Origin of the sequence: uncultured Erythrobacter sp. (genome assembly GCF_947499705.1) — a bacterium.
GTDB lineage: Bacteria > Pseudomonadota > Alphaproteobacteria > Sphingomonadales > Sphingomonadaceae > Erythrobacter.
The window spans coordinates 1,922,037-1,979,707 of record NZ_CANMPJ010000001.1; the positions used below are offsets into that span (position 1 = coordinate 1,922,037).

Sequence of the window (57,671 nt, forward strand, 5' to 3'; positions counted from 1 at the left end):
TGATGAGCGAAGGACCACGCGTAACCGGATTGGGCGGCATCTTCTATGTCGCCGCAGACCCCGAAGCGACCCGGGCCTGGTATCGCGACATGCTAGGTGTAGACGGAACATACGGCCCGCAATTCGCCTGGGCCGACGATCCGAAAGAAAACCCCTATTCACTGGTCAGCCATTTCGCCGACGACAAGTACATCCAGCCGGGCAAAGGCGGGTTCATGATCAACCTTCGCGTGGTCGATCTCGATGGCTTTTGCGAGCAGCTCAAGGAAAAGGACGTCGAAGTGCTCGACACCGCCGATGAAGGCTATGGCAAATTCGCCTGGATCCTTGACCCTAATGGCGTGAAAATCGAGCTCTGGGAACAAGTCGCCGACGAATTGCCCTGAACGCTGTGCCAAGGCCAAGACGCTGACCGCGCTTTTGGCACGGAATATCCCGTAATGCTGCGGTAAGACTTGGTTAACGCTGAGAGTTCCCGGTCCGTTAACCAAATTCACGCAATAGTCCTTAGGTATGAAACGCCTCAGGAATCTTCAGGTCTTGCCGATCCTCGCCGGTGCGCTTGCGCTGGCCGGTTGCGGCGGCATCATCCCTACCGGGAAAGCACCAAGCTCGGGCACAGCTAGCAGCGCGAGCACTGGCAGCAACACGTCGCGGGTCAGCTTGCCCCCAATCCGGCGAGTGGCGTCGACGCCGCAGCGTGCGGCCATCAGTTCGGGGGACATGCAGTGCATCGCCCAGTTGAACGCCGCCGGTGCGCGCTTCGATCCGATCCCCGACACCTACGCCGCGCCGGGCTGCAACAAGCTGGGAACGGTGCAATTGTCCGCATTGTCAGGCGACCAAGGCCTGTTCGGGATCAGCAATGTCGGTCCGCTGCAATGCAAGACTGCGAACACATTTAGCGCCTGGATCCGGTTCGGCGTTGACCGCGCAGCACGCGAAATCCTCGGCAGCCCGCTCAAGCGGGTTGAGACGATGGGCAGCTACGCCTGCCGCAATGTCGCGGGGACCGAGCGCCGCTCTGCCCATGCCCGCGCAGAGGCAGTCGATGTCTCAGGCTTTGTGCTCGAGGATGGTCGCCGGATCGTGCTCAAATCGGATTGGGATGGCGGAAGCGCGGCAGAGCGCGAATTCCTGCGTGTGGTGCACAAGAGCGCCTGCAAGCGCTTCGGCACGGTTCTCGGCCCGGACTACAATTCGGCGCATGAAGATCACTTCCATCTCGAAGGAACCGGCGCAAAGTTCTGCCGCTAAGCGATTTTCACCACCAACACGTTGGCAAAAAGTCGGCCTCGCCACTGCGCTGGGAATGCGCGATTGACGAGGCCCTTAGTCTTTTGGGTCGCTGGCCAACCGAAGCTGACCGCTTGGACAGGCCGCTTATGCGCGGATCTTTGGCACTGTGTTTTGATCTTCCAGCGCGGCTTCAAGCTTTAGCCGTACCGCCTCGGCAGCGTGCCTAGCGCCGAGCTTATTCATCATGTTGGCACGGTGGATCTCAACCGTCCGCGGGCTGATTTCGAGCTCGCGAGCAATTACCTTGTTGCTGCTACCCTCAGAGAGCCAATCGAGCACTTCTCGCTCCCGCTGTGAAAGACTTGAAATCCGATCACGCGCTTCGATCATCTTGCGGCGTGCTTCTCCAAACTCCTCAGCTTCCTTGGCAATTCTGGTGAGACATCGATTGAACCGATCGGGATCGAGCGGCAGAGAAAGATAGTCGAGTGCCCCAGCTTTTATCGCTTCGACGATCCGCGTTGGACGCGGCTGCGCATCAACTGCGATCAGCGGCAACCAGATACCCAAGCGGGTTAGGCGCTCCAGCGCCGTGGACACTCCACCATCCTCGATCGTGTCGCGAGCGATGATGATTCCTTCTCGCGGCGGGTGCACCGATAATTCCGATAGATCTCCGTACACTTCTGCATGGTGACCTAGTGAGAACCCGACCCTGGCCAATTCGGCGCGATGCCGACTTGAGGAGTCAATGAAGTGAAGCGTTGCTTTGCGTAACATGCTTAACGGATGGACAGAAATTCCCGCGAATACACGTCAGACCTCCCCCGAAACGGAGCAATGTGTCGTTAACTCTTAGGAAAATCCCTGAAAAACCGGGAAAAACTACGGTCCAAAACGAACTTGACTATTGGATCACTCTACGGAGAATCACCCTTCGACCCGTCTCAGCAGAGCGCTATTTGGTCTTAAAGCTATAGTCGGGCAGCGAATGAAACGCGTTGCGCAGCGCTGCGCCCCACCCCGACGAGATTGCATCGAAATACGGATCGTCGTGCGTAACGCGGTGTTCGTGATGCGGTTCGAACTTGTCCTTCTCGATTATGAGCAGATCGAGCGGAAGACCTACGGAGAGATTGGCTTTGAGCGTTGAGTCAAAGGAAACCATCAGCAGTTTGGTCGCGTCTTCAAAGCTCATGTCGCGATCATAGCCGCGAATGATAATCGGGCGGCCATACTTGGTCTCCCCAATCTGAAAGAACGGCGTATCCCAACTGGCTTCGATGAAGTTGCCTTCCGGGTAGATCATGAACAGACGCGGCTCCATGCCTTTGATCTGGCCGGCGACAATGATCGATGCGGTGAAGCGCCCTTTGCCGCGATCACCGTTCGATTTCTGGGCTTCTTCGATGGTCTTGCGCAGCAACCGGCCGATTTCGGTGACGACATTGAACATGGTCTGGCCGTTGAGCAGAGTGGTCTCGCGCTCGTCCGGTTGCTTGGTGCGCTCTTCGAGCTGACTGACGACCGCCTGGGTCGTCGCGAGATTGCCCGCGGTCATCACCGCGATCATGCGCTCACCCGGCACGTTCCAATGGAACATCTTGCGAAACACCGAGATATTGTCGACGCCCGAATTGGTGCGCGTGTCGCTCATCAGGACGAGGCCCTTATCGAGCACCATTCCAACACAGTACGTCATTTCGATTCTCCGCGAACAATTGCGCGTCGGCTAGCGGAGCTTTGCGGATAAGTCTTTTGTTTTCCGCACGCCATCCGGCGCGCGATATCCTTGCTCACGCGACCTAAAGGTCGCATCGCTGCGGGCGGGCGGTCGCCCTTGCGGCTGCTGCGCAGCCGTTTAATTCTTGGTCACGGCAGTCAAAGCGACCGCGCGCCGGCCGGTCAGGCCGTAGCCAAGCAGCGCGGATGCGCTGCGCCCGGCGCTTGAGGGCGCAAAAACTATTGCTCTTGGTGCTGTTCGACCGCGACGCCAACGGTCAGCCGCTGCTCGCTGGTTCCAAAGCTGATCCCAGTGACAGGCGAGGCGTCATTGTAGTCGCGCCCGGTGGCAACGCGGACATAGCGGGGGTCCGGGCTGATGCCGTTCGAAATGTCGAACCCAACCCAGCCCAGCCCATCGATATGCGCCTCTGCCCACGCATGTGTGGCCTCTTGTTCGATCCTGTCGTTCATCATCAGATAGCCGCTGACATAGCGCGCGGGTATATCCGCCGCTCGGGCCGCGCCGATGAAGATGTGCGCGTGATCCTGACACACGCCGCTGCCATTCGCCGCGGCTTCCTCAGCGGTGGTGCTCGCTCCAGTCGTGCCGGTCTGGTAGCTGACCTCTTCGAGAATGCGCGCGGACAAGGCGTGCAGGTAATCAAGCTTTGCGCCGTCTTCAGGTCCGGGAATATCGCGAACCAGTGCGCGCATCTTGGGTCCTGGTTTGGTCAACTTGGTCTGCCCCATGAAGCTCCAAAGTGGCATATGCCCCGAATGCCGCCCGATCACGCCGGAATGATCCTCGGTTTCGACTGTCCCACTGCACGTTACCGTCACTTCCCGCGCGCCGGGCTCGACCGCGATAAGGGTGACCGTGTTGTAATTCTGATCTTCGTACTCAAGCTCGGTCTGAGCGTTTTCATACGCCATTTGCCAATCAAGGATCTGCTGACCTTGCGTCTCTTTCGGCGTCAGCCGCAGTCGCTGCAGGCCGTGCACCACCGGATCGGAGAAGGCGTAATGCGTGGTATGACGGATCGATAGTCTCATCGTCGCTGCCCCCTAGGCGAGAAACCGGTAGTCTTCGCCAATGGCTTCGGCGATCGCCCCATTGCGGACCATGAAATCGACTAGGAACTCATGCAGCCCCTGTTCGAATATCTCCTCGACGGTGAAGTCGTTGATATGGATGTCGGCAGCCCGCATCAGCTCGTTGCAGCGCCCTTCTTGCCCATGCATCTTTGCCAGTTCCGCCAGGCTGGTGCGAAGTGCGCCGCGGCAGAATGCAAGGCTGCGCGGAAAGCGATCATCCAACACCAGAAATTCGACGATCCCGCGCGCATCGATGTTTCCGGCGTTGAGAAAAGTATAGGACCGAGCGCCCGCCACCGAGCGCAAGACCTGATCCCACTGCCCGCTATCAACGCTTGATCCGACATAAGAAAGCGAGGGGAGCAGCAGGTAGTATTTGAGGTCAAGGATACGCGCCGTACTCTCCGCCCGCTCCACAAATGTACCTGCACGGGCGAAGTGGAACGCTTCGTTGCGCAGCATTGAGCCGTCGAACGCGCCATGCACCTGCGTGCCTGCGCGCCTGATCGTCGCCAGAACATCGCCGACCGAGACTTGCCCCACCGGGCGGGCCAGCTTTGTGTCGAGAGCCATCCAACTTTCATTGACTGCTTCCCAAACTTCGCTGGAGATATTGGTACGGGCTACGCGGGCATTCTGCCGCACAGCGCCGAACATCTCGCGGACATTGGCCGGATTGCCCTTGTCGCGCAGCATGAAGTTCCAGACCTGATTGCCTTCGTATCCCTCATTCTCCGCTTCGTAGGCTGCGCGCTGGCCAGAGGTTGCGATGACCGAGCGCCACTCTTCCTTTGCGGTTGCGACATCTCTTGTCAGCGCCATCCGCAGCCCGGCCTCAAGCAGTCGCGCCGTATTCTCCGCCCGCTCAAGATAGCGGAACATCCAGAACAGTCCGTTTGCGGTTCTACCTAACATGATGGTCCTCTGGGCATCAGTCCTTCAACACCCACGTATCCTTGGTGCCGCCGCCCTGGCTCGAATTGACCACCAGCGACCCTTCCTTGAGCGCGACGCGGGTCAGCCCGCCCGGCGTGATATCGATCCCATTGGGTGACACCAGTACGAAGGGCCGTAGATCGACGTGGCGCGGCGCGAGGCCCTTCTTGGTGTAGATCGGACAGGTCGAGAGCGAGAGTGTCGGCTGCGCGATGTAGTTCTCCGGGTTGGATTCAAGCTTGGCGCGGAATGCCTTGATCTCTTTCTTGCTCGCAGTCGGGCCGATCAGCATCCCGTAGCCGCCGGACCCATGGACTTCCTTCACCACCAGCTCTTCGAGATTGTCCAGCACATAGCCCAAGCTGTCCGGATCGGCGCAGCGCCATGTCTGCACATTCGGCAGCAGCGGTTTCTCACCGGTGTAGAATTCGACGATCTCCGGCATGAAGCTGTAGATCGCCTTGTCGTCCGACACGCCGGTACCCGGCGCATTGGCAATCGTGATCCCGCCCGCGCGGTACACATCCATGATACCCGGCACGCCGAGCACGCTGTCAGGCTCGAAAGTCAGCGGATCGAGATAATCGTCATCGACCCGGCGATAGAGCACGTCGATCGGTTTGTAACCGCGCGTGGTGCGCATCTGCACCCGGCCATTGACGACGCGCAAATCGCTTCCTTCGACCAGTTCCGCGCCCATCTGATCGGCGAGGAAGGCGTGCTCGAAATAGGCTGAATTGTAGATCCCCGGCGTCAACACGGCGACCGTCGGCTTGCCTTCCGTTGCAGCGGGAGCGCAGGCTGCGAGCGAGCGCGCAAGACGGCGCGGATAGTTGGAGACGCTTTCAACCGGGATCTTGCTGAACAGGTCCGGGAACATCGCCATCATCGTCTCGCGGTTTTCCAGCATGTAGGAGACCCCCGACGGAGTGCGGGCATTGTCTTCGAGCACGAAAAACTCGTCCGGCCCGGTCCGTACCAGATCGATGCCGACGATGTGGGTGTATATCCCCCCCGGCGGCGTGAAGCCGACCATATTGGGCAACCATGCGGCGTTGTTCCGGAACAACCGCTCCGGCACGCGCCCGGCGCGAATGATCTCTTGCCGGTGATACAGATCGTAGAGGAAGCTGTTGAGGGCCCTGACCCGCTGCTCAATCCCACGCGTCAAACGCCGCCATTCGCCAGCGGTAATGATCCGCGGCACCATGTCGAACGGGATCAGCCGTTCTTCGGCCTCGTCCTCGCCGTAAACATTGAAGGTAATCCCGGTGCGACGGAAGCTCTCATCGGCTTCGTTGTTCTTGCGCTGAAGCCAGCCTTTTTCCTGGTCATCGTACCAGTCGCAGTATTCCGCATAGGCGGGACGCGTCTGCCCCCCGGCATCGAACATTTCATCGAAATTTCTGGGTTTCCCCGGTTCGTCGCCGACCATCTATCCCCGCAGGTGAGACTGCATCACGGGAGACGGTTGTAACCGCCCCGTTTCAAAAGGAAAGGTTCAAGCGCGTTCTAGTTCCGCAAGCACGGCATGGATCACCTCCGGTGCGTAGGTAAATCCGACATGGGTGCAACGCATCGCCACCGCTCGGTCGCGTTCGCCAGGCAGGCCAGCGGCGCAGCGCGGCGCGATCATGCCGTCGTTCGGGCTCCACAAGGCCACAGTTTCAACCGGAGGCTTGGCCGAGACGTCGGTTTCGATCGGAGGGCAATCGACCTGATGGCCGGTGATGAACTGATAGGCCCGCCACACATTGTTAGCGCGCGGGCTGCCGGAAAAAGGCGAGCCCATGGTGATGACCTTCGAAACGGCATCCGGATGACGGCTCGCCAGTTCGCGGGCGTAAATCCCGCCAAGGCTCCATCCGAGTAGCACAACCGGTTCCTCGGCGCGCTCGTGCACTTCGAGCAAGCGCTCTTCGAGTTGCGCAATCCGCTCTGGCGTCGGGCCCCAATTGCGGCCCTGCCCCCAGCGTTTCGTATCGTGCCCCGCCCGCTCGATCTGCTGTGCGAGATAGCGCAGCTTGCGCGGATGCGCGGCGAAACCGGGCAATACCAAAACCGTCTTGGGGTTCTCACTGCGCGGAATATCGAGCCGGCGCACCATCCGGCGCGCGGGTTCAGCCAGAATGTCGAGCTCCGCCCACATCCGGTAGAAACGCGGCTTGCCGTGCTCTTCATCGGCGCGGTCTTCACGCGCCAAGGCGACCCGGCGTGCGAGTTCGCCATCGCCGCGGACTATGTCGGTGAGACCAGAAAAGGGTGCGCGCGTTGCCATAGAAACGTAACATTACCTCCGAGGAGTGAATGCTACGTGAAGCAAATGGTTTCGGCTTAACCGGTTAGCGTTTCCATTCCGGAGCGCACGTCACCCTTTTCAGGCCGTTTACTCGTCGCAGTCGCCGATACGCTCTTGCTTCATCTTTGAGGTCATATCGACATTAATGCCGCCCATTGCCCCGCTGATCTTCATTTCGAGATCGGACGAGGTCGATCCGACAGTACCAGCCATTTCCATCCGCATCTGACCGCCATCCATGTCGCAAGTCAGCACTGCATCCAGATCGTTTCCGGCGAGCTCGAACTTTTCGTAGCTGCAATCGCCCTGCTGGCCTTCCTGCATCATGTTTTCGAAGCCGCCTTCGGCTTGCTCCGGCGTCAGGCAATATTCGACATTGGTTTTCATGCCGCCCATTTCCGACACGACCTTGTACTTGCCCGGTTCCGGCTTGAGCCCGCTATCGGCAGCGATCTGGGCCGCTTCATTGACGCTGACTGCGCCATCGCCGTCCGCATCTGCTTCCGCCGTGGTGACATCACTGCCCCCGCACCCTGCGAGAGCGACACTCAAAGCGGCAATTGCTGCAAGTGGTTTCATTTTCCTGATTTCCCTTCCCATCCAATTCGTTCAGCGGCGGTCTCTAGCAATCGCCAAGTCGCCGATTCTGCGTTCTGAGTTTGATCGTTCCCGGCCCCATGCCCATATCGCCCGACATTGTCATCGTGACATCGGACGAAGTCGGCGAACCGGTGCCCTGCATCACCATCGTCATCGGGTTTCCGCCGGCATCACAGGTCATTTCGGCGTCGATCCTACCATTTGTCGCATTAAACCGGCTGTAGCTGCAATCACCCTGCTGTGACTGGTTCATGACCGAGCGAAAGCCTTCATCCACATCAGCCTGTGTCAGGCAGAATTTGAACTTTCGATTCATCATCGAGGTCATCATGCCGGCAATGTCTGGCGGAGCATCGGGGATATCGATCGAAAGCACCGTCATCTCCGCCTGATACTGCCCGGCCATCGGGCGCATTTCATCATCCAGCTGCTGCGCGGCAAGATCGCCCGACGATGCGCCAGCAATCGCGAATGCAGCAGCCAGTGCGCCTGCGCCAAGTATCCAGGTTTTCATATTGCATCTCCTCAAGACTGTTCGATTCGATGCGACCTTATGTCGTTGCGGGCATGCTAGGGGGCAGCGCGCCACTTCACAACGCATGCTTTGTGCTCCATATGTTCGCCTATGTCAGAACTTGTGATCAGACGCGGTCTCGAAGAGCCCGAAACCGGCGAAGACTTCACCCCGCATCGCCCCGACCGCCCGGAAAAGATGGACGGCGGCAGGCCGTTCAAGCTTGTCTCTGACTACGAACCTTCGGGTGACCAGCCGACCGCGATTGCGGAGTTGGTCGGCGGCGCACGTGATAGCGAGCAAACCCAGACGCTGCTAGGCGTCACCGGTTCGGGCAAGACTTTCACCATGGCGAAGGTGATCGAGGAATTGCAGCGCCCTGCCCTGATCCTCGCGCCCAACAAGATCCTCGCCGCGCAGCTCTATGGCGAGTTCAAGAGCTTCTTTCCCGAAAACGCTGTCGAGTATTTCGTCAGCTATTACGACTACTACCAACCCGAAGCCTACGTCCCGCGTTCCGACACGTACATTGAGAAAGAGTCGAGCGTGAACGAGGCGATTGACCGGATGCGCCACTCGGCCACCCGTGCGCTGCTCGAACGCGACGACGTGATCATCGTTGCGTCGGTCTCGTGCCTCTATGGCATCGGATCAGTCGAGACCTATTCGGCGATGATCTTCGACATCAAGAAAGACGATACAGTCGACCAGCGTGAGCTGATCCGCAAGCTCGTCGCGCTGCAATACAAGCGCAACGATGCGGCCTTTACGCGCGGCTGTTTCCGGGTTCGCGGGGACAATCTGGAGCTGTTCCCCTCGCACTATGAAGACATGGCTTGGCGCATCAGTTTCTTCGGGGACGAGATCGAGGAAATCAGCGAATTCGACCCGCTGACGGGCAAGAAGGGCGCGTCGCTCGACAAGGTGCGGGTCTATGCGAACTCGCACTACGTAACGCCCGGGCCGACGATGAAACAAGCGACCGAAGCGATCAAATTCGAGCTTCAGCACCGCCTCAAGGAGCTTGAGGAAGAAGGCAAACTGCTCGAGCACCAGCGACTGGAGCAGCGCACCAATTTCGATCTCGAGATGATCGCGGCGACAGGCTCCTGCGCGGGGATCGAGAACTATTCACGCTTCCTCACCGGACGCCTGCCCGGCGAGCCGCCGCCCACCCTGTTCGAATATCTGCCCGACAACGCGCTGCTGTTCGTCGATGAAAGCCACCAGACGGTGCCGCAGATCGGCGCGATGTCGAAGGGCGATCACCGCCGCAAAATTACGCTGGCTGAGTATGGCTTCCGTCTGCCGAGCTGCATCGATAACCGCCCGCTGCGCTTCAACGAATGGGACGCGATGCGCCCGCAGACCTTCGCTGTCTCAGCCACACCCGGCCCGTGGGAGATGGAACAGACCGGCGGCGTCTTCGCGGAGCAGGTCATCCGCCCCACCGGCCTGATCGACCCTCCGGTAGAAATCCGCCCGGTCGAGGACCAGGTGCAGGATTGCATCCAGGAATGCCTCGCCACCGCCAAGAAAGGCTACCGCACGCTCGTCACCACGCTGACCAAGCGGATGGCAGAGGACCTGACCGAATTCATGCACGAGGCTGGCGTGCGCGTTCGTTACATGCACTCCGATGTCGAGACACTGGAGCGTATCGAGCTTATCCGTGACCTGCGGCTTGGCGTCTATGACGTGCTGATCGGGATCAACCTGCTGCGCGAAGGCCTCGACATTCCCGAATGCGGGCTGGTCGCGATCCTTGATGCCGACAAGGAAGGCTTCCTGCGTAGCGAAACCTCACTGGTCCAAACCATCGGCCGCGCGGCGCGCAACGTCGATGGCAAGGTGATCCTCTATGCAGACCGGATCACCGGCAGCATGGAACGCGCGATGGCAGAGACCGACCGCCGCCGGGCCAAGCAAGAGGCTTACAACGAAGAACACGGCATCACCCCGACGACCATCAAGCGCGACATCGCCGACATCGTCGCCCACACCGCTTCGCAAGACGGCGTGGTGGTCGACACCGGCGATGACGAGGTCAACAACCTCGTCGGCCACAATCTGCGCGCGTACATTGAGGACCTAGAAAAACGCATGCGCGACGCAGCTGCGAACCTCGAGTTCGAGGAAGCTGGCAGGTTGCGCGATGAAATCCGTCGCTTGGAGAATGACGAGCTGGGCTTGCCGGACAGCGAGAAGAAGGCGCCGAAGGTCGGACGTTCGGATGCGGGGCGGCCCGGGACGCGCAAGACGCGTTATGGCAAGACGCGGTACAAGCGGATGGGTGGGAAACCTTGATGCGGTGAATTCACGACCCACCGGAAAAGACAAATAGCCGTAGCCAAACCGAACCCGTAGTTCGTGCTCCAACGGTCACAGGAAATGACCTCAATGGAGCTGAAGTTGAAGAAATTTGAGTTCGCGTCTCTTGTTTTTATGGGTAATCTAGTTTTGATTGGATTTGGCCAGCTCATCGTTATGGCGCTCAAGTGAGGGTTAATTGAGGTACGTTGGCACACTAACTCTTTTCGCCCTAATCGCCGCCTGCAAGCCGCCGCCTGCCGATGCGGATATGGGGCGGGATATGCCAGCGGAGGAACCGACATACGCTTCCGATCCGCTGCCCTCACCCGAAACCGAGAACGCCATCTGGGCAGAGAGCGCGGAGGGCGAGCGGATCATTTACGGCGTGCCGGGTCAGCCTGCTTTGCTGGCGCTCGCCTGCCTCCGCGACGGGCCAGAACCCATCCTGCGCATTACCCGCATGAGCCCTGCTGATGAAGGCGCGGGTGCCATGCTTGCGCTCATTGGCAATGGCGCGATTGGTCGGATGGAGGTCGATGCGACCGAGGTTTCCGGGCGCACGATCTGGCAGGGCGAGGATCCCGCGAGCGATGAGGATTGGGAGCCGCTTGCCGGGCCGCGTCAGTTTACCGCCACGATTCCCGGTGCCGGAATGGTGACACTCAATCCGAGTCCGCTGCCAATGCAGCTTGTCGCGGCGTGCCGGGAGTCTTAGTGTTCCGCACGCCCATCCGGGCGCGCGATTTCCTCGCTCACGCGACCTGAAGGTCGCATCGCTGCGGGCGCGCGGTCGCGCTTGCGAACCCTGACGGGTCCGTATTGCTAACGCTCAGCCTTGGCGCGTTCCGTAAGCATGTCGGGCGTCAAAACCTGCGGCAATTGCTCCGCCTCAGCACCGGGTTCGTACCACAAATAGAGTGGCACACCCGCCGCGCCTTGCTGGGTCAGGAATTCGGTGATCTCCTCATCGCGCACGGTCCAGTCGCCGACCATTGCGATCACGCCCGCATCCTCGAAGGCTTGCGCGGTTGCTTCGCGTTCGATCGCAACGCTTTCATTCACCTTACAGGTCACACACCAGTCGGCGGTGAACCACAGGAACACCGGCTGGCCCGAAGCGCGCGCCTCTGCCAGCGCATCGCGGCTGAACTCGCGCGGGGCGAGCAGCGATTCCGACAGGTCGCTGGTTTGCGCGGCATAGCTGGAGGGCAGCGCAAAGGCTCCGAAGATCAGGAACGGCGCAGCGACCAATCCGAATGCGGGCCACGCCATCTTGCCAGCGCGCTGCAGCCGCCCGACCACGCCCAGCGCGATCACGATGCCAAGCAGCATCACCAAGGCAAACATCGCAAAGCCGCGTCCGCCCAATTGCGCAGTCAGCCAAATCAGTGCCAGCGCTGTCAGCCCCATCGGGATCGCCATGATCCGGCGGAAACGCTCCATCCATGCACCGGGCTTGGGCAGCAATCCCCGCAGCGCAGGAACGAATCCGATCAGCAGGAATGGAAGTGCGAGGCCCAGCCCGAGCATGGCGAACAACAGCAGCGCCAGTGGCGCAGGCAGCAACAAAGCCGCGCCCAGAGCTGCCGCCATAAACGGCCCCGTGCACGGCGTCGCTGCAAAGGCTGCGAGCAGCCCGGTTGCGAAGGCTCCAGCCGGCTCACCACTCTGCGTAAAGCTGAGCGAAGGCAGCTCGAACAACCCGCCGAAATTCGCTGTGATGATCGTCGCGAGCACCAACAGAATGATAACGACACTTGGGCTTTGCAGCTGGAACGCCCAGCCGACCTGTTCTCCAGCCTCCCGCAGCGCCAGCATCAACGCGCCCAACCCGACGCAGGCCAGCACCACGCCAGCGGTATAAGCGATGCCCTCAGCCCGCGCCTTGGCCTCGCTCTCACCCGCGCGCGCCAACGACAACGCTTTGAGGCTAAGGATCGGAAACACGCAGGGCATGATGTTGAGGATCAACCCGCCCGCCAGCGCGCCTAGGATCAGGGTCCAGAGCGGCGGGGTGTTCGCCATACTGACGGGTCCGGCTATCATCGAGCCACCGGTCGGAACATCTCCGGGAAGCGCGCCAAACTCAACGCCAGCTTCGTCGCCAAATGACAGAATGCCGCCGACCGCGCTTGGGTCGTCCGCGTCATATTGGGTAAGCGGGATTTCAACTATCAGCATATCGCCATCGCGGCGGAATGTCTGGACGGCCGCGTAGTCAACGAGGCGCTCATTTGTGACGAATACGTGCGGTTCCGCGAGTGCGACTGCCTCGGGCAGCGGAATTGCAAGACGCAGGTTTCTGCTCGCAACTTCAAACGTTGCACTGGCATCCAGCAAAGGCGCAACCTCCGCCTGCCAACGCGCAAAGTCGCCGCCCATCCCGATGGTCAGAGCGGCATCCTGCGGCACGCAGACCCGGTCCGTGCAGGCCAGGTAATCGACATAGCCGCCAATGTCCGGCAGGCCTTCGATCACCGCATCCTCGGGCACGCGCACCGGCACCAACACCGCGTATTGCCCTTCATAGATGTGGTTCATCAGGTCACCAATCAGCAGCCGCTCAGGCACCGGATACAGCGCCTCGCCCATTTCCCAGCCTTCGGGCAGGTCCAGCTCAAGCCGCATCCCCTGCCCCGCATCGCCGGGATTGGACCAATATCCATGCCATTCGGGCGCGCTCGGCGTGAATTTCAGCGCCAGCATCCATTCCTCGCCCGGCTGCGGCAGCCCATCGGCGAGCAATTGTACGGCGATATTCTCGTCACCGAACCGAGCCTCGCGCGGTTCCTCAGTATCCTGCGCGAACGCAGACGCGCCTGCCAATGCGGCAAACGCAATCACCCATGCGAACAACAGGACCTTCAATCGTGGGAACATTCTTGCTTCAATCACGGCGAAACCTCTAGGGCGGTCAGGTGGTGTTCGCAATGAACGCAAGCAAGGTGACAGATGAGCAATCCCGAAACCGAAACCCGCGACCTGTTGATCCTTGGCGGAGGACTGGTCGGGATGACGCTCGCGCTGGCGGCGGCCAGGAAGGGCATGTCGAGCCATGTGATCGACCGCGCTGATCCGGCCGAGCTGACCCAAGAGGGCTTCGACGACCGCGCGACCGCGATCTCGACCGCGAGCTGGCACCTGTTCCGAAACATCGGCATTGCCGAGGGGTTGGAGAAATTCGCCTGCGACATCGCCAGCATTGCCGTGACCGATCAGAACAAGCCCGGACGGCTCGATTTTCAACCGGAAGAGCATGAGGGCACTCTGGGCCGGATGTTCCCCAATCGCCGCTTGCGTCTCGCTTTGTTCGAGGCCGCTGCGGAAGAACCGCTGATCCACTGGGTATCCAAGGCCGAAATCACCGAGCGCCAACGCAGCGAGTTTGGCGCGGCGGCAGTTCTGGCAGACGGGCGCAAGCTCAAAGGTCGGTTGATGGTCGCCGCCGAAGGGCGTGGTTCGCCGACCCGCGAAGAGGCCGGGATCACCATCGCCAAATGGGATTACAAGCACCGCGCGATCATTGCGGGACTCACGCACTCCAAACCGCATGACAATGTCGCGTGGGAGATCTTCTACCCACCCGGGCCTTTCGCGTTGCTGCCGATGAACGACGATGCCGATGGCACGCACCGGTCTTCGCTGGTTTGGACCGTGTCGGAGGAAGACGGCAACGGCGTAATGAAGCTAGGCGACCGCGCGTTCTTAGCCGAAGTGCAAAAGCGCATGGGCGAGATCCTGGGTACAGTGCAGAGCGTCGGCGCGCGCTCATCATGGCCCCTCGGGTTTCACCATACCGCCAAGATCACTGGCGAGCGGCTCGCGCTGATTGGCGATGCGGCACACGGCATCCACCCGATTGCGGGACAGGGTTTGAACCTTGGTTTGCGCGATGCTGCGGCGTTGGTCGAAGTTCTGGCGGACGGCGCGCGGATCGGACTCGATCCCGGCGATGCGCAACTGCTGAAACGTTACGAGAACTGGCGCGGGCTCGACAGCTTCATGGTGGCGCTGGCGACCGATGGCCTGACGCGGCTGTTCGGAGTGCCCGGCAAAACCGCATCGGCTGTCCGTCGGCTAGGCATGTCGGCGGTGCAGCGCACCGGACCGCTCAAGACGTTCTTTATGGACGAAGCTCGCGGTGTTTCCGGCGATCTACCCGAACTGCTGAAAGCCTGAGAGGGCTATTCCTCGGCGGCGCTGTCGAGCGGGCTCGGCTGCCGCACGGGATTGCCAACGCCATCACGCAGACCGCTCTGATCGAGCACAGCAGCGGTTTCGATGGTTTCTAGCGCTGCCATCACGTCGCGATAACGCTCGGCATCGGCAATCCAGGATTCCGCCATTGCGGCGCCCGGCATATTGCTGACTTCGTCGATCGCGTTCTGGTAGCGGCCTTGCTCCAGCGCGTAGCGGGCACGTTCAAGGCGTCGTTCCGGCTGGGGCGACGGCGTGCTTTCGCGGCGGATCACGAACAATTCGCCAACTTCACGGCGCATTCTTGCCCATGAAAATTCCTCTTCGCGCTCGGCAAGTTCGGGGCCAAGGCCATCGAGCCGCGCGGTAAGATTGTCGATACGGATCGGATCGCGCGAGAAATTGATGATCGTGCTGACCGCATTCGGCCATTGGTCGCTGAAGCGCAGCCGCAGCTGGTCGGCGAGATAGCCAAGCTCGGCCCCGCGTTCGATAGCACGGCGAGTGGCGAAAGCGATGAGCAGGCCTTCGGCGCGCGCCGCGTTACCTGCGGCAGCCTGAGACTGGAGATCGAGCCGGGCGAGGCGCTGCTCCGCAGCGGCCAGGCGCTGGTCCAGACCACCCTGTTGTTCGGCCACAACACGGGTAACAGCTTCTACGGCTTCGTCTGAATTATCACCATCAAGCGCTTCAATTGCCTCAGCAATCGGTGTTGTTGGCGTGGCTGTAGGGCTGAGCGCTGCGATGGGTGTTTCGCCGTCCGCGCTCGGGCTGACCTCGGCAATAGGTTCGCCTTCGATCGCGGTCTGCTCGGCGTCCGGACGGACATTGTACCACACCACATAGCCTACCAGCATCCCGCCCGCGACAAACGACGCGAGGGCTGCGAGCATAAAGCCCCGATTGGAGGCAGGCTTGCGGCGACTACCGTACTTGGATTCCATTGTATTCCGTTCTGCGACCCGGTTTTCACCCGAAGGCGTGCGGGGGATTTAACATCTTATACGCACATGTCCCGGATCATTTCCAGCAGGGCGCTGTCGCTGGGATGCGGGGAAACGTGGACAGAGTGCCATCCTGCCCCCGCCGCGCTTGCGATGCGGGGACCGAGCACAGCTAGGGTGAGATCGCCGCGGTTCAAGTGCAGACGGTCGCATTCGGACGCGAAATGGGAGGCTGCGGCTGCGGAATGAAGCAGAACAATGGGTCGGTCGCCGAGCGTTTCGATGGCAGAGTGTTCGAGCGGCAGCGCTGCACTTTCATAGGCGATCACGGTCTCGATCGAGACACCTTCCGGCGGCGTCAGCGGAACATGCTCAGCGCCAGCAATCCGGAGGAGACGCATCGGTGCAGGCACCGCGTCGAGCACATTCTGAAGCCCACCCTTACCGATTGCAGCAACCTCGAAACCAGCATCGCGCGCGGTGGCGGCTGTGGTCTGCCCGACCGCATAGACCGGCTTTCCCTTGATCTGACCAAGCTGCGCCCCGCCATGCAAGATGGCATTGGCACTGCCGATCAGGAGCCCATCGATCAAAGCTGGATCCGGGCAATCCCAGTCCAGTGGACGTATTTCAAACAAGGGGACGCCTGCGATGTCCAAACCCATCACTCGGGCCGCTTCGAGTGTCGACGTGAGCCCCGGCTCGGGCCGGATGGCGACAATTCTAGTCATTCGCCCGCGCGGAAATGATCCGTGATGGCGTTCGTCGCTCGGCCCAGCAAGTCGCCCGCAAGAGTGCGGATTGGTGCATGGTCGCCATCGGCAAAGCTGGCCGAGCCTTCGACCCGCTCTGAACCATCGGGACTGAACACAGCCGCCCGCATGGTGAGGCTGCCAGCACTCCCCTCGCACAGAACCGCCACAGGGCTGTGGCACGTCCCGCCAAGAGCCGCGAGCAGAGCACGCTCAGCTTCGAGTTCAGCGCGCGTCGCTTGGTGATCGATAGCTGCCAAGGCAGAAGTGGTTTCAGCGTTATCGGCCATGCATTCCAGCGCGATCACACCTTGCGCCGCCGCTGGGATCCAGTCAGCAACTTCCAAAGGAGCACCCACGCCCGCCTGATCCAATCGCTCAAGTCCTGCCGCCGCCAAAAACGTCACATCGGCTTCGCCCGCTTCGAGCTTGCCCAGCCGCGTCGCAACATTGCCGCGAAAGGTCACGACCTTGCAGTCGGGGCGCAGGTTAAGCAGCTGCGCAGCCCTTCGCGGTGCACTTGTGCCCACCACAGCACCCTGCGGAATCGCATCGATGCTGGCCGCTCCGACTAGACTGTCGCGACGGTCTGCGCGGGGAAGAAAGGCCGCGAAATGAAAGATATCGGGCCGGATCGTCTCGACATCCTTGGCCGAGTGAACCGCAACATCGATCTTGCCCTCGGCCAGCCAGGCGTCGAGTTCCTTGGTCCACAGCGCCTTGCCTCCGATTTCGGCCAGCGGGCGATCAAGCACCTTGTCACCGCTCGCGACCACTGGGACCAATTCGACCTCTTCCTGAGACCAGCCATGCGCAGCGCAGAGCCGCTCGCGGGTCTCCACCGCCTGCGCCATCGCCAGCGGCGAATTGCGGGTCCCCAGCCTAATCTTGACCGCGGAAGGCGAACTATCCTGTGCATTGTTGCTCATCGGTGTGCTTGCCCTAGCTCTGACAAGGCTTAGATGGAAGCGCGATGACAGGCTCGTCCACCAATGCCGCGTCCCGTGCCGAGGGCCGCCCGAAGATCGTGCTTGGCATTGAATCGAGCTGCGACGAAACCGCTGTCGCGCTGGTCACAACCGAGCGTGAAATTCTGGCGCAGCGCATTGCCTCGCAAGAAGCTGAACACGCGCCCTATGGCGGTGTAGTCCCCGAAATTGCAGCCCGCGCCCATGCCGAACGGCTCGCCCCCATGATTGAGGATGTGATGCAGGATGCCGGACTAACCCTCGAAAATATTGACGCAATTGCTGCAACAGCTGGGCCAGGCCTGATCGGCGGTGTCATGGTCGGATTGGTCAGCGGCAAAGCGCTGGCGATGGCAGCGGACAAGCCCTTGCTCGCGATCAATCACCTCGAAGGCCACGCGCTTTCGCCGCGTCTCGCCGACGCCGAGCTTGGCTTTCCATTTCTTCTGCTGCTGGTGTCAGGCGGCCACTGCCAGATACTCAGCGTCGAAGGTGTCGGCGAGTACCGCCGTATGGCTACCACCATTGACGATGCGCTTGGCGAGGCATTCGACAAGACCGCCAAGATCCTAGGCCTCGGCTATCCCGGCGGGCCAGCCGTTGAGAAACTGGCAAAAGAAGGCGATCCCAAGGCCGTACCGCTGCCGCGTCCGCTTAAAGGATCGAAGGAATCGCATTTCTCTTTTGCAGGTCTGAAAAGCGCGGTGCTGAGAGCGGCCGAAAGCGGCAAGCACGAAGCGGCTGATATCGCCGCAAGTTTCCAGCAAGCCGCCGTCGATTGTCTGATCGATCGGTTGGAAATGGCACTGCGCGACGCCGGACCATTGCCTGCTTTGGTCGTTGCAGGGGGTGTAGCCGCCAATCAGACGATCCGTACCGCGCTCGAAGCATTGGCGACCAAGCACGGGATGCGCTTCGTCGCTCCGCCGTTGGCGCTGTGCACCGACAACGCGGCCATGATCGCTTGGGCGGGCTGCGAGCGGCTGCCATTGGGACAATCCGATCCGCTCGATTTCAAGGCGCGGCCGCGCTGGCCGCTCGATCCGGAAGCAGAGACCGTTCGCGGCGCAGGGGTGAAAGCATGACGGACAAGCCAGCAATTGGCGTTATCGGCGCAGGCGCTTGGGGCACGGCCCTCGCCCAGATGCTCGCCAGCGATGGCCGCGAAGTGGTGCTGTGGGCCTACGAGCAGGACCTCGTCGAAACGATCAATGCCGAGCATCGCAATCCGCTCTACCTGCCAACCGCCGAGCTATCGCCCAACATCCGGGCGACGCATGATCTGTCCGACCTCGCGGCGCTGGATGCGCTGCTGGGCGTCACACCCGCGCAAGTACTCGGCAAAGTGCTGAGCGAACTGACACACGACCCGCGCGATCTGGTGTTGTGCTCCAAGGGGATCGAGGCAGGCACGGGCAGGTTGATGAACGATGTCGCCCGCGCTGCCTGCCCGGATAGCGACATCGCGGTCCTATCAGGGCCAACCTTCGCTCATGAAGTCGCCGCCGGGCTGCCAACCGCTGTCACGCTGGCCTGCGGCGGCGGGGACGCGCAGTGGGAGCGGCTCAAACCGACGGTCGCTCGCCCTGCCTTCCGCCCTTACTACTCCGCCGATGTGACCGGCGCGGAGATTGGCGGCGCGATTAAGAATGTCCTCGCCATTGCTTGCGGCCTAGTCGACGGGTTGGAGCTTGGCCAGAATGCCCGCGCGGCTCTGATCGCGCGCGGCTATGCCGAGATGCTGCGGTTCGGGGAATCGCTCGGCGCGAAAGCAGAAACGCTCGCTGGCCTGTGCGGTCTGGGCGATCTGGTCCTGACCTGCTCTTCGACCTCAAGCCGTAATTTCTCGCTCGGCAAGGCGCTGGGCGAAGGGAAATCCGCCGCCGATCTTATGGCCGATCGCACCACCGTTGCCGAAGGGGCTCACACCGCCCCGGTGCTCGCCAAACTGGCTGAGGAACGCGGCATCACCATGCCCATCGTTGTGGCCGTCAACGCAATCCTCGATGGCCAGCCGCCGCGCGATGTCGTCGCGAAGCTGCTCGCCCGGCCGCTGCGCGCCGAACAGGCCGAACCGCAAGCATGAACACGCCGCCAGCCCAGCCTGAACCCGCGAAAGGCGGGGACGACATGGCAACGCTCGCCAAAGGCGGGCGGACCAACACGCTGGGCTTCATCATCCGCGCGCTGGGCGGCATCCCGTTCCTGTTCATCGGCTACCGCCTCTACGGCGTCGACGAGATGGGCCGCTTCGCCGCCGCCTTTGTCATCATCGAAATTCTCGCTCTGGTTTGCGCGCTCGGAGAAAAACGCGGGCTGGCGCAGCGCCTGACCGAAGGCATCGAGGACGAGGAAGACTCGCCCTCTAATCTCGTGTTCGACGGGATGCTGACTTCGCTGCTATTTTCGCTGTCAGCCTGCGCGATCCTGCTGGTATTCCCAGTGATCGTCTTCCCAAGTGGGACGAACAGCGAGTTCGACATCTGGATGATCGCCGCGATCCCGGCTTTCGCGCTCACTGAAATCCTGCTGGCCGCTCAAGCCTATCGCTACGACATCGCGACCACCGTTCGCGCGCGGGCGATTGTCGAGCCATGGACCAAGTCCTTGGCAGTGGGCGTCCTGTTCTTCATCCCGGCGCTGAGCGCGGGCGGTCTGGCACTGGCATTCCTCGCGGCGATCTATGCCGCATTCTTCACCGCTCTGTGGTCGTTCCTGCGGACCTATGGGCTGCCGACAGGCTGGCGCCCTCGCCCCAAATATCTGAGCAAGATGACCGCGCGAGCGCTGCCATTGATCGGGGCCGATGTGATTGAGCGCGGAACGCGTTTGCTCGACGTCTTCCTGCTCGGCCAGTCTGCCTCTGCTGGAGCGGTCGGCATCTACTTCTTCGCGAAGGAGATCGTCAGCGTACCGCAGAAACTTAAGACCAGTTTCGAACCGATCCTGTCGCCAGTGATCACCAAGAACCTGAAGATCGGCAACATGAAAGCGATTGCTGCGCAGGTGCGGCAGGTCGGCTTCTGGATCATCGCGCTGCAAATGGGCATCGCGCTGGCGCTCGCGATACCGGGCGAGGCGGTAATGGGACTTGGCGGACCGGCGATCGTAGGCGGCACAGGCGCTCTCGCAATCCTGCTGGCGGCCGAAGTGATCGCATCGATGGCGGTCGTATCCGAGAGCGTGCTCGTCTACATCGCGCGCAAGCGGAACCTGCTGATCTCGGTGGGGGTCATCACGCTTCAAGGCGTCCTGACGGTAGGCTTGATCCTGCTCGCCGAGCATCTTGAGATGGATGAAGGATTCAAGGCGGCCGGCGCCGCACTGGCGCTGTTCCTCGCGCTCGGTGTCTCCAGCATTGTGAAAGCCATCGTGCTGAAAACGCTGCTCAAGGCGCCGGTCAGCAATTGGCGCTGGGGCCTGGTGTGGGCAACCGGTCCGGCGGTCATAGTCGGCTTTCTCGCCACGCTGCTGCCCGAATGGATGGAGCTTATCTTCGGTATCCCGGCCATCCTGCTGACCTATGGCTTCGTCATCTGGAAGCGCGGCTTCGGAGAGGACGACCGCGTGCTCTTCCGCAAGAATGTCGTGCCCGAACCAGAGGGCGACGCGACCTCCTGAACCAACTGACGACGAGCCAACGGCTAAAGTCCGGCAAGAAATGCCCGAATTGGACGCGGCAGAACCAGCGGATCGCCAATCCAGTGCGAGACGGCGCTTACCTCTCACCGGCCCGGCGTGACTGGCTGGGCAGTTTGGCGTTTCCCAACGCAACTCATGCACCGTTCATCTTGGCAATGAGACGTTGTCACACGCGCCTCAAAGGGACTTCAGCAAACTTATGAGATGTTATAGCAGAACATAATTCCTTCAGGCGCGAAAATGGGAATGGAGGATGACAATGCCGGTAAACAGATTTTCTGCCGAGAAGTCGCGCGGACGTAAGTTCATCATCTTCGGAGGGATAGTGATTGCGCATGTCGCCGTGCTCGCGGCTTGCACGACCGCAACCCAGAAAGAGGAACCAGCGGTGCTCGAACGGGTCTCGACGGTCGACATTCAGGAACCACCGCCGCCCGCCTCCGCGCCCCCTCCCCCGGCGGAGATGGTCCAGACTGCTCCGGCACCTGCCATGATGATCGGACCGCAAAACCGGCAGGCTTCCTCCAAATTCAGATACGCTCCACCGGTGATGATACCGACCGACCCGGGCCGCGAGCGCTACGATGGCGAAGAAGTATCGCCGGTAAAGCTCGCCAGCACCGAGCCGGTCAGCACCTTCTCGGTGGATGTCGATACCGGAGCCTACGCCAACACAAGGCGGTTCCTGACCCAAGGGCAGTTGCCGCCGCAGGCGGCCGTGCGGACCGAGGAAATGATCAACTATTTCCGCTACAACTACAAACGCCCGGCTGACCGTTCACAGCCGTTCACGGTCACCACCGATGTCGCCAAGACACCGTGGAACGCAGACACCCGCCTGATGCGAATCGGACTGCGCGGTTACGACATTGCCCGCAACGAGCGCCCCGCGGCCAATCTAGTGTTCCTGATGGATGTGTCGGGGTCGATGGGCCGTCCTGAAAAGCTACCATTGGTGAAGACGGCTCTTTCCGGCCTCGCGGGCGAGCTGACCGCGAAGGATAAGGTCTCCATCGTCGTCTACGCCGGAGCGGCCGGTCTGGTGCTCGAACCAACCAGCGACACCAACAAAATCCGCCGCGCGCTGGCACGGCTCAATGCTGGCGGTTCGACCGCTGGGGGAGCTGGCATCCAGCTCGCTTACAACATCGCCGAGGACAATTTCATCAAAGGCGGCGTCAACCGCGTGATCCTCGCCACCGACGGCGATTTCAACGTCGGCGTTTCGGATCGCGATTCGCTAATCGAACTGATTGAGCGAAAACGCGACACCGGCATCACGCTCACCACGCTCGGCTTTGGCACCGGCAACTACAACGAAGCGATGATGGAGCAGATCGCCAACCACGGGAACGGTAACTACGCCTATATCGACACCGCGCTCGAAGCCAAGAAGGTGCTCGGCGATGAGATGAGTTCAACCCTGTTCACCATCGCCAAGGACGTGAAAATCCAGGTCGAATTCAACCCGGCAGTGATCTCCCAATACCGTCTGGTCGGGTACGAAAACCGAGCGCTTCGCGAAGAAGACTTCGACAATGACAAGGTCGATGCCGGCGATATCGGCGCAGGCCATCAGGTCACCGCGATCTACGAAGTCGTGCTTGCTGGCAAAAAGGGCTGGATCTCGCCGCGCCGTTACGAAGCCTCGCAAGCTGCCAAAAGCCGCATTGCCGAAGCGGCGCATGTGAAGCTGCGCTACAAACTTCCGAACGGCAGCAAATCGAAGCTGATCGACTATGTCGTCACCAATGATCAGCTGCAACGCGCCCGAGCCCCGCGCGGCGACTTCGCCTTCGCTACGGCAGTCGCGGCTTTCGGTCAGATCCTGCGCGGCGATGAAAAGATGAAGGACTTCGATTTCGACGATGTCGGCGTGCTTGCTGGCCGTCAGAACAATTACTGGCGGAAGGAATTCCTGAAGCTCAACGAATTGGCCGCTGGCATGAAGGGCGGCTGACGCCCAGCCATTCGGCCCACTCAACAAACAGACCGGCGTGCCGAAACAGGCGCGCCGGTCTTTTTGCTGTTTGAGACCGGCATTCAGGGGCTTGGGCGAATTGCTGCTGTCCTGCTAAGGCGCGCGCGACATTGATTCATTCAGGGGACACCTCACAATGACTTTCAACGAAGCTCTGCCGTATATCCTGGCCGGTCTGGCCGTCCTGCTGCTGTTCGTCGCATTCTACTATCTCGCCAACCGCAAAGCGACGGTGGTGGCTTCGGACAAGCGCGATGTGCTCGATGAAGGCGCTGCTCCGGCCAAGCGCAACGAAGCGCTGATCAACGCTCCCGCAGCGGCTACGAAATCTCCGGTCGAACCAGCGCCCGCTCAGGTTGCGGCACCCGTCCCTGCACCAGCGCCGGCTCCCACACCAGCACCCGCTCCGGCTCCTGCGCCCGTGCCTGCTCCTGCTCCGACCCCAGCTCCCGCGTCGACCGACGCTGCGGACGATCTCACAACAATCAAAGGCCTCGGACCGAAACTCGCGTCCATGCTCAACGAACAGGGCATCACCCGCTTTGCGCAGATTGCCGCATGGGACGACGCCGAAGTCGCGCGCATCGATGCGATGCTCGGACGCTTCAAAGGCCGCATCACTCGCGACAGCTGGGTTGACCAAGCCAAACTGCTCGCGGCTGGGGATGAATCGGGCTTCGCGGCGAAGTTCGGCCAAAACGGCTGAGAATTGATAGGGGTAATATGTCCAATTTGTGTTACAGCTATATGTGGACACGTAGGAGGACACTATGAGCCAGCGGATTCTGGTCGCTGAAGACGAATTGATCGTTGCTTTCGATCTTTGCGACACTGTCGAAGAAGCTGGCTTTGAAGTCGAAGGGCCGCATGCCGGTATCTCCTCTGCGATGCTCGCATTCCAGAAAGAGAAACCCGATCTCGCCATCCTGGATATCCAGCTTGATGATGGTGTGGTTTTTCCGCTCGCGAAGAAGCTCTCCGAAGAGAACATTCCGATCATCTTCCATTCGGGCCGTCACAGCCGCGAGGAAGTGGAAGAAAAATTCCCCTCGGCAACCACTCTGGCAAAGCCCTGCCCGCCGTCGGCCATGATCCGGGCGGTGAACCAGGTGCTTGAAGCGACGTAAGCTTTGATGATCGCTGAAACGAAACGAGGCGGGCCGATTGGCTCGCCTTTTTTGTGGCGTCATTCTCCCGACGCTATGCTTGCGACGCTATGCTTGCGACTCTTGGCCAAGCCTGCAAGAGAACAGGGCTAACAAGTTTCAGGAGTAACCAGTGAACGCCCCCCACAAAGTTGGCGCCTCCGCACCATCCTCGCCCTCGGGCATGGCTCCCTTCAATTGGGAAGATCCGTTCGATCTTGAAACCCAGCTGACTGAAGACGAACGGATGATCCGCGACACCGCGAATGCCTTCGCACAGTCCGAATTGCAGCCGCGCGTGATCGAAGCTTTCCGGAATGAGGTCAGCGCACCAGAGCTCTTTCCTCTGATGGGCCAGGCTGGCTTGCTCGGAGCGACCATTCCCGAAGAATACGGCGGTGTTGGTGCGAGCTATGTCGCCTATGGCCTGATCGCACGCGAGATTGAGCGCGTGGATAGCGGGTACCGCTCCATGGCCTCAGTTCAATCGAGCCTCGTGATGCACCCGATCTACGCCTACGGGTCGGAAGAGCAGAAGCAGAAGTATCTGCCCGGCCTTTCTTCTGGAGAACTCATCGGCTGTTTCGGCCTGACCGAACCCGATGCTGGGTCAGACCCGGCGGGCATGAAAACCTACGCCAAGAAAGACGGCGATGGGTATGTGATCTCTGGCTCGAAGACGTGGATCTCCAACTCGCCCTTCGCCGACGTGTTTGTCGTCTGGGCCAAAAGCGAAGAACATGGCGGCGGTATCCGCGGCTTTATCCTTGAGAAAGGGATGGAGGGACTGTCCGCGCCCAAGATCGACGGCAAGATTTCTCTGCGCGCTTCGACCACCGGCATGATCATGATGGATGAGGTCAAGCTGCCCGCCGACGCGCTGCTGCCGAATGTGCAGGGGCTGAAAGGTCCGTTCGGCTGTCTCAACCGTGCACGCTACGGCATCAGCTGGGGCGCAATGGGTGCTGCGGAATTCTGCCTTCACGCGGCCCGCCAATACGGTCTCGATCGCAAACAGTTCGAGCGTCCGCTGGCCGCAACGCAGCTCTACCAAAAGAAGCTCGCCGATATGATGAGCGATATTGCGCTGGGCCTTCAGGCAAGCCTGCGCGTCGGACGTTTGATCGACGAAGGCCGGTTTGCACCGGACATGATCAGCATCGTGAAGCGCAACAATGTCGGCAAGGCGCTCGATATCGCCCGGCAGGCGCGGGACATGCACGGCGGCAACGGTATTTCCGAGGAATATCAGGTGATCCGCCACGCCGTGAACCTCGAAACGGTCAACACCTACGAAGGCACGCACGATGTCCATGCACTGATCCTTGGCCGCGCGATTACGGGCATCGCAGCGTTTTGATGCCTAGGATTCGTCATCGCGAGCGACCGCAGGGAGCGCGGCGATCCATGGCCCGGCCGGCTCCGCAAGTGCAGTCCATGGATTGCCGCGCGGCTTCGCCGCTCGCAATGACGAGGAAGTGATGAAGCTGCACGGCTACTATCGCAGCTCCACCAGCTACCGCCTGCGGATCGCGCTGGAGCTAAAAGGTCTCGACTACGAGAATATCCCGGTCAACCTGCTCGAAGCCGAGCAGAAGGGCGACGCCTACACATCGCGCAACCCATTCGGCTCCGTTCCGATGCTGGAGGCCGATGGCCGCGACCGAGCGCAATCCATGGCACTTCTTGAATGGCTCGACGAGGCGTACCCGGAAAACCCGCTGCTGCCCGCCGATCTCGAAGCGCGTTACACTGCGCGTGAGCTGACCTATGCGATCGCAACCGAACTGCATGCGCCGCTCAACCTGCCGGTGCTCAAATATCTGAAAGACCCGCTCGGCCATCCGCAGCGGGTAATCGATCACTGGTATCGCCATTGGCTCAAGCGCACGCTCGATCCGGTTGAAGCGCGGCTCAAACAGATCGGAACCGAGAATTTCCTTGGCGATAAACCCGGTCTGTTCGAAACCGTGCTGATCCCGCAGATCTATAATGCTCGCCGGTTCCATTACGACCTGACATTGCACCCGCGAATTACGAAGATCGAAGCCGCCTGCCTCGGCCTGCCGGAATTCCAGCGCGCGCATCCTGAAAACCAACCCGACAATCCGAATAGGGCCTGACGTCTATGAAACTCGCCACACTCAACGATGGAACACGCGACGGCAAATTGGTCGTCGTTTCCAAGGACCTGACCCGCTGCTGCGCCGCCGGATATATCGCCCCGACAATGCAGGCCGCGCTCGACGATTGGGCGCGGATTGCGCCGGAGCTGGAAGTGCTGGCCCGTGATGTTGAACATGAAACGGTGCCGTGCGAACGCTTCCATGAGCGGCAGGCGCATTCGCCGCTGCCGCGCGCGTACCAGTGGGCAGACGGCTCGGCCTATATCAATCACGTCGAGTTGGTGCGGCAGGCGCGCGGTGCGACAGTGCCCGATAGTTTCTATCACGACCCACTAATGTATCAGGGCGGCAGCGACGGTTTCCTGCCCCCGCGCGCCGACATTCCGCTGGGTGACACGGCGTGGGGCTGTGACATGGAAGGCGAAGTCGCCGTAATCGTCGACGACGTGCCGATGGGCGTTTCGGCGGAAGATGCAGCGAAGCACATCAAGCTTGTGATGCTGGTCAACGACGTGTCCCTGCGCGGGCTAATCCCGGGCGAACTCGCCAAGGGTTTCGGCTTCTTCCAGTCCAAGCCTGCGAGCGCGTTCTCGCCGGTTGCAGTCACACCCGATGAGCTGGGCGATGCGTGGAAGGATTCGCTGATCCACCTGCCGTTGATGGTCGATTACAATGGCGAGCCATTTGGCCGCGCAGAGGTCGGCGTGGATGCGACCTTCAACCTCTCGCAATTGGTCGCGCATGCGGCAAAGACCCGCTCGCTGACAGCTGGCTCGATCATCGGCTCCGGCACGATCTCGAACAAGGGCGCAGATGGCGGCCCCGGCAAGTCGGTCGCCGAAGGCGGCCTCGGCTATTCCTGCATTGCCGAAATCCGCATGATCGAAACGATCCGCGACGGCGAAGCAAAGACGCGCTTTATGGCACCAGGCGATACGGTGAAGGTCGAGATGCGGGACGCAGATAACCACTCGATCTTTGGCAGCATCGAGCAGACGGTGGTGGGGGTTTAGGCCTCAAGCTTAGGCAGCTCGGTGACCATCGGCTTGTGACTCCAGCGCTCGGCTAGCTTCAGGATGTCCGTCCCCGCGAGTGTAACTGTCGCCGTGTTGCGAAGCGGGTGAACGCCAACTGCATCATCGCCGGACAGCTCCGCGTCGAGTACCAGCTTGATGCTATCCGGCTCGGCGTTGATCATTGCCAGCGGCGTGACTGATCCGGGCTTTATGCCGATCAGGCGCTCCATATCTTCCGCCTTGCCGAAGCTCAGGCGCTTGCTCCCGATCTGTGCGGGAACACCTTTCAGGTTCACCCGAGCCTCCGCCGGAACCGTCAGCAGGAAGAACGCCCCGCCTGCGTCTTTCAGGAACAGGTTCTTGGTGTGCAGGCAGGCAATGTCGGTCTTGATCGCGCGGCTTTCCTCGACGGTGAAGACTGCCTCATGCTCATGGACTGCGTGCGCGATGCCGAGCTCGCGTAGGTCCTCCATCAATCCCGCTTCGCCGCGCATGGTCAGACGTCGGTCGCCTTATAGGCCGTGGCCTCATCGCCTGTGTTTGGCGTATCCTTGGGATCGATGATCACCATCTTCACCTCACCCTCCGGCACGCGTGGAAAGTGTTCCACACCGCGCGGGACAATGATCATCTCGCCCGGTCCGATCACTTCGATGCGGTCGCGGAATTCCATGTGAAGCTCGCCTTCGATCACCAGGAACAGCTCATCGCTGTCCGGGTGGCTGTGCCATTGAAAGTCGCCTGACGCCTTTGCCAGCCGCACCTCGTTGTCATTGTAGCGCCCGGCGATGCGCGGTGCCCAATGCTCGTCGAACAGCGCGAATTTCTCCGCCAGATTGACCTTGGTGCCCATCAGTAAACGACCACGCTGCGGATGCTCTCGCCGGCATGCATCAGGTCGAAGCCTGTGTTGATCTCTTCCAGCGTCAGCTTGTGGGTGATCATCGGGTCGATCGCGATCTTGCCGTTCATGTACCAGTCGACGATCTTGGGAACGTCCGTGCGCCCTTTTGCCCCGCCGAACGCGGTGCCGCGCCAGTTGCGTCCGGTCACCAGCTGGAATGGGCGCGTCGCGATTTCCTTGCCCGCTTCAGCCACACCGATGATGATCGAAGTGCCCCAGCCCTTGTGGCAACATTCCAGCGCGTCGCGCATCACATCGATGTTACCGGTGCAATCGAACGAGTAATCCGCGCCGCCATCGAGCATTTCAACCAAGTGCGCGACCACGTCCGACGTCTCTTTGGGGTTCACGAAGTCCGTCATGCCGAACTTCTCCCCCCATTCGCGTTTGGCTGGGTTGAGGTCGACGCCCACGATCCGGTCGGCCCCCGCCATCCGTGCACCCTGGATCACGTTCAGCCCGATCCCGCCAAGCCCGAACACGACCACATTGTCGCCGGGCTGCACCTTGGCCGTGTTGGTTACGGCACCTACGCCGGTCGTCACCCCGCAGCCGACATAACAGGCGCTTTCAAACGGAGCGTCCGTTCGTATCTTGGCGACTGCAATCTCAGGCAGGACCGTGAAGTTCGAGAAGGTTGAACAGCCCATATAGTGGTAGATCGTCTCGCCCTTATAGCTGAAGCGCGAGGTGCCGTCGGGCATCAGGCCCTGCCCCTGCGTCGCGCGGATTGCGCTGCACAGATTGGTCTTGCCGCTCAGGCACATTTTACACTGACGGCATTCCGGCGTGTAGAGCGGGATGACGTGATCGCCGGGCGCAACCGAAGTCACACCCGCGCCAACTTCACGCACCACGCCAGCGCCCTCATGTCCGAGAATGCTCGGAAACAGCCCTTCGCTGTCCAGCCCATCAAGCGTGTAAGCATCGGTGTGGCACAGGCCGGTCGCCATGATTTCGACCAGCACTTCGCCCGCTTTGGGACCTTCGAGATCAAGCTCGACGATCTCCAGCGGTTGCTTCGCTTCGAATGCTACGGCGGCTCGGGTCTTCATGGGCGCTCCCTCCATTTCGTTTGGAGAGAGCGCAACACGGCTTAGGCTACCGCGTCAAGACGCTGTAGTACCCTCCGCAGGACGATGTGCTTTGCGCTCGTCAAGTTCGTCGACAAAACCGTGGTTCACATCGCGGTGCTCGGCTTCGTCGGCACGCACGGCGATGATGACATCGCGCAGCCGCGCGTTTTGCGGCAACTGCCAGTAATCAATTGCCAACTGAGGTGCGGGCACATTCTCATGCCTTCCCGCATCAACTTCGGCCAGATAGCTGGTGTAGCTGATCACGGCCTCTTCTTCGAAGTACCCGACCACACGGTGTGCGGTGCGCGGGGCAAACAGGTAGAGGAAGAAGTAAAGGTTGTAGAAGACCAACTGGGTGGCTGCGATCAGGAACCGCTCGAACGCATTGGGCTGAGCGATCTCGATGAAGGTCATCAGATGCATCCGCTCGTTCTCTGCTTCGTCGAGCAGAGTGCGGATCCAGCCCTCATCATCGCGCATTTTGCGAAGCGCGGTCAGGTGTTGCCACAGCCCGCCAACCATGCCGGGAACGGCCGCCACAGTTTCGAGCACCACGGCGCGGTGGCCATAACGCTTGGCGAAGAATGTATCGGCAAAGAAACGCAGCAACTTGACGAAGCCGAAAGCGATCTTGTCGCTCCGGGTCACCGGCGCAACATGGGCGGTCAGGTCGGCATCGTAGTTGACTTGGCGAACGGGCGGAGCGGGCTTTACGTGTTGCATTTGACGGCCTCTTTGGCGCGAAAGTTGAGAGTATGTTTCACTTAACTCAACGCGCACTTGGGCCTTTTGCTCCCGAAAGCCTATGCGATTCTCGGCAGCATATGTTCTGTCTGATGCAACTAAGCGAAGCCCAGGCTCTCTGCTACGTCGACATTGGCAATCTTGCCCGCATGCACATTCAGCCCAAGCGCCAGATGCGGATCATCCTCACACGCCTTCATGCCCTTGTTTGCCAAGGCTAATCCGAACGGCATCGTCGCATTGTTGAGCGCATAGCTGGACGTATGCGGCACTGCGCCCGGCATGTTGGCGACGCAGTAATGGATGATGTCGTCGACCAGATAGGTCGGGTTTTCATGCGTTGTCGCTTTGGAGGTTTCAAAGCACCCGCCCTGATCGATTGCGACATCGACCAGCACCGCGCGGTGCTTCATCAGCCCAAGCATTTCGCGGCTGACGAGACGCGGCGCGTTCTTGCCAGGCACCAGCACCGCGCCGATCACAACATCGGCATCGGTGATCGCGTCTTCGATCGTGCCGGCATTCGAGTATCGCGTGGTGGCGCGGCCTTCAAACAACTCGTCGAGCTCGCGAATGCGCGGCAATGAGCGATCGATGATTTCGACATTCGCGCCCAGACCGACGGCCATACGCGCCGCATGCGTGCCGACCACGCCGCCGCCGATCACCACGACCTTGGCCGGAAGCACGCCGGGGACACCACCCATCAGGATGCCGCGACCGCCATTGTTCTTGTGGCTAGAATGCGCGCTGGCTTCGACTGCGAGACGGCCGGCGACTTCGCTCATCGGGGCGAGCAGCGGCAGCGAGCCATCAGGCGCGGTTACCGTCTCATAGGCGACTGCAGACACGCCGGATTCCATCAATCCGCGCGCCTGATCGGGATCAGGGGCGAGGTGGAGATAGGTGAACAGGATCTGCCCTTCGCGAAGCTGCACCCATTCGTTCGGTTGCGGTTCTTTCACCTTCACGACCATGGCGGCGCGGGCGAACACTTCCTCAGCGCTGTCGACGATCTGCGCACCGATTGCGCGGTAATCCTCATCGGTCTTGCTGATCCCCATCCCGGCGTTGGTCTCTACGATCACTTCGTGACCCGCAGCGACATATTCGCGCACGGCTTCTGGTGTCAGACCGACACGGTATTCGTGGTTTTTGATTTCCTTGGGGACGCCGACCAGCATGATTCGCTCCTGCGATTGGGGGTGTCATTCGATAACTGACGCGCAACATAATTTCAATCGAGAGTAAGCATGCTCCGATCGAAAATTCAGTTTGGGCCAGTGTTGCTTTCCTACTACCGTCCATTCATGGCAATTCGAAGCCGGGCTGAAGGCTAATAATCAGGCCTTCTCCCGCCAGAGTGTCAACTTCGCTGAATTCGAAATTATTATTATAATTCAGCACTATAAATTCAGAATTGCGGGGTGACATAGTGTCAACTTTGTCACCTTCACAGGATCGAGGACCGCAGGCATGACCGACTATCCCAAACTGAAGATGTTCATCGGCGGCGAATGGATCGCGGATGGCGGTGCCGGAACCATGCCTGTCACCAATCCCGCGAATGAGGCGGTGCTGGGCCAATGCCCGAAAGCTTCAGCGGAGCAGCTCGATGCAGCGCTGGCCGCGGCGGATCAGGGCTTCGCCATCTGGAGCCGCACGCCAGGCATCGAGAGATATCGCATTCTGCGGCGCGCTGGCGAGTTGCTGCGTGAGCGCGCTCCGGACATCGCAAAGGTCATCACCGCTGAAATGGGCAAGCCGCATGCACAGGCTTTGCCAGAGGTCGCAGTGTCCGGCGATGTGATCGACTTTCTGGCCGAGGAAGCGAAGCGCCAGGGCGGGCGTTTGGTGCCGGTACGCAGTCCGTCGCTCCTGTCACAGCAGGTGACGCATGAGCCCGTCGGTCCGGCAGTGCTGCTGACGCCGTGGAATTTCCCGGTGAACTTGCCGGCGCGCAAGCTGGGCGGTGCATTGGCCGCCGGTTGCTCGGTCATTTTCAAGCCCGCCGAGGACACCCCGGCGAGCGCGCAATTGCTGGTCGAGTGCTTCGTCGACGCGGGTCTGCCAAAGGGCGTTCTCAACCTCGTTTATGGCGACCCCGGACCTGTGTCCGAGCATCTGATCGCCTCCCCGATCACCCGCAAGGTCAGCTTCACCGGTTCTACGGCGGTGGGCAAACATCTGGGTGCATTGGCCGCGCAGGGGATGAAGCGCTTCACGCCTGAGCTGGGCGGACACGCACCGGTCGTGATCGGTGAAAGCGCCGACTTCGAGCGCACTTTGGCAGCCTGTGTCGGCGGCAAGTTCCGCAATGCCGGGCAAGTCTGCGTTTCGCCTACGCGGTTCCTGGTGGCTCGCGGCATTTACGACAAGTTCGTCAGCGAATTCGCCGCGCGTGCTTCGGCTATTTCGGTCGGCGATGCTGGCGCGGATGAAAGCGTCGAGATGGGGCCATTGGCACACGAACGCCGGATCGCGGCGATGGAGAACGTGCTTGGAGACCTTGGCGGCGACAAGGGCGAGATCGTGACTGGTGGTTCAGCAATCACGAATTCAAACGGGTTCTTTTTCCAGCCAACCGTGGTTGCGAACCCGGCACCCGATAGCAGGCTGATGACCGAGGAACCGTTCGGTCCGGTCGCCGGTATCGTGCCGTATGACTCAATCGAGGAAGCCGTGCGGATCGCCAATTCGCTGCGCTACGGATTGGCATCCTATGCCTTCACCGGGTCGCTGGACGAGAGCGCCTATCTCGGACGCGCGCTGCGGTCGGGAATGGTCGCGATCAACCACTTCTCGGTCTCATCGCCCGAAACGCCATTTGGCGGCGTCGGTGACAGCGGGTTTGGATCGGAAAGCGGTGAGGAAGGCTATCTCGGCTACACCGAGACCAAGCTGGTCACCATCGGGAAATCAGGTGCTTAGCCCGATAAGTTAGCCGGCCAGCGGCTAACACAGAATGCTTCAACCGCGCGAAAGCAGTCGCGAAAACAGCGAGCGGCGTCTCGGCATCGGGCGGATCCGTCCGTAACGCGCACGGCGCGAAAGCTCGTCTCCAAAGCACACAGTCCGGCCCATGGCATCCGGCCCGCTAGAGATGATTGTTGGTTTTTCCATTCGCGGCGTCCCCGATTCGCGACTTATTATTACCGTAAGCTAACAGGGAAAGTGTGGAAAACTGAGTCAAAAGTTGTCGTTTCCATACAATTTTACGTTTTTGGCGGTTGAAGCGGACCTCAACGATCCGTTCGAACCGCTCCGGCCTCGCGCACCGCTTCAAGCGTCGGGTAGCCATTGACCGCCATCAGCAAGTCCGCCTCGGCCAGGATCGAACGCAGCACCCACTCCGCCCCTTTCGCCCCGCCCAGTGCCAGTCCGTAAGTGTAGGGACGGCCCACTCCCACGGCGGTCGCACCCAATGCCAAGGCCTTGACCGCGTCGCTGCCCGAGCGAATTCCGCTGTCAAACAGGACCGGCAGATCGCCTGCGGCTTTCACCACATCACCCAGCAGATCGATGGTCGCGATGCCGCCATTGGCCTGACGCCCGCCGTGATTGGAGCAGTAGATCGCATCGGCTCCATGTTCGACCGCTTTGCGCGCATCGTCCGGATGGCAAATCCCTTTGAGCACAATCGGCAGGTCGGTGACCGACTTGAACCATTCGATATGCTCCCAGGTCAGCACCTGCCCGAAGGTCGCGGCCCAGATCATGATCGCCGTCTGCATGTCCTCTTCGGGCGGCTTCGGCAGCAGCTTGAGGAATTCCGGATCGGTCATGTAATTCTGAAGCACCTTGCCGCGCAGTTGCGGAAAGTTCGACGCATTCAGATCGCGCGGTCGCCAGCCGGTCACCCAAGTGTCCAAGGTCACCACCAGCGCCTTGTAACCCGCCTTCTCGGCGCGCTTGATCATGCTCTCGGCAACATCCTTGTTGCGAGAGGTGTATAGCTGGAACCACGGCGCCGTGTCGCCGCACGCGGCATAAACATCCTCGAGCGGATCGTTCGAAAGCGTCGAGGCGCAGAATGGAACGCCAGTCGCCGCCGAAGCCTGCGCTGCTGCGATATCGCCGTGGCGATCCTGCGAAGCTTCCCCGTTGAGGCCAATCGGAGCCATGAACAGCGGGTTGTCGTATTTCTGGCCGAAGATCTCGATCGACAGGTCACGCTCACCGCAATCGACCATCATGCGCGGGATCATACCCCAGTGATGAAACGCGTCGGCGTTCTGGTCCTGCGTATGCTCATCGCCGCAGCCGCCGGCGACATAGTTCGTCATCATCGGCCCGAGCGCCTCGTGCGCGCGCTTTTCCAGCGTGGCGAAATCGACCGGATAATCAGGCAGTTTGCCTTGCAGACCGGCGTTATAGATCTCGTTCTGCATCGCGCCGAAATAGCTCATCTTGTGTCCTCTCCTGCGTCTCTCTTTGACGCGGAGATTGAGCCGATGCGCAAGCGCCCGGCAAGCGATTTTATCGGATCAACTGACGAGCCGCTGGATTTGGGGCCGCACTTTGAGGAACCGGACATAGAGCCATTCAAGCACGCGCAACACGGCGCGATTGCGGGCTACCCGCCCCAACCATCGCATGCTCGGTATCGCCCGCCACATCGCCGCGAAAGCCTCTGCTCCGCTCAACACGCGGCCATCTTCCTCGGCGTGGAACCGCGCAAGCAATTCGCGCTGATCGATGGGGCAGGACGGGTCAGCGTCTTCGGACACGTCGACGAAGTCGATGGCCCTGTCACGGTCGAGCCGCCGCATCAGCGCAATCTCGCGTTGGCACAGCGGACAGGCACCGTCGAACCAGACTTTCAGCTTGGGAGAAGACGCATCGGACACACCCCCTGAATGCATCCTCCCCGCTTTCGTTCCGCTACTGCTTGATGAACCGCACCGCCGCGCCGCCCGACGACGCGAGCGGCAGCGTCATGGTTTCACCTGCTGTCAAATCGCGGCTCTCGATCACGTAGCTGTAGGGATTGGTGTCCCAATGCGCGTCATCGCCATCGCGATAGACCTGCGCCGTGTAGGTCGCGCCCGGCTCGAGGAAGTCGAGCGTCACGGTGACATTGCGAGCCGTCGCGTCGGTGACTGCGCCAAGGAACCAGTCGGTCCCGCCGCGCTCCTGCCGCGCGATCGCGACATATTCGCCGACTTCGCCTTCGAGCGCGACGCTCTCCTCCCAGTCGGCTGGCACATCCTTGATGAACTGAAACGCCTCCATACGCTCCTCATAATGCTCGGGCAGATCGGCCGCCATTTGCAGCGGTGAATAGAGCACAACGTATAGCGCGAGTTGCTTGGCCAGTGTTGTCTGAGGCCTGTTCGAAGCATCGCCGCGCTGCATATCTTCACGCACCGGCGGCTTCTCATTGGGCCGCAGGTTGAAGATGCCCGGTGTGAAATCCATCGGGCCGCTCAGCATGCGCGTGTAAGCGAGGATCGAGATATGCTCGGGTGGATTGGGTGGCGTGCCCCACGCGTTGAACTCCATTCCCCGAGCGCCTTCACGGGTCATCCAGTTGGGATAAGTGCGGCGAAGTCCCGTATCCTTGACCGGCTCGTGTGCGTTGATCGAAATCTTGCGCTTGGCGGCCTCGCGCACGGCGTGCAGGTGATGGTCGACCATGAATTGACTGTCGTGCCATTCATATTGTTTCACGCCATCTTCGTCATAACTGACGATATCGCCCGCATCGGCGACGTAGCCGGTCTTCACCTGCGTAACGCCGACCTTTTCGTAAAGGTCATATGCGTCGCCCATCTGCGCTTCGTAATTGGCGACATTGCCGCTCGTTTCGTGGTGGCCGATAATCCGCACACCCTTCGACATAGCGTATTTGCTCAGCTCCTCGAGATCGAAATCGGGATAGGCTTCGGTGAAATTGAATAGCTCACCATTGTTGAACCAGTCGCCGTCCCAGCCGATGTTCCAACCCTCGACCAGCACGCCTTTGAACCCATGCTCGGCAGCGAAATCGATATAGCGCTTCGTGTCTTCATTGTTGGCGCCGTGGACACCGTCATTGCCCCAGGTGCGCTCGCGAATATGCATGGCCCACCAGATGCCGACATATTTGCCGGGTTCCACCCAAGAGACGTCGCCCAGCTTGTTGGGCTCGTTGAGATTGAGAATGATGTCGGAATTGATCAATCCCGGAGCATCGGGCGCAATCTGGATCGTACGCCATGGAGACTTGAACGGAGCCTTGGTGTGCACCTTGATACCGTCCGATCCAGCACGCAGCTCTGCTTCGAAACTGCCGGGACGGAGCGCAAGCAGCGACATGCCCGAGTAATCGACCAATGCCGCTTCGTGGATTGAAATGTGCAGCCCGTTCGGCTGGCGGAAAGTCACCGGAGTGTGCGCGTCGTCGACCACAGCCGCCTTGCCGGTGCGATAGATGTATTCGTAGCGATTGAACTGCCGGCTGGGCGTCCACCATGCATCGGCATCGCCGCCAATGCTGAATTGCGTCAGTTCATCGGTGATCCGGATATCGCCTGCGAGCGCCTCGGTCGGTAGCAGCTCATAACGAAAGCCGAGGCCCGTATCGAAGACACGGAAAGCCACAACCATCGCACGCGCAGGCCCCTCCTTGGGAATAAATCCTACCCGCAATTCATTGTAGTGGTTGCGCACCAATCGCCGCTCGCCCCAGGGTTGCTCCCAGGTTTCGTCGGTCGTGGTGACGTCTGCCGTACCCCTGATCTCAAGGCCGTCCTCGAACCCGTGATGATCGGCGAACAGCAGCCCAAGCCGCGCGGGCTCCATCACGACCTCACCGCCATAGCTAACTGTGTAGGTCGCGTGTCCGCCTTCGTCCGATACGGCTACGGTGATATTTCCATCGGGAGACGAGACTTCGAGAGTCCCTGCGTGAAGCGGTCCGAACGCCGTCAGGCCAAGCACCAGCGCAGCGGCAAGTTTCATCCATGATCCCAGCATTTCTCTCTCTCCCGCAGGCTCTTCTGCAAAATCCTGCAAATATTTGCACTCTCGGTCGCGCATAATATGAATTTCCCTCTTTTCTCCAAGTGAAAACTATGCAAATTTTTGCACAGAAGGACGGTTTGCGGGATCAAGCCGCCGCGAGGGGATCACATGGCGACCACCATCCGCATGACGAAATTGCTGGCAGGTTGTGCTTGCGCGCTGGCTTTGAGCGCTTGCGGGGGAGAAGACAACGCGCCCGCTCCGGCAGGAGCCGCAATCGGTGGCGGCGGGCCGACGCCCACGCCTTCGCCGACACAGACGACAGCGACATTGCCCGCTGGTGCCAACACCACGTTCGCCAATCGCACGGCGCAGATGCAGGTGGTGCATAGTTTCGGCTTCGGCGCCGGACTCAACCCGATGGTCGCACAGTTCGCGGGCGGTGCGGCCTCTGGCGATATCGACAATGATGGCGACCTCGACGTGTTCGTCACGCGCGGTGATAACGGCCCCAACCTGCTTTATGTAAACCAAGGCGGTGCCCGGTTCGAGGAACGGGCGGTGCCAGCGGGGCTCGCCTTCACGCTCGGCGCTGGCGTCAATGGTCGACACAGTGGGCCGACTTTCGGCGATCTGGACGGCGATGGCGATCTCGATCTCTTGCTCGGCGGGCTGGAAAGCGGTCCCACCAAGCTCTTCCTCAACGATGGCGCTGGCAGCTTTTCCGACGCGACCGCTGGTTCAGGCTTCGACAATGCGACAACCACCCAGACCATCTCGATGGCGCTTGGTGACTACGACGCCGATGGCGATCTCGATGTACTAATGGCGCATTGGGGGACACCGCGAAATCCTTCGGTTCCGGGGGAGACCGAAACTCTCTGGCGCAATGACAGCGCACCGGGAGCGCCGCGCTTCACGCCGGTCAGCCAAGTCAGCGGCATCGCCAATCTGCTCGCCTTCGAACTACCGACTGGTGTTCTGGGCCCCAATTTCGACTACACTTTCGCTCCCAACTTCGTGGACATTGATGGCGACCGCGACATCGACATTTTGATGGTGTCCGACTTTCGCGGGTCAAAGGTGCTGGTCAATAATGGCAACGGCATGTTCAGCAGTGTGGGTTTCATCCCCGACGACGAGAACGGCATGGGTAGCGCGATCGGCGATTTCGACAATGATGGCGACTTCGACTGGTTCGTCTCCTCGATCAACGGCAACCGCTTGTTCGAAAATCTCGGCGGGGCGAACTTCCAGCGGAACTCCGCATCCGGGGTCGAACCCGGCGGCTGGGGCTGGGGATCGTGCTTTGCCGATTTCAACGCCGATGGCTGGCTCGACATTTACCAGACCAATGGCTGGGAAGCGGGCAAGGACCCATCGGCCTCCAACTATGTCGATGACACGTCGCGGCTGTGGATGAGCAAGGGCGACGGGACGTTCAGCGATGCGGCCCAAGCGTCGAGCATGCTCGACACCGATCAGGGGCGCGGGATCGTGTGCGACGATTTCGACAATGACGGCGATGTCGATGTGCTGTTGCTGACGGCTGAGCCGACCGGCTCCGCTATTTACTGGGAGAACCAGCTAAGCGGCGCGAACACGATCAAGGTGCGGCTGCGCGGGAAGGCTCCCAACACATTTGCTGTGGGCGCAGTCATCGAGCTGACGATATCGGACGCCACGCAACGCCGTATGGTGAGCGTAAACAGCAACTTCACTTCGCACAATTCGACCGAGCAGATTTTCGGCCTCGGCCCGAACACGCAAGGCGGATTGCGGGTGATATGGCCTGATGGATCAGAAACGATTCAACCAAATGTCAGCGCGGGTCAGACGCTGGTGATCCAGCAACCCTAGGTCACTCGATCTCACGGAAGATGCGGTAGCCCCAAGGGGCAAGTGTAATTGCTTCGTCTGCACCCTCGAGCCTTGCGCTGACACCTGACAGCGCATCAACGTAGTTGCCATGGTGCCGCGCCAATTCGAATTCGACCGACTGCGGTCGCGGCGAAAGGTTGAACACGGCAAATACGCGCTCGCCTGCGCCGCCCCGCACGAAGCTCAGGACATCAGCGCTGGCATTGCTCGGCACCTCGACCATCAAGGCACCGTGCTCACCATTCCATAGCGCGCGCTCTTCGGTCTTGAGTGCGATCAACTGGCGGAAAAGAGCGTCATACTCGCCGACCTTCCACTCGATTTCGTCCTTGGTGAAGAATTCGAGCTGCTTGTCGAGATCGGCCTCTTGCCCGTTGTAAATCAGGGGCATTCCCGGCCCAACAAAGCTGAGCGCGATTGCCGCTTCGTAGGCCGGTCCGTAGATATCCGATGCCACACCGTCCCACGAATTTTGATCGTGATTGTCGGTGTAGGTCATTCGGTAAGCAGCGCGCGGCCAGGTGGTTTGCTGCCCTGCATAATAGCCGCGCATTGCCCCTGCCCCGCTGCCATTGGCGACAAGCTCCTGCATCGCCTCTTTCCAGCCCCAGGCGTAGGTTGCGTCGAAGGCGCGCGCATGCAGGTCTCGGGTCTGCCATTCGGCGAGCATAAAGACGGGTTTGACTGCCTCCAACTCCATGCGGGCAGTCTCCCAAAAATCGAGCGGGACATATCCAGCGACATCCGCGCGGTATCCGTCGATATCGAATTCGCGGACCCAATAGGTCAGGCTTTCGCTCATGTACTGGCGCATCGCCGGGTTCGAATAGTCGAAGTCGACGACGTCAGACCAATCGGTCCCTTCTGGCGGCATGAAGTCACCTTCTGGCGTCTTTAGGTACCAATCGGGATGCTCTTCGGTGAGCGGATTGTCCCATGCCGAGTGGTTTGCGACCCAATCGAGAATGACCTTCAGGCCAAGCTCATGCGCCGCATCCACGAAGGCGCGAAATTCCTCTTCAGTGCCGAGATCGGGATTGATCGCGCGATAATCCTTCACCGAATACGGGCTGCCCAACTCGCCCTTGCGTTGCTCCTCCCCAATCGGATGGATCGGCATCAACCAGACGATATCGACGCCCATCTCTGCCAGCCGGGGCAGTTGTTCTTGCGCGGCAGCGAACGTGCCTTCGGGCGAGAACTGCCGCGTGTTCATCTGGTAGATGACGGCGTCCTTGGTCCAGTCATGCGCTTCGACCTGGACATAGGGATTGGGAGTGTAGCTCGGACCGATGATCTCGTCCGTATCGCAACCGGCCAGTGCCAACGTCGCGGCGATAGCTGTAAATAGCCGCTTCATTGCGCAGGCTCCGTCGCGACGCCGTGCTTTTCCTGCAGGGCCGTTGCTCCGTCGGTCACAAAGAATGTCGCGATCGCCGCGAGCACAAACGATACCGCAGAAATCATCAGCGCCCAGATTGGCGCGCCTTCGAAGAAAGTCGTCAGCAGGAAACCAAGCAGGGTAGCGGCGACTAGCTGAGGCACGACGATGAAGATGTTAAAGATCCCCATATAGATGCCCATCTTCTTCGCAGGCACGGAACCGGCGAGGATCGCATAGGGCAGCGACACGATCGAAGCCCAGGCGATGCCCACCCCAACCATCGGAATCCACAGCAGGTTCGGATCGCGGATCATCAGCATCGCGGCGAACCCGGCTGCTCCGATAAACAGATTGGCCGCATGCAGCCGCCGCCGGTCCATCCGCGCGGCAATCCAGATAAAGCCGAGCGCAGCCGCCGCAGCGATCCCGTTGCGCACGGAGCCGAGCAGCCCCCACCAATCGGCGGCGTCCTGATACCCCTGCGTCGCGGGATCGGGCGATGAGAAGTGGAACTCCGCCACGGCAGGCGTGCCGTAAATCCACATTGAGAACATCGCGAACCAGCTGAAGAATTGCACCACGGCGAGCTGGCGCATGGTCTTTGGCATGGCGAACAGATCGTTGACGACTTCCATAAAGCCGTTCTGGTCGTTGCCGCCGCTGCGCATCATTCCTGCTACGATCTGGATAACCCCGAAGACAGCGATCAACCCCGCAAGAACGTAGAGCTCTTGCGCAATCTCAACCTCGCCCAACCAGGCAGGCTTGGGATCGCCGCGTCCGTAAAATACGAAAGCCGCGAAGGCCGCGCCTATAAGAACCCAAACGAGCCCCCCGCTTTGAAACTGGCCGGCGCTGCGTCGCACAGTTTCCGCATCCGATGCCTCAATGCCGAGCGCCTCATGCCGCGCGGCTTCATAGGCGGCAATCTGTTCCGGGCTGTATTCCTTGGTCGTGAACACGGTCCAGCACACCGCCGCAAGCAAGGCAGCCCCGCCAAGATAGAACGCCCATTGCACCGTCTCGGGAATCTCACCGGCAGGCGCGACGTTGGAGAGGCCCATCCAGTTAGTCATCATCCACGGCAGCGCCCCGGCGATCACCGCCCCTACCCCGATGAAGAAGCTTTGCATCGCATAGCCCTTGGTCCGCTGCCGGTCGGGCAGATTGTCGCCGACAAAGGCACGGAACGGCTCCATCGTGATGTTGAGCGAGGCATCCATGATCCACAACATGCCTGCCGCAACCCACAGGGTCGGTGAATTGGGCATGATGAAAAGCGCGAGGCTGGCCAGGATTGCGCCGAGCAGGAAATACGGTCGGCGCCGCCCAAACCGGCCCCATGTATTGTCGGAGAGGTGTCCGATAATCGGTTGAACGATCAGCCCGGTCATCGGGGCGGCAATCCAAAGGATCGCCAGCTCATTTACTTCTGCGCCAAGCGTCTGGAATATACGGCTGACATTGCCGTTTTGCAGGTCGAACCCGATCTGGATACCGAGAAATCCGAAACTCATGTTCCAGATTTGCATCGGGTCCATCGCCGGTTTGCGCCCGGCCTTGATGGCTGTGTCCGTCATGTGATCCCTCTCGCCCATTTCACCGGAACACGGTACAAGTGCACGTGTCCGGCTGATCCCTGCCGCGTATTGATGCGGCGATTGCGGCGCATCTATGGCGCTCTCTGTGTGCGACACTGTGCCGAGACTGCAAAGATTTGCAAGAACCTTTGTTTTTTGCTGTGGCAAAAACGCAATATGATCGACGCAATTCTACGTATATCTTTTAAATCAAACGTGAAATTCCGATCATGTCTAATTCAGTACCAATCATACAAAGATTTGCAAATTTTCTCCTGTAATGGCATTCCAGTGTGCGGAGGGGCAAATTGATGAGACGAATCCTGCTACCGATTCTGGGGGCTGCTTGCGTTGCGGCCGGACCGAGTTCGGCAATGAACGAACCACCGGCCGATGTGCCCGCAGGGAACGCCGCTTTGTCGGACGCGATTTCGGAGCGCTTGCCCGAAGATGAAGTGGTCTATTTCGTCCTGCCAGACAGGTTCGAGAACGGCGATCCGACCAATGATCGCGGCGGAATCGAAGGAGACCGGCTGACCCATGGCTTCGACCCTGCGCACAAGGGCTTCTATCACGGCGGCGATCTGAAAGGTCTGACCGCGAAGCTCGACTACATCCAGGACATGGGCGTAACCGCGATCTGGTTCGCGCCGATCTTCGAGAACAAGCCGGTTCAGGGCGGCGCAGGTCAGGAAAGCGCGGGCTACCACGGATATTGGGTGACCAACTTCACCAGTATCGATCCGCATTTCGGCACCAATGAAGAGTTCAAAGCCTTCGTCGACGCTGCCCATGGGCGCGGGATGAAGGTCTATATGGACATCATCACCAACCACACAGCCGACGTGATCGACTATGCCGAGGGTGAGGCCACTGGCTACGCCTATCGCAGTCTTGCGGATTACCCCTATTCGACGCGCGGCGGGCCGGATGGCGAAGCGATCAATCCGGGCTTTTTGGGCGATGAGGTCCAGACAGAAGAAAACTTCGCCAAACTGGTCGACCCGAACTTCGCCTACACGCCGACCATTCCCGAGGCTGAGCGGAACGCCAAAGTTCCGGCTTGGCTGAACGATCCGATCTACTACCACAATCGCGGCAGCTCGACCTTCTCGGGCGAGAGCAGCACGCATGGCGATTTCGCCGGGTTGGATGACCTCTACACCGAGCATCCCCGCGTGCTCGACGGGATGATCGAAATCTACCAGAGCTGGATCACCCGCTTTGGCATTGACGGTTTTCGCATCGACACAGCCAAACATGTGAACCCGGAATTCTGGCAGAGCTTCGTGCCCGCCATGCGCGAAACCGCCGAGGCAGAAGGGATCGCCAACTTCCACATCTTTGGCGAGGTCTATTCCGACAATCGCGACAGCGGTTTCCTTGCCCGGTTCACGCGCCGCGATGGCTTTCCGGCGGTACTCGACTTCGCCTTCGCTGCGGCGATGCGTGACGTTCTGGGCCGCGGCGCGCCAGCTGGTGCACTGAACGAAATGTTCGATGGCGATGTGAACTATGAAGGCGGCGAAGAGGCAGCGCGCGGCATGCCGACCTTCCTCGGCAATCACGATATGGGCCGGTTCTCGACTCTGATCAAAGCGGACAATCCCGGCATTTCGCAGGGTGAGTTGCTGGCGCGAGTAAGGCTGGGCCATGCCATGCTGATGACTTTGCGCGGCTCGCCGGTGATCTACTACGGTGATGAGCAAGGCTTTGTTGGCGATGGCAATGATCAGGCAGCGCGCGAGGATATGTTCCCGAGCCTGACCGACAGCTACAACGACAATCAACTGATCGGGACGAACGCCACCACCGCGCAGGAGAACTTCGACACCGCGCACCCGCTCTACGCCGCGATCAAGCAATTGGCCGCGATGCGCGCGGCTCACCCGGCATTGCGGCGCGGGCGTCAGATCGAGCGCAGCTATGATGACCAGAAACCCGGTCTGATCGCGTTCTCCCGCTTCGATCCCGATGACGGAACCGAATACTTCCTCGCTTTCAACACATCATCGGAACCGATCACCGAATTTTCGACAATCGGATATAGCGCTCGTACGCTTGAGACGCTGTATGGTAGCTGTGCAAACAGTGTCGCTTCGCCGGGTAGCGTTGCGGTAAATCTGGAACCATTCGGTTCGTGTGTCGCCAAAGTTGTAGAGGCCGCCGAATGAACGAGATGCGTGTGGTGACCGGCGACAAGTCAGGGCGCGAGACTACTGAATGGTGGCGCGGTGCAGTGATCTATCAGATCTATCCGCGCAGCTTTCGCGATTCCAATGCCGATGGCATTGGCGATCTGCGCGGCATTGCCGAGGGGCTGGATTACATCGCATCGCTTGGCGTCGACGGCATCTGGATCTCGCCGTTCTTCACCTCTCCGATGAAGGACTTTGGCTACGACGTTTCCGATTATTGCGGGATCGATCCGAGCTACGGGACATTCGAAGATTTCGACCGGATCATTGAGCGGGCGCACGCGCTTGGCCTGAAAGTCATCATCGATCAGGTCTATTCCCACACGTCGGACGAGCACGTATGGTTCAAGGAAAGCCGCACCGACCGCACCAACGCGAAAGCCGATTGGTATGTCTGGGCCGATCCCAAATCCGACGGGTCACCCCCATCCAATTGGCAATCGGTGTTTGGCGGATCGGCGTGGCAATGGGACGGGCCGCGCAAACAATATTATCTGCACAATTTCCTGACCAGCCAACCCGATCTCAATGTGCATAACCCGCATGTGCAGGAAGCAGTGCTCGATGTGATGCGGTTCTGGCTGGATCGCGGCGTCGATGGCTTCCGTCTCGATGCGCTCAATTTCTCGATGCATGATCCGCAGCTGCGCGATAACCCGCCTTCGGGCGCGCCGATGACCGAAGTCACGCGACCGTTCGACATGCAGATCAAGCAATATAACCAATCGCACGCCGACATCCCGGCATTCCTTGAACGACTGCGCGGCGTGCTCAACGAATATGATGGCCGCTTCACCGTCGCCGAAGTGGGCGGACCCGATCCGCTTGCCGAAATGAAGGCCTTCACCGAGGGCGGCAAACGGCTCGACAGCGCGTATAACTTCGATTTTCTCTACGCGCCCGACCTCACCGCCGCCCGCGTGCGGGCATCGCTCAATCAGTGGGACGGCACGCCCGAAGAAGGCTGGCCAAGTTGGGCGTTCTCCAATCACGACGCGCCGCGCGCTGTCAGCAGGTGGAGCAGTGTAGACGATTACGGGCAGGTCGCACGGCTCAGCCTGCTACTGCTGCTATCGCTGCGCGGCAATCCGATCATTTACCAGGGCGAAGAGCTGGGCCTGCCTCAAGGCCATGTGGCGTTTGAAGACCTGCTCGATCCCGAGGCGATTGCCAACTGGCCGCACACTCTTGGTCGTGACGGTGCGCGCACACCTATGCCATGGGCGGCCAACGCGCCGCAGGCTGGATTCTCCTGCGCCAATCGCACGTGGTTGAAGGTCGACAGCGACCACGCGCCGCTCGCCATCGATCAGCAGATCAAGGACCCGCAATCCATGATCAGCTACACGCGGCACCTGCTGGCGCAGCGCCAGGCCATGCCCGCCTTGGTGGCCGGCACCAGCGAGCTGCTCGATACGCCGGATGAGATCGTCGCGTTTGTCCGTTCCTCGCCCGAAGGTGATGTGCTCTGCGCATTCAATCTCGCCGATCATTCCGTGGGCTGGTCACCCCCCAGCGCCTTTACCGACGCCAAGATTGTCGCCAATGAACGCGAGACCGGTAGCGGAGAAGGCATTGCGACGACGATGCCGCGCCGCTCAGGCTACTGGGCGACGACAAACGGGGGTTAATTGATGCAGGACACGCGCGAAAGATCAGGCAAGTCGGCCCGGCTTGAAGATATTGCGCGTGAGGCCGGCGTATCGATTTCAACCGTTTCGCGTGCGCTCAATGACAGTCCGGCGGTCAAGCGCCGGACCAAGCAGGAAATCTGGAAGATTGCGCGCGCGCATGACTACGATTTTCGCAGCACAATGCCCAACGGACCGATCGGAGCCGACGCCACGATCGCGGTGATCGTCCCTGCCCCGCAGGCCCGCGAGACCCGCGTTGCCGACCCGTTCTTCCTCGATCTGCTGGCAGGCATCGCCGAAGCCGCACGCGAACGAAATGCCGATCTCGTTATCAGCCATCTCAGCCCGCGTTCCACAGAAGACATCGAGTATGCGATGAGCACCAGCCGCGCGACCGGCATGATCTTCATCGGGCAAAGCTCCCTGCACCACGCCTTCAACAGCTTTGCCGCACGCGACAATCGCTTCGTGGTTTGGGGCGCAGAGTTTGCCGACGCGGCCTATTGCACCATCGGCTCCGACAATGTCGCTGGCGGACGGCGCGCCACATCTCACCTCGCCAGGCTCGGGCGCGAGAAGATATTGTTCCTCGGCGACACCGAAGCGCCCGAGGCTGAGCAACGTCACCGCGGCTATCGGCTCGCTCTCGAACAGGCCGGGATCGCGCTCGACGATCAACTTACAGTGCCAGCGCACTTTGACGTGCATTCGGCCGAAGCGGCAACCCGATCAGCCATCGACAGCGGTGTCGAGTTCGACGCCGTGTTTGCAGCCAGCGACCTGATCGCCATCGGTGCCATCCGCGCGCTTACGCGCAGCGGACGCAGCGTGCCCGGCGATGTCTCGGTGGTAGGTTACGACAACATTCCGGCGGCAAGCCTCGTCACCCCGCGCCTGACCACGATTGATCAGGACGCGAACTTGGCAGGGCGGATGCTGGTATCCAAATTGATCGACACCAAAGGGGGACGCGGCGCATCGCAGCGGCTCGAAACCAGCTTGCTGATCCGGGACAGCTGCGGCGGCTGACATGGCTCAGGGTTTCGCGCCTCTCAAATCGATCATCATCGTCGGCGGTGGCAGCGCAGGTTGGATGACAGCAGCCGCGTTGGCACATTCACTGAGTGACAGTTGCGAGATCACACTAATTGAATCCGAAGCGATCGGAACCGTCGGAGTCGGCGAAGCGACCATCCCGCCCATCCGCCATTTCAACCAACGGCTCGGCATCGATGAAGCAACCTTCGTCAAGGAGACAGCTGGCTCCTACAAGCTCGGGATTGAGTTCGTCGACTGGACCCAGCTCGGTCACTCTTACTTCCATCCGTTCGGTCAGTATGGCGCCGAGTTTGACAGCGTCCCGTTCTATCATTTCTGGATGCGCGAAAGCCTGGCCGGGCGGATCGATACGCCCATCGACGAGTTTTCGATGTGCTGGGCCATGGCAAAGGCGGGCAAATTCTCGCACCCATCACCCGATCGTCGGCATATCCAGTCGACGTTCGACTACGCCTATCATTTCGATGCCACGCTATACGCCGCCTTCCTGCGCAAATTTGCCGAAGCGCGCGGAATAAAGCGCATCGAAGGCCGAGTGGTCGATGCGACGTTGCGGGCAGAGAATGGCTTCATCAAGAGCGTGACGCTCGACAACGGCGAGAAGCACGAAGCCGAGCTGTTCATCGATTGCAGCGGGTTTCGCGGCCTCCTGATCGAGGACACGCTGAAGGCCGGATACGACAATTGGCAGCATTGGCTCCCCTGCGACCGCGCCGTCGCAGTACCATGCGCCAAAGGTGAGGCGATCACCCCTTACACCCGCTCAACCGCCAAATCCGCAGGATGGCAATGGCGCATCCCACTGCAACATCGCACCGGCAACGGCTATGTCCATTGCAGCGATTTCATCAGCGAATATGAAGCGACAACCGAGCTGATGACCTCGCTTGATGGCGAGCCGCAAGCAGACCCGCGCACGCTCCGCTTTGTGACCGGCAAGCGCCGCAAGTTCTGGGAGAAGAACTGCGTCGCCATCGGTCTGTCGGCGGGCTTTATGGAGCCGTTGGAATCGACCAGCCTGCACCTGATCCAATACGGCATTCTGCGCCTGCTTGCGCTGCTACCCGATGCCGAGATGTCGCCGCTGCTCGCTCAGGAATACAATACCCAAACGACAGCGGAGTATGAACGGATCCGAGACTTCCTGATCCTGCATTACAAGGCAACCGAGCGGGATGATTCCGAACTGTGGCGCTACTGCGCCAACATGCCGATCCCAGACAGCCTGCAATACAAGATCGATCACTTCCGCAATTACGGACTGATCGTTTCGGACGAGCGCGAGCTGTTCAAGAACCCGAGCTGGATCGCGGTCTATCTTGGTCAGAACATCGTTCCTCAGCGTGCTCCTGCGTTGGCCCAAATGCGCAATCAGGTGCCGGTTGCAGACCGGATGGCGGCGATCTCGCAAGCGATGGGCGATGCCGTGGCAGCCATGCCCGCGCACGGAGACTTTCTGGCTAAACACTGTCCCTCCCCCTACGCAGCCTAAGCGCCTACGCACTTTCCTCCATCGCAAAGCAAAAGGGCCCGCTGTTGCCAGCGAGCCCTCTTGGTGTGGGTGCGACCCAGGGAAATCAGAAGCTCTTGCGAACCGTGAAGTTGTATGTCCGGCCGTAGAGTTCATGACGGCTCGGGAACGTCCCGATCTGATTGCCGCCAGTATCGAACAGATCATTCTGGGTCACGAATGGCTCGTCGGTGATGTTGAACACCTCGAACTGGATCGCGAGACCTTCGAGCGGGCCGCTTTCGTTCTGGAACGTGTAGCCGATCTGACCGTCGAGAATGGTCTCGCTGAGCGCGTCGGCACCGCTCAAGCTGCCATCGAAGTTTTGAACTTCGGACAGGAAGCCATCGCGATAGCGCGCAGCCAGTTTGGCCTGGAAGCCGTTCTTTTCATAGAAGACGTCGGCGGACCAAGTCGTCTCCGAATAGCCCGGGATCGGCAGTGGATCCTGATTCTGATCGTCGACTTCGGCGTCGGCATAGGTGATGCTGAAGAACGCGCCGAACCCGTCGAGTGCGCTCGTCACATCGGCAAGGTCGAGACGTAAGGTCCCTTCGATACCGGTGATCGAACCATCTGCGAAGTTCACCGGACCGCTGAATGCACCGGTTGCCAATTCAGGGGCGGTGTTCAGGATCGAGCCGAAGCCAGCATTGTTGATTTGCTGCTCGAGGTCGATGATCTCGTTGAAGTCGATAACCCAATCGGACAGATCTTTGTGGAAGACCGCGACAATCACCGCCGTCCCCGCAGAGAAATACTTCTCAACCGAGAGATCGTATGAGACAGATTCATACGGCTGGAGCGCGGGGTTGCCGCCGCCTAAGTTGAAGCAGACCAGTTGTGGCGGCGCAAAGCCAAGCACCGTATCGGGTACCTGATCCCCATCGGTGTCCGAACAGCTCAGCGGGTTGACTGTGATGTTCTGGTTCGCCGCCATCTGATCAAGGCGCGCGCGCGTGATCGACTTGGCCGCAGCAAGGCGAATGAACAGACCGTCGCTGACCTCAAAGCTGAGGTTAGCGCTCGGCAGCCAATCATCATAGCTTTCGGTCACGGTGTTCAGCAGCCCGCCACCGATCGTACCGGTCGAAGACTGGCGTGTATCCGAATACCGTAGGCCGACATTGCCGCGCAGCGGAATGCTGCCAAGCATCGCATCGATATTCGCCTGAACGTAGAAGTTGTGCACTTCCTCATCGACGACCCATTCGGTGTCGAAGGTCGCCTTCTCAACGATGTAGGTGCCGTCGGTCAGGAAGCTCGACGGGTCGTAAGCGAGGATGTTGTTATTTAGCCCGCCCGTATCGGTGGACCCGACGATCGCGTTGGTCGGAACCGCAAGGGCACCATCAACAAACGCTGCCGATGGCCGCAAGAAGCTCTCGTTAGAATCGAAGTTCTTGCTGCGGTCCGTGTAGAGATAGCCAACGGTGATGCTGCCGAGGAACCCGCCGTCGAACTCATAATCGAGCTCTGCGCGAAGCTGGTTCAACTCGTCTTCGATCTCAGGCTCTTTGATGAAGCCAACCTGGCCCCACCCCCCCGGATCGGTCAGCAAAGCGTTTGCCGGATCAGTGTAATCGAGCAAACCATCGATGCTGTAGCGTCCATTGGACGGCGTGTTGAATGTCAGCGTATCCTGCGCGCCTGAGCGTGCGCGGCCCGTTCCTCCATAGGATTCGTAGTCGATATCGTTACGGTCGAGATGCGAATAGCCATAGTCGAACACGAAAGAGAGGTTGTCGGTAACACCCCATTCAAGGTTCGCGCCGATGGCGAAGATCTGCGCTTCGTTCCCTTCGGTGTCTGTCCGCAGGATTGGCACGACGCCGGAATAGGTCGCGGTCTCTGCGAAAGGTCCGGCTCCCGTGGCACCATCAAAGGTGGCGCCGCTCCACGAAGCGATCGGCGTTTCCGTGCCGCGGAAGATGCCTGAATCTTCGGTGTCGGTGTAGAACGCGTCGATGGTCGCGCTGAAGTTGTCGTACGGTTCGAATTGCAGCGTACCGGCGACAGAAACGCGCTGGAAGTCGCGGCTGACGACACCCTGACGCGGGTTGTCTGCAGCGTAGAGCAATCCGTTCGCATCGCGCGCAACCTGAAACTGGTTGGTCTTGAGTTCGCGCGAGATGAAGTGGGTCGGGTTCGACTGCACAGTTGCGCCAAGCGACCAACCTACGGTGCCGTCGGAATTCTGATCGATCAGCGAGGCAAAGAAGCGGTAGCCATCGTCGCTGAAATCGGGGTTCAGCGAACCGCTATCGTTAAGGACATAGCGAGCCGAGACATTGATCTGGCGATCGCCAAAGTCGAGTGGACGAACTGTGCGGAGGTCCACTGCGCCGGCAATACCGATGGCGGCGAGGCGGGCGTCACCCGTCTTATAGACAACACCCTGGTTGATCAGTTCGGATGGGAACTGGTCGAATTCGATCCCGCGATTGTTACCTGCGGAGACAACTTCGCGGCCGTTAAGCAGCGAGAGCGAGAAGTCCGGGCCAAGGCCGCGGATCGAGATCTGCTGTGAGCGACCACGCACACGCTGTGCGGTCACACCCGGCAGGCGAGCAAGTGCGTCAGCGATGGACAAATCAGGCAACTGCCCGATGTCCTCTGCCGAGATAACTTCGACAATGCTTGTGGCTTCACGCTTTGCCTCGAGCGAAGTTTCGATCGAGCTGCGGATGCCGGTTACGACGATCTGATTGCCTTCGCCCTCAGCTTCGGGCGCATCGGAATCCTGTGCGACGGCGGGCGCTGTGCCGGCCACCATAACAAGACCCATGGCCGCACCACTAAGCAGCCGAGCGTTTGCGGAAAAACGCGAATATCCCATCAATACTCTCCCCCAACGCACATTGTTGGTTCCGTGCGTTTGCAGTTTTTTTCATAGCGTGAAAAATTGCTGCCGTAAATCACCAATCTCAACCAAGGGTGATCCGCCACTGACCACAATCTTTCTCATTTCTTTTTAGATATTTAGGACATCTTGTCGTTCTAAATACCTTCGCAATGTTAAAAGTAGTCAACAGGTTGTGGCCCCCGAGTCACACTTTTGACGCCGCGCCCGCGGTGTCAGTTGCGCGAACTGCAAGGACGAACCACGCCAGACTCCTATGCCGGCGAGAGTCTGAACATTTATATGTTATTTTTCCGCAGTTTAAATGAACTCAATTGGCATTCAACTTCGAGTTTGATAGCCTTTCCACGGCATAAGAAGCGATCTAGGACACCAATATCAGTCATGGGAAATTGGGCGATATCGCTTGCAGATGCGCAATTCACTGAATTTTCAGATGAAAAGCACGAATTCATCACGGTCGATGACTTCATGACAGCACCCAAAACCGCGATTGAAATGGCTGTTTTGCAAAAATTTGCAAAGATCACACCGCAATATCCTGGCCTGCGCGCACCGCTCGACAAAGCCGTCGCGCAATCCTGGCTCGCCGAGTTGACGCCGCTGCTCGACAAGGGCTTTGGCAAAGCGCGTAATGGATGGGGCATTCAGGTGTGGCTTTCGGTGGTGACCACCCCGCCCCATGAACTGATCCCGATGCAGCGGCTTCCACATGTCGACGGAACCGATCCCAAACTGATTGCCATGATGCTGTATCTTCATGAGACCGATCACGGCGGCACCGCCTTCTTCCGGCATAAGTCCACCGGGCTTGAAAGCCTGACCGATGAGACCTTCCCGCAATTCCGGGCAGCGCTGGAGGTCGATGTGGGCCGAACCGGAATGCCGCCCGCACGTTATATCGAGGACGGCGCGCCGCATTTCGAGCGCATCCACGCCAGCGAGGGCGTCTTCAACCAGGCCGTGTTCTATCGGGGCAATGTGCTGCATAGCGGGATCATCGACAACGATGCCCCTTTACCGCTTGATCCGCGCGAAGGGCGCTTGACGATCAATGCCCTTTTCAGGCCAAACTGACAGCGAGAGGTGCGGGACCGCCCGCTGAAGATATCCAATGAGCGACACACGCGTGCAGAAACTGGTGATTGTCGGCGGGGGAACCGCCGGATGGATCACGGCGGCGGCCTTTGCCAAGCTGCTCGGATCAAACCTCGAGATAGAGCTGGTCGAGTCCGAAGCCATCGGCACTGTCGGTGTCGGCGAAGCGACAATCCCGCAGATCATCCGGCTTAATGGCATCCTCGGCCTCGATGAGGCGGATTTTCTTCGCTCCACCTATGGCACGTTCAAGCTCGGTATCGAGTTCCACAATTGGGGTCGACAGGGCGACAGGTATCTGCACACGTTCGGCGACACCGGTCTGAACCTGAACAGCGTGCCGTTCCATCACTATTGGCGCCGCCATGCTGCGAAGAACCAGGGCGCGCCGGACCTATGGCATTATTCTCTGCACCAGCACGCCGCCGAAGCGGCGAAGTTCGCGCATATGGACAAGGTCGGTAACACCCCGATGACGGGTCTTGCCTATGCCTATCACTTCGACGCGAGCCTCTATGCCAAATATCTGCGGGTCTATTCCGAAGTGCGCGGCGTAACCCGCTCCGAAGGGATCGTCGAAAACGTCGCGCGCGATGGTGAGAGCGGCGATATCACCTCGATCACTTTGCAAGACGGCACGAGCGTTGCGGGTGATTTCTTCATCGACTGCACCGGCTTTCGCGCCTTGCTTCTGGGTCAGGAACTTGGGGTCGAATATCAGGACTGGTCGAAGTGGCTTCCCTGCAACCGTGCGCAAGCCGTGCCAAGCGAGCGGCTTGAAACGCTGGTGCCCTATACTCGCGCGACCGCGCACAATGCCGGGTGGCAATGGCGTATCCCGCTGCAGCACCGCACCGGCAACGGCCATGTCTATTCGAGCGACTTTATCTCGGATGAGGAAGCTGGCGACATATTGATGGCCAACCTGCCTACCAAGGCGCTCGCTGACCCCCGCCCGATCCGCTTCACGACTGGGCGCCGCGAACAGTTCTGGTCGCACAATTGCGCGGCGATTGGCCTGTCGTGCGGCTTTCTGGAGCCGCTGGAATCGACCTCGATCCATTTGATCCAGGCGCATGTCAGTCGCCTGATCCAGCTATTTCCGCGCGGCGGCGGTGGGACGTCCGAACGCGCCGAATACAATCGGCGCTGCGCGGCGGAGTTTGAACAGATCCGCGATTTTCTGATCTTGCACTACCACCAGACCGAGCGCGAAGACTCCGAATTCTGGCGCTATTGCAAACACATGGAAGTGCCCGACAGTCTGACGCACAAGCTTGAACTGTTCGCGTCCTCTGGCCGATTGGGCCGCGATGTCGATGACCTGTTCCGCGAGGCCAGCTGGGTACAGGTGATGCTGGGCCAGGGTGTGACCCCGCAGAGCTATGACCCGATGGCGGATCAACTTTCCGATGCGCAGCTCGGCGAATTCCTCGAAAACCTCCGCCGCCTGATCGAGCGGACGGTTGGTGGCTTGCCAACGCACGAAGAGTACATCGCCAAGCATTGCGCGGCGCCAGTTGAAACGGCGGTGGCATGATGTCGAAACTGAACAGGCGCAGGATAATCCAGCTCGGATGCGGCGGAGCGGCGCTCGCGGCTTTGCCATCTGCTCTTTGGGCTTCGAGCGGAATCGGACGGTTCCTCGAATATCGCGACATAAGTGCGCCAGGCCTGCCCGCTCAGCGTCTCACGATCTGGCTGCCGCCGGGCTACAGTGAAGGCACAACACGATACCGCGTGCTCTATATGCATGACGCGCAGAACCTGTTCGATCCGGCGCTGTCGAACTTCAACAAGGTCTGGGCCGCCGACACAGCGATGATGCGTCACGCGGCCGAAAGCGGTGAAGATCCCTGGATCATCGTTGGTATCTGGTCGCCTGGTGTGGATCGGTATCGCCAGTATTTGCCTCTGCCCGCTTATGAACAAGTCGATGGCACGCTCCGCGCGGCGATGGATGATTACGCCCGTGGTGCGATCGTCTCGCACCTTTACCTTCAATGGATCACAGGCGCGCTCAAACCTTGGCTCGATAGCGCGCTGCGTACCAAGCCTGAACCGCAGAACACCGCTATCATCGGATCGAGCATGGGCGGGCTGATCAGCCTGTACGCCTTTCTCGAATACCCGGAGGTGTTCGGTCGCGCAGGTTGTGTAAGCACCCACTGGCCAGCAATTGCGCCGCAGAGCGTCGATGCGACCGATCCGGACCTTGTCGCGATCTGGACCGGGATGCTGTCGGACAAGCTCAGCGAACCGTGTGGGCGCAAACTGTGGTTCGACCACGGCACCGCCACTCTCGACGCGTTCTACCCGCCCTATCAGGCCGCCATCGACACGCATATGAGCACAACCAGTTGGCAACGGGGTCGGGATTGGGAAAGCCGCTCCTACGAAGGCGCAGAACACGAAGAAAACGCCTGGGCCGCGCGCTTGCCGGAAGTACTGAACTGGGTGTTCAGCTAGACTTTTCGGACGAATGCAACTCGTCCCGTTTTGCTCAGAATCTTGTGGAATTCCGTAATCTTGCTGTCGCGAAGACCGTATAGTCAAACTTCGTCCGATTCGGTGGAGTTTGACTGACTCCAGCTACTCTCGCGCTAGTCTTTGGGGGAATTTCTATGGTCGCCGGCACAACTTCGTCCGTTTTCATCAACGAGATCCATTACGACAACAACAGCCCCACTTCAGACGCAAACGAATATGTCGAGATTGCCAATCCGCTTGGTGTCGATCTCACTGGTTGGACTGTGGTGTTTTACAACGGCAGCAATGGAACTTCCTACAACACGCTCAATCTGAGCGGCACGGGCACGATCCAGGGATTCCCGCTTCCGGCCAACGGTCTCCAGAATGGCGCGCCCGATGGCATCGCTTTGGTCGATGCGATGGGCAATGTCGTCCAGTTCCTGTCTTACGAGGGCAGCCTTACGGCGACCGATGGCCCCGCGAACGGTCAGACCAGCACCGATATCGGCGTGGGCGAAGGGCCGGCCTCAGCCAGCGGCACCACAACCGACACGCAATCGCTCCAGCTTCAGGGAACGGGCAACACCGCGGGTGACTTCATGTGGGTTGAAAACATCGCGCAAACGCAAAGCGCCGTGAACACCGGTCAAACCTTTACCTTGCCAATCGTGACAGTGCTTGACGAAGGGTTCGAGACCGACGGCAGCGTCGATACCGGCAGCGGCGTGCGTTACACATTCTCTTCTGGACAAGGGAACGACGGCTTCAGCGATTTCTTCACCCGAACCGATGGCAGCGACGTTGATCCGTCCTATGCGGTAACTGGTCAGACGGGCAGTTTCTTTTTCGCCGCGCAAGACACGGACTCGGTTCCAGGCCTTTCGACCGATGACGAACAGTCGATCTTCTTCACCGGCCTCGACATCACCGGTCTCACCAACCTGATGTTCTCGATCGATGTTGCGGAAGACGACAGCTCTGATGGCAATGAGGACTGGGATTCGACCGACTTCTTCCAGGTCTTTGTCACAATCGATGGTGGTACGTCGTTTCAGATCTTCGGCATCGAGAATGATGGTGTAGGAACCGGATCAGGCTCCAACGGCGCGCCGCTGCTCGACACCGATCTCGATGGAACCGGCGATGGAACACAGATCAGCGCGAACTTCGCCACCTTTGCCGCTGCGATAGCCGGGAGCGGATCGACGCTTGATATCGAACTTCGCTTCCATCTCGATTCCGGCGATGAAGATTTGGCGATCGATCAGGTCACCGTCACGGGCGAGCAAGGCGGAACACTGCCGCCTCCGGTCGTGTTCATCAACGAGATCAACTACGCGCTCGCAGGACCCGACGAACTGTTTGAATTCGTCGAAGTCGTAGGCGAGGCCGGGCTCGAAGCGACCGGCTACATCATCGTCTACTATGACGGCGATACCGGCGCAGAATATGCCCGCTCTACGCTTGGATTGACGCCATTCACCGATCAGGGCGATGGTTTCGGCACGAAAAGCGTCGGCTTCCCGTTTGATTTCCTGCAGGATGGCGCGCCTGACGGGATCGCGCTAGTCAATCCCGACGGCGATGTTCTGCAGTTCCTCTCTTACGAAGGTGCATTCACTGCCGCCGATGGCCCAGCCGCAGGCATGATGAGCACTGATATCGGTGTGGCCGAAACCGATCCGGCGACCCCCAACCAATCACTCCAACTAACCGGCACAGGCGAAGGTCCGGATGACTTCACTTGGGTGACTGGAACAGCAAGCCAGGGCGCCTTTAATGACGGTCAATCCTTCGGTCCGCCGCCAGAGCCAGGAACGCTGAGCATCGCCGATGCCGGTGTGACCGAAGGCGATAGTGGCACCACCGATCTGACATTCACTGTCACGCGCACTGGCGGCACTGACGGAACCGTCACGGTCGATTTCACCACTTCGCTCATCCCCAGTCAGGCCGATGCCAGCGATTTTGTTGCCAATTCGGGGACGCTGACTTTCCTTGATGGTGAGACCAGCCAGACCATCACGGTTCAGGTCAATGGTGACACAGATTTCGAACCGACTGAATTGTTCGCGGTTGACCTTTCAAACCCGACCGGCGGCGCGACAATCGACGATGGTTCAGCGCTTGGGACAATTTTCGCCGACGACGCCAACACCACTCCGCAAGGCCCCGCCGAAGTCTTCATCAACGAAATTCACTACGACAATTCCGGCGCTGATGTTGGCGAAGGGATCGAGATTGCAGGCCCTGCTGGCACCGACCTGAGCGGTTGGCAGCTTGCTCTTTACAACGGCAATGGCGGGGTTGTGTACGACACCGAGAACCTGACAGGGATCATTCCCGATCAGGATGACGGCTTTGGCACACTCGCTTTCCCGATCAGCGGTATCCAGAATGGGCCGGACGCGATTGCGTTGGTCGATCCCTCGGGCAATGTCGTCCAGTTCCTTTCCTACGAAGGCACATTCGAAGCGACGAACGGCCCAGCCTTGGGCCTGACAAGCGAGGACATTGGCGTAGCCGAAGGCGGCGTTCCAGCTGGCACCTCTTTGCAGCTTGGCGGTACGGGCAACGTCGCGGACGACTTTACGTGGCAGGCTTCGCAAACTGACAACTTTGGTCTGGTCAATACCGGCCAGGACTTCACGCCGGTCAATCCCAATGGTGCGCTGTTCATTGACGACGCAAGTGTGGCCGAAGGTGACAGCGGCACTGCGCAAATCACCTTCAACGTATTCCGTGTCGGCGGAGATACCGGTGCGGTGAGCGCCGATTTCGCCGTTATTCTCGGTAGTGAATTCTCTGACGCTGACGCTGCCGAC

The 57,671-nt window shown here is 60.1% G+C and carries 49 protein-coding genes (1 of these 49 only partly in view); 24 read left to right on the forward strand and 25 right to left on the reverse strand.

Annotation, left to right across the window (positions count from 1 at the left end):
* Nucleotides 1-2: 2 nt before the first annotated feature.
* Nucleotides 3-386 (forward strand): VOC family protein, encoded by a 384-nt coding sequence (locus Q0837_RS09230; RefSeq protein ID WP_298467939.1) that lies wholly within the window; start codon nt 3-5, stop codon nt 384-386.
* 147 nt (nt 387-533) lie between these two features.
* Here Q0837_RS09230 and Q0837_RS09235 read toward each other — a convergent pair whose 3' ends face one another.
* Nucleotides 534-725, reverse strand: coding sequence for a hypothetical protein (locus Q0837_RS09235; RefSeq protein WP_298469918.1), 192 nt, complete (start codon nt 723-725; stop codon nt 534-536).
* Here Q0837_RS09235 and Q0837_RS09240 point away from each other — a divergent pair.
* Nucleotides 724-1,257 (forward strand): extensin family protein, encoded by a 534-nt coding sequence (locus tag Q0837_RS09240; RefSeq protein WP_366519696.1) that lies wholly within the window; start codon nt 724-726, stop codon nt 1,255-1,257. The genes Q0837_RS09235 and Q0837_RS09240 overlap by 2 nt on opposite strands.
* Before the next feature lie 126 nt (nt 1,258-1,383).
* Here Q0837_RS09240 and Q0837_RS09245 read toward each other — a convergent pair whose 3' ends face one another.
* From Q0837_RS09245 to Q0837_RS09280, 8 genes are all read right to left on the reverse strand, one after another.
* Nucleotides 1,384-1,923 (reverse strand): LuxR C-terminal-related transcriptional regulator, encoded by a 540-nt coding sequence (locus tag Q0837_RS09245; protein WP_366519697.1) that lies wholly within the window; start codon nt 1,921-1,923, stop codon nt 1,384-1,386.
* A 274-nt stretch (nt 1,924-2,197) separates the two neighbouring features.
* Nucleotides 2,198-2,941: a proteasome-type protease gene (locus Q0837_RS09250; protein ID WP_298467946.1), complete on the reverse strand. Its 744-nt coding sequence runs from the start codon at nt 2,939-2,941 to the stop codon at nt 2,198-2,200.
* A 260-nt stretch (nt 2,942-3,201) separates the two neighbouring features.
* Nucleotides 3,202-4,017: a transglutaminase family protein gene (locus Q0837_RS09255; protein ID WP_298467948.1), complete on the reverse strand. Its 816-nt coding sequence runs from the start codon at nt 4,015-4,017 to the stop codon at nt 3,202-3,204.
* Nucleotides 4,018-4,029: 12 nt separating this feature from the next.
* Nucleotides 4,030-4,974, reverse strand: a complete 945-nt coding sequence (locus Q0837_RS09260; protein WP_298467951.1) for an alpha-E domain-containing protein — start codon at nt 4,972-4,974, stop codon at nt 4,030-4,032.
* Nucleotides 4,975-4,990: 16 nt separating this feature from the next.
* A complete protein-coding gene (locus tag Q0837_RS09265) occupies nt 4,991-6,430 on the reverse strand; it encodes a circularly permuted type 2 ATP-grasp protein (protein WP_298467953.1) in 1,440 nt (479 codons plus the stop codon).
* Between the two features lie 66 nt (nt 6,431-6,496).
* The gene (locus Q0837_RS09270) at nt 6,497-7,273 is read right to left on the reverse strand and encodes an alpha/beta fold hydrolase (protein WP_298467955.1); all 777 of its coding nucleotides are present in this window, start codon (nt 7,271-7,273) and stop codon (nt 6,497-6,499) included.
* Between the two features lie 108 nt (nt 7,274-7,381).
* Nucleotides 7,382-7,873 carry a DUF3617 domain-containing protein gene (locus Q0837_RS09275; protein ID WP_298467958.1) on the reverse strand — a complete coding sequence of 164 codons (492 nt, stop codon included), beginning with the start codon at nt 7,871-7,873 and terminating at the stop codon, nt 7,382-7,384.
* Nucleotides 7,874-7,916: 43 nt separating this feature from the next.
* Entirely contained in the window at nt 7,917-8,408 is a 492-nt protein-coding gene (locus Q0837_RS09280; RefSeq protein WP_298467961.1) for a DUF3617 domain-containing protein, read from the reverse strand.
* Nucleotides 8,409-8,519: 111 nt separating this feature from the next.
* On the opposite strand from Q0837_RS09280, the gene uvrB reads away from it, so the two are divergent.
* Entirely contained in the window at nt 8,520-10,715 is a 2,196-nt protein-coding gene (gene uvrB / locus Q0837_RS09285) for an excinuclease ABC subunit UvrB (protein WP_298467964.1), read from the forward strand.
* A 274-nt stretch (nt 10,716-10,989) separates the two neighbouring features.
* A complete protein-coding gene (locus tag Q0837_RS09290; RefSeq protein WP_298467967.1) occupies nt 10,990-11,436 on the forward strand; it encodes a hypothetical protein in 447 nt (148 codons plus the stop codon).
* Nucleotides 11,437-11,543: 107 nt separating this feature from the next.
* Here Q0837_RS09290 and Q0837_RS09295 read toward each other — a convergent pair whose 3' ends face one another.
* Entirely contained in the window at nt 11,544-13,616 is a 2,073-nt protein-coding gene (locus tag Q0837_RS09295; RefSeq protein WP_298467970.1) for a thioredoxin family protein, read from the reverse strand.
* Between the two features lie 57 nt (nt 13,617-13,673).
* On the opposite strand from Q0837_RS09295, the gene Q0837_RS09300 reads away from it, so the two are divergent.
* Entirely contained in the window at nt 13,674-14,900 is a 1,227-nt protein-coding gene (locus Q0837_RS09300; protein ID WP_298467973.1) for an FAD-dependent monooxygenase, read from the forward strand.
* Nucleotides 14,901-14,905: 5 nt separating this feature from the next.
* On the opposite strand, the gene Q0837_RS09305 is transcribed toward Q0837_RS09300, so the two are convergent.
* The 3 genes from Q0837_RS09305 to hemC are packed head-to-tail and all read right to left on the reverse strand — an operon-like array spanning nt 14,906 to nt 17,543.
* Nucleotides 14,906-15,862: a hypothetical protein gene (locus Q0837_RS09305; protein WP_298467976.1), complete on the reverse strand. Its 957-nt coding sequence runs from the start codon at nt 15,860-15,862 to the stop codon at nt 14,906-14,908.
* Between the two features lie 56 nt (nt 15,863-15,918).
* Complete coding sequence (locus tag Q0837_RS09310; protein WP_298467979.1) at nt 15,919-16,593, reverse strand: uroporphyrinogen-III synthase; 675 nt, start codon at nt 16,591-16,593, stop codon at nt 15,919-15,921.
* Nucleotides 16,590-17,543, reverse strand: a complete 954-nt coding sequence (gene hemC / locus Q0837_RS09315; RefSeq protein ID WP_298467981.1) for a hydroxymethylbilane synthase — start codon at nt 17,541-17,543, stop codon at nt 16,590-16,592. The genes Q0837_RS09310 and hemC overlap by 4 nt, the downstream gene beginning before the upstream one ends.
* Nucleotides 17,544-17,587: 44 nt before the next feature.
* Between hemC and tsaD the strand changes: the two genes are divergently transcribed.
* The 9 genes from tsaD to Q0837_RS09360 all read left to right on the forward strand — a co-directional run bounded on the left by tsaD (nt 17,588) and on the right by Q0837_RS09360 (nt 27,489).
* On the forward strand, nt 17,588-18,667 hold the full coding sequence (gene tsaD, locus Q0837_RS09320) for a tRNA (adenosine(37)-N6)-threonylcarbamoyltransferase complex transferase subunit TsaD (protein WP_298467983.1): 1,080 nt from the start codon (nt 17,588-17,590) through the stop codon (nt 18,665-18,667).
* A complete protein-coding gene (locus Q0837_RS09325; protein ID WP_298467986.1) occupies nt 18,664-19,668 on the forward strand; it encodes an NAD(P)H-dependent glycerol-3-phosphate dehydrogenase in 1,005 nt (334 codons plus the stop codon). The genes tsaD and Q0837_RS09325 overlap by 4 nt, the downstream gene beginning before the upstream one ends.
* The gene (locus Q0837_RS09330; protein ID WP_298467989.1) at nt 19,665-21,203 is read left to right on the forward strand and encodes a lipopolysaccharide biosynthesis protein; all 1,539 of its coding nucleotides are present in this window, start codon (nt 19,665-19,667) and stop codon (nt 21,201-21,203) included. Before Q0837_RS09325 ends, Q0837_RS09330 begins: the two co-directional genes overlap by 4 nt.
* 280 nt (nt 21,204-21,483) lie before the next feature.
* The gene (locus tag Q0837_RS09335) at nt 21,484-23,184 is read left to right on the forward strand and encodes a VWA domain-containing protein (protein WP_298467992.1); all 1,701 of its coding nucleotides are present in this window, start codon (nt 21,484-21,486) and stop codon (nt 23,182-23,184) included.
* A 157-nt stretch (nt 23,185-23,341) separates the two neighbouring features.
* Nucleotides 23,342-23,911, forward strand: coding sequence for a helix-hairpin-helix domain-containing protein (locus Q0837_RS09340; protein WP_298467995.1), 570 nt, complete (start codon nt 23,342-23,344; stop codon nt 23,909-23,911).
* Between the two features lie 64 nt (nt 23,912-23,975).
* Nucleotides 23,976-24,332, forward strand: a complete 357-nt coding sequence (locus Q0837_RS09345; protein ID WP_298467998.1) for a response regulator — start codon at nt 23,976-23,978, stop codon at nt 24,330-24,332.
* A gap of 202 nt (nt 24,333-24,534) precedes the next feature.
* Nucleotides 24,535-25,710: an acyl-CoA dehydrogenase gene (locus Q0837_RS09350; RefSeq protein WP_298468001.1), complete on the forward strand. Its 1,176-nt coding sequence runs from the start codon at nt 24,535-24,537 to the stop codon at nt 25,708-25,710.
* 121 nt (nt 25,711-25,831) lie between these two features.
* The gene (gene maiA / locus Q0837_RS09355; protein WP_298468004.1) at nt 25,832-26,473 is read left to right on the forward strand and encodes a maleylacetoacetate isomerase; all 642 of its coding nucleotides are present in this window, start codon (nt 25,832-25,834) and stop codon (nt 26,471-26,473) included.
* Nucleotides 26,474-26,478: 5 nt separating this feature from the next.
* Nucleotides 26,479-27,489 (forward strand): fumarylacetoacetate hydrolase family protein, encoded by a 1,011-nt coding sequence (locus Q0837_RS09360; RefSeq protein WP_298468007.1) that lies wholly within the window; start codon nt 26,479-26,481, stop codon nt 27,487-27,489.
* Here the strand turns inward: Q0837_RS09360 and Q0837_RS09365 are convergent.
* The 5 genes from Q0837_RS09365 to ald form a co-directional block, all read right to left on the reverse strand.
* The gene (locus Q0837_RS09365; protein WP_298468010.1) at nt 27,486-27,986 is read right to left on the reverse strand and encodes a prolyl-tRNA synthetase associated domain-containing protein; all 501 of its coding nucleotides are present in this window, start codon (nt 27,984-27,986) and stop codon (nt 27,486-27,488) included. The two genes, Q0837_RS09360 and Q0837_RS09365, sit on opposite strands and share 4 nt — an antisense overlap.
* 2 nt (nt 27,987-27,988) lie before the next feature.
* Nucleotides 27,989-28,345, reverse strand: a complete 357-nt coding sequence (locus Q0837_RS09370) for a cupin domain-containing protein (RefSeq protein ID WP_298468013.1) — start codon at nt 28,343-28,345, stop codon at nt 27,989-27,991.
* Nucleotides 28,345-29,451: an S-(hydroxymethyl)glutathione dehydrogenase/class III alcohol dehydrogenase gene (locus Q0837_RS09375; RefSeq protein ID WP_298468015.1), complete on the reverse strand. Its 1,107-nt coding sequence runs from the start codon at nt 29,449-29,451 to the stop codon at nt 28,345-28,347. The genes Q0837_RS09370 and Q0837_RS09375 overlap by 1 nt, the downstream gene beginning before the upstream one ends.
* 54 nt (nt 29,452-29,505) lie before the next feature.
* Nucleotides 29,506-30,198 carry an alternative oxidase gene (locus tag Q0837_RS09380; RefSeq protein WP_298468018.1) on the reverse strand — a complete coding sequence of 231 codons (693 nt, stop codon included), beginning with the start codon at nt 30,196-30,198 and terminating at the stop codon, nt 29,506-29,508.
* A gap of 119 nt (nt 30,199-30,317) precedes the next feature.
* The gene (ald, locus tag Q0837_RS09385) at nt 30,318-31,403 is read right to left on the reverse strand and encodes an alanine dehydrogenase (RefSeq protein ID WP_298468021.1); all 1,086 of its coding nucleotides are present in this window, start codon (nt 31,401-31,403) and stop codon (nt 30,318-30,320) included.
* Nucleotides 31,404-31,695: 292 nt separating this feature from the next.
* Between ald and Q0837_RS09390 the strand changes: the two genes are divergently transcribed.
* Complete coding sequence (locus Q0837_RS09390; RefSeq protein ID WP_298468023.1) at nt 31,696-33,150, forward strand: NAD-dependent succinate-semialdehyde dehydrogenase; 1,455 nt, start codon at nt 31,696-31,698, stop codon at nt 33,148-33,150.
* A 39-nt stretch (nt 33,151-33,189) separates the two neighbouring features.
* Here the strand turns inward: Q0837_RS09390 and Q0837_RS09395 are convergent, their stop codons facing one another.
* The 4 genes from Q0837_RS09395 to Q0837_RS09410 all read right to left on the reverse strand — a co-directional run bounded on the left by Q0837_RS09395 (nt 33,190) and on the right by Q0837_RS09410 (nt 37,179).
* Nucleotides 33,190-33,342, reverse strand: coding sequence for a hypothetical protein (locus tag Q0837_RS09395; RefSeq protein WP_298468025.1), 153 nt, complete (start codon nt 33,340-33,342; stop codon nt 33,190-33,192).
* Between the two features lie 119 nt (nt 33,343-33,461).
* Nucleotides 33,462-34,628, reverse strand: coding sequence for an alpha-hydroxy-acid oxidizing protein (locus tag Q0837_RS09400; protein WP_298468029.1), 1,167 nt, complete (start codon nt 34,626-34,628; stop codon nt 33,462-33,464).
* 78 nt (nt 34,629-34,706) lie between these two features.
* On the reverse strand, nt 34,707-35,084 hold the full coding sequence (locus tag Q0837_RS09405; protein WP_298468032.1) for a thiol-disulfide oxidoreductase DCC family protein: 378 nt from the start codon (nt 35,082-35,084) through the stop codon (nt 34,707-34,709).
* A gap of 19 nt (nt 35,085-35,103) precedes the next feature.
* Nucleotides 35,104-37,179 (reverse strand): glycoside hydrolase family 97 protein, encoded by a 2,076-nt coding sequence (locus tag Q0837_RS09410; RefSeq protein WP_298468034.1) that lies wholly within the window; start codon nt 37,177-37,179, stop codon nt 35,104-35,106.
* A 156-nt stretch (nt 37,180-37,335) separates the two neighbouring features.
* On the opposite strand from Q0837_RS09410, the gene Q0837_RS09415 reads away from it, so the two are divergent.
* Complete coding sequence (locus Q0837_RS09415) at nt 37,336-39,027, forward strand: CRTAC1 family protein (RefSeq protein ID WP_298468037.1); 1,692 nt, start codon at nt 37,336-37,338, stop codon at nt 39,025-39,027.
* Nucleotide 39,028: 1 nt separating this feature from the next.
* Here Q0837_RS09415 and Q0837_RS09420 read toward each other — a convergent pair whose 3' ends face one another.
* Together Q0837_RS09420 and Q0837_RS09425 are read right to left on the reverse strand one after the other, a co-directional pair.
* Entirely contained in the window at nt 39,029-40,408 is a 1,380-nt protein-coding gene (locus tag Q0837_RS09420) for an alpha-amylase family glycosyl hydrolase (protein WP_298468040.1), read from the reverse strand.
* Complete coding sequence (locus Q0837_RS09425; protein ID WP_298468043.1) at nt 40,405-42,012, reverse strand: MFS transporter; 1,608 nt, start codon at nt 42,010-42,012, stop codon at nt 40,405-40,407. Before Q0837_RS09425 ends, Q0837_RS09420 begins: the two co-directional genes overlap by 4 nt.
* 374 nt (nt 42,013-42,386) lie before the next feature.
* On the opposite strand from Q0837_RS09425, the gene Q0837_RS09430 reads away from it, so the two are divergent.
* The 4 genes from Q0837_RS09430 to Q0837_RS09445 are packed head-to-tail and all read left to right on the forward strand — an operon-like array spanning nt 42,387 to nt 48,395.
* Entirely contained in the window at nt 42,387-44,186 is a 1,800-nt protein-coding gene (locus tag Q0837_RS09430) for an alpha-amylase family glycosyl hydrolase (RefSeq protein ID WP_298468046.1), read from the forward strand.
* 5 nt (nt 44,187-44,191) lie between these two features.
* Nucleotides 44,192-45,841 (forward strand): alpha-amylase family glycosyl hydrolase, encoded by a 1,650-nt coding sequence (locus Q0837_RS09435; RefSeq protein WP_298469871.1) that lies wholly within the window; start codon nt 44,192-44,194, stop codon nt 45,839-45,841.
* A 3-nt stretch (nt 45,842-45,844) separates the two neighbouring features.
* A complete protein-coding gene (locus Q0837_RS09440; RefSeq protein ID WP_298468049.1) occupies nt 45,845-46,873 on the forward strand; it encodes a LacI family DNA-binding transcriptional regulator in 1,029 nt (342 codons plus the stop codon).
* Between the two features lies 1 nt (nt 46,874).
* Complete coding sequence (locus Q0837_RS09445; protein ID WP_298468052.1) at nt 46,875-48,395, forward strand: tryptophan halogenase family protein; 1,521 nt, start codon at nt 46,875-46,877, stop codon at nt 48,393-48,395.
* A gap of 85 nt (nt 48,396-48,480) precedes the next feature.
* On the opposite strand, the gene Q0837_RS09450 is transcribed toward Q0837_RS09445, so the two are convergent.
* Entirely contained in the window at nt 48,481-51,201 is a 2,721-nt protein-coding gene (locus tag Q0837_RS09450) for a TonB-dependent receptor (RefSeq protein WP_298468055.1), read from the reverse strand.
* 294 nt (nt 51,202-51,495) lie between these two features.
* On the opposite strand from Q0837_RS09450, the gene Q0837_RS09455 reads away from it, so the two are divergent.
* From Q0837_RS09455 to Q0837_RS09470, 4 genes are all read left to right on the forward strand, one after another.
* Nucleotides 51,496-52,353, forward strand: a complete 858-nt coding sequence (locus tag Q0837_RS09455; RefSeq protein WP_298468058.1) for a DUF6445 family protein — start codon at nt 51,496-51,498, stop codon at nt 52,351-52,353.
* 37 nt (nt 52,354-52,390) lie between these two features.
* Complete coding sequence (locus Q0837_RS09460; protein WP_298468060.1) at nt 52,391-53,914, forward strand: tryptophan halogenase family protein; 1,524 nt, start codon at nt 52,391-52,393, stop codon at nt 53,912-53,914.
* Nucleotides 53,911-54,843, forward strand: coding sequence for an alpha/beta fold hydrolase (locus Q0837_RS09465; protein ID WP_298468063.1), 933 nt, complete (start codon nt 53,911-53,913; stop codon nt 54,841-54,843). The genes Q0837_RS09460 and Q0837_RS09465 overlap by 4 nt, the downstream gene beginning before the upstream one ends.
* Nucleotides 54,844-54,998: 155 nt before the next feature.
* Nucleotides 54,999-57,671, forward strand: the 5' end (the start) of a protein-coding gene (locus Q0837_RS09470) for a Calx-beta domain-containing protein (RefSeq protein ID WP_298468066.1). It continues 3,675 nt past the right edge of the window; the window shows 2,673 of its 6,348 coding nt (coding positions 1-2,673); its start codon is at nt 54,999-55,001; the stop codon falls past the right edge of the window.

Excerpts from the sequence above, each read along its gene's own strand:
- Q0837_RS09230 (WP_298467939.1), top strand. The coding sequence starts at position 3 with ATGAGCGAAGGACCACGCGTAACCGGATTGGGCGGCATCTTCTATGTC.
- Q0837_RS09240 (WP_366519696.1), top strand. The coding sequence starts at position 724 with ATGCAGTGCATCGCCCAGTTGAACGCCGCCGGTGCGCGCTTCGATCCG.
- Q0837_RS09235 (WP_298469918.1), bottom strand. The coding sequence starts at position 725 with ATGTCCCCCGAACTGATGGCCGCACGCTGCGGCGTCGACGCCACTCGC.
- Q0837_RS09250 (WP_298467946.1), bottom strand. The coding sequence starts at position 2,941 with ATGACGTACTGTGTTGGAATGGTGCTCGATAAGGGCCTCGTCCTGATG.
- Q0837_RS09255 (WP_298467948.1), bottom strand. The coding sequence starts at position 4,017 with ATGAGACTATCGATCCGTCATACCACGCATTACGCCTTCTCCGATCCG.
- Q0837_RS09260 (WP_298467951.1), bottom strand. The coding sequence starts at position 4,974 with ATGTTAGGTAGAACCGCAAACGGACTGTTCTGGATGTTCCGCTATCTT.
- Q0837_RS09265 (WP_298467953.1), bottom strand. The coding sequence starts at position 6,430 with ATGGTCGGCGACGAACCGGGGAAACCCAGAAATTTCGATGAAATGTTC.
- Q0837_RS09270 (WP_298467955.1), bottom strand. The coding sequence starts at position 7,273 with ATGGCAACGCGCGCACCCTTTTCTGGTCTCACCGACATAGTCCGCGGC.
- Q0837_RS09275 (WP_298467958.1), bottom strand. The coding sequence starts at position 7,873 with ATGAAACCACTTGCAGCAATTGCCGCTTTGAGTGTCGCTCTCGCAGGG.
- Q0837_RS09280 (WP_298467961.1), bottom strand. The coding sequence starts at position 8,408 with ATGAAAACCTGGATACTTGGCGCAGGCGCACTGGCTGCTGCATTCGCG.
- uvrB (WP_298467964.1), top strand. The coding sequence starts at position 8,520 with ATGTCAGAACTTGTGATCAGACGCGGTCTCGAAGAGCCCGAAACCGGC.
- Q0837_RS09290 (WP_298467967.1), top strand. The coding sequence starts at position 10,990 with ATGGGGCGGGATATGCCAGCGGAGGAACCGACATACGCTTCCGATCCG.
- Q0837_RS09300 (WP_298467973.1), top strand. The coding sequence starts at position 13,674 with ATGAGCAATCCCGAAACCGAAACCCGCGACCTGTTGATCCTTGGCGGA.
- Q0837_RS09305 (WP_298467976.1), bottom strand. The coding sequence starts at position 15,862 with ATGGAATCCAAGTACGGTAGTCGCCGCAAGCCTGCCTCCAATCGGGGC.
- Q0837_RS09310 (WP_298467979.1), bottom strand. The coding sequence starts at position 16,593 with ATGACTAGAATTGTCGCCATCCGGCCCGAGCCGGGGCTCACGTCGACA.
- hemC (WP_298467981.1), bottom strand. The coding sequence starts at position 17,543 with ATGAGCAACAATGCACAGGATAGTTCGCCTTCCGCGGTCAAGATTAGG.
- tsaD (WP_298467983.1), top strand. The coding sequence starts at position 17,588 with ATGACAGGCTCGTCCACCAATGCCGCGTCCCGTGCCGAGGGCCGCCCG.
- Q0837_RS09325 (WP_298467986.1), top strand. The coding sequence starts at position 18,664 with ATGACGGACAAGCCAGCAATTGGCGTTATCGGCGCAGGCGCTTGGGGC.
- Q0837_RS09330 (WP_298467989.1), top strand. The coding sequence starts at position 19,665 with ATGAACACGCCGCCAGCCCAGCCTGAACCCGCGAAAGGCGGGGACGAC.
- Q0837_RS09335 (WP_298467992.1), top strand. The coding sequence starts at position 21,484 with ATGCCGGTAAACAGATTTTCTGCCGAGAAGTCGCGCGGACGTAAGTTC.
- Q0837_RS09340 (WP_298467995.1), top strand. The coding sequence starts at position 23,342 with ATGACTTTCAACGAAGCTCTGCCGTATATCCTGGCCGGTCTGGCCGTC.
- Q0837_RS09345 (WP_298467998.1), top strand. The coding sequence starts at position 23,976 with ATGAGCCAGCGGATTCTGGTCGCTGAAGACGAATTGATCGTTGCTTTC.
- Q0837_RS09350 (WP_298468001.1), top strand. The coding sequence starts at position 24,535 with ATGGCTCCCTTCAATTGGGAAGATCCGTTCGATCTTGAAACCCAGCTG.
- maiA (WP_298468004.1), top strand. The coding sequence starts at position 25,832 with ATGAAGCTGCACGGCTACTATCGCAGCTCCACCAGCTACCGCCTGCGG.
- Q0837_RS09360 (WP_298468007.1), top strand. The coding sequence starts at position 26,479 with ATGAAACTCGCCACACTCAACGATGGAACACGCGACGGCAAATTGGTC.
- Q0837_RS09365 (WP_298468010.1), bottom strand. The coding sequence starts at position 27,986 with ATGCGCGGCGAAGCGGGATTGATGGAGGACCTACGCGAGCTCGGCATC.
- Q0837_RS09370 (WP_298468013.1), bottom strand. The coding sequence starts at position 28,345 with ATGGGCACCAAGGTCAATCTGGCGGAGAAATTCGCGCTGTTCGACGAG.
- Q0837_RS09375 (WP_298468015.1), bottom strand. The coding sequence starts at position 29,451 with ATGAAGACCCGAGCCGCCGTAGCATTCGAAGCGAAGCAACCGCTGGAG.
- Q0837_RS09380 (WP_298468018.1), bottom strand. The coding sequence starts at position 30,198 with ATGCAACACGTAAAGCCCGCTCCGCCCGTTCGCCAAGTCAACTACGAT.
- ald (WP_298468021.1), bottom strand. The coding sequence starts at position 31,403 with ATGCTGGTCGGCGTCCCCAAGGAAATCAAAAACCACGAATACCGTGTC.
- Q0837_RS09390 (WP_298468023.1), top strand. The coding sequence starts at position 31,696 with ATGACCGACTATCCCAAACTGAAGATGTTCATCGGCGGCGAATGGATC.
- Q0837_RS09395 (WP_298468025.1), bottom strand. The coding sequence starts at position 33,342 with ATGGAAAAACCAACAATCATCTCTAGCGGGCCGGATGCCATGGGCCGG.
- Q0837_RS09400 (WP_298468029.1), bottom strand. The coding sequence starts at position 34,628 with ATGAGCTATTTCGGCGCGATGCAGAACGAGATCTATAACGCCGGTCTG.
- Q0837_RS09405 (WP_298468032.1), bottom strand. The coding sequence starts at position 35,084 with ATGCATTCAGGGGGTGTGTCCGATGCGTCTTCTCCCAAGCTGAAAGTC.
- Q0837_RS09410 (WP_298468034.1), bottom strand. The coding sequence starts at position 37,179 with ATGCTGGGATCATGGATGAAACTTGCCGCTGCGCTGGTGCTTGGCCTG.
- Q0837_RS09415 (WP_298468037.1), top strand. The coding sequence starts at position 37,336 with ATGGCGACCACCATCCGCATGACGAAATTGCTGGCAGGTTGTGCTTGC.
- Q0837_RS09420 (WP_298468040.1), bottom strand. The coding sequence starts at position 40,408 with ATGAAGCGGCTATTTACAGCTATCGCCGCGACGTTGGCACTGGCCGGT.
- Q0837_RS09425 (WP_298468043.1), bottom strand. The coding sequence starts at position 42,012 with ATGACGGACACAGCCATCAAGGCCGGGCGCAAACCGGCGATGGACCCG.
- Q0837_RS09430 (WP_298468046.1), top strand. The coding sequence starts at position 42,387 with ATGAACGAACCACCGGCCGATGTGCCCGCAGGGAACGCCGCTTTGTCG.
- Q0837_RS09435 (WP_298469871.1), top strand. The coding sequence starts at position 44,192 with ATGCGTGTGGTGACCGGCGACAAGTCAGGGCGCGAGACTACTGAATGG.
- Q0837_RS09440 (WP_298468049.1), top strand. The coding sequence starts at position 45,845 with ATGCAGGACACGCGCGAAAGATCAGGCAAGTCGGCCCGGCTTGAAGAT.
- Q0837_RS09445 (WP_298468052.1), top strand. The coding sequence starts at position 46,875 with ATGGCTCAGGGTTTCGCGCCTCTCAAATCGATCATCATCGTCGGCGGT.
- Q0837_RS09450 (WP_298468055.1), bottom strand. The coding sequence starts at position 51,201 with ATGGGTCTTGTTATGGTGGCCGGCACAGCGCCCGCCGTCGCACAGGAT.
- Q0837_RS09460 (WP_298468060.1), top strand. The coding sequence starts at position 52,391 with ATGAGCGACACACGCGTGCAGAAACTGGTGATTGTCGGCGGGGGAACC.
- Q0837_RS09465 (WP_298468063.1), top strand. The coding sequence starts at position 53,911 with ATGATGTCGAAACTGAACAGGCGCAGGATAATCCAGCTCGGATGCGGC.